Here is a 57671-nt window from a genome sequence, read left to right on the forward strand (position 1 = left end):
CGGGCTACGCTACACCCCGATAGATTTCATTATCGTGGGTGCAAATGTAAGGTGATTTTTGAAAATTAACCAAATATTTTTAAGAATATTTTTCGGAAACTTTCATATATGTTTCTAAATCTTTATCTCCTCTTCCTGAAAGATTCAGAATCACAATGTCTTGCGGTTTAAAATTAATTTTTTTTAAAGCAGCTAAAGCGTGAGAAGATTCTAATGCAGGAATGATTCCTTCCTCTTTTGTCAACATAAAAGCAGCTTCCAAGGCTTCATCATCTGTTGCATTTAAGAATTCAGCACGTCCAGTTTTGAACAAATGCGCATGTAAAGGACCAACGCCAGGATAATCTAATCCAGCCGAAATTGAATAAGGTTCAACAATTTGTCCATCTTTATCTTGCATCAATAATGTTCGACTTCCGTGAATAATTCCTTCTGTTCCTTTGATAGTTGTAGCAGCAGTTTCTCCAGATTCTACGCCCAAACCTGCCGCTTCAACCGCGATTAATTTGACAGAATCATCATTTAAAAAATGATAAAAAGCTCCCGCAGCATTACTTCCGCCACCAACACAAGCAATCACGTAATCAGGATTTTCTTTCCCATATTTCTCTTTCATTTGTGCTTTAATTTCTTCTGAAATAATCGCTTGGAATTTCGTTACCATTGCTGGATAAGGATGAGGACCAACTACAGAACCAATGATGTAAAAAGTTTCAGGATTATTGATCCAATAACGAATCGCTTCATTTGTTGCATCTTTCAAGGTTTTACTTCCTGAGGTTGCTGGAATAACTTCTGCACCTAACATTTTCATTCGTGCAACATTTGGTGCTTGACGAGCAATGTCAATTTCTCCCATAAAAACGATACATTCTAATCCCATCAACGCACAAACAGTAGCAGTTGCAACACCATGTTGTCCAGCACCAGTTTCGGCAATAATTTTGGTTTTACCCATTCGTTTTGCTAAAAGAGCTTGACCAATCGCATTATTGATTTTATGTGCACCTGTATGATTCAAATCTTCACGCTTTAATAAAATATTGGTGTTATATCTTTTTGAAAGATTTGGTGCAAAATACAATGGACTTGGTCGACCAACGTAATCTTTTAATAACAAATTAAATTCATTTTTGAATTCGTCTGTATCGATATATTGTGCTAAAGCTTCAGATAATTCTTCACAATTATGATGTAATAACTCTGGGATAAATGCTCCTCCAAATTCACCATAAAAACCTCTTTCGTCAACTTCGTATTTCATTTTGTTTCTTTTTTAATTTTGTTCAATTCGTCCATCAATTGTATCGATAAACTGTTTTACTTCGTCAGTTTTTTTTATTCCTGGTGCTGACTCAAAACCACTATTGATATCAAATCCAATACATTTCGGATGCTGAAAATTTTTCAAGATAAATGCATCTTCAAGTGTTATTCCGCCACTTAATAAAAAGGGTATTGATAACTGATAATTTGTTAACAATTGCCAATCAAATTTCTTTCCAGTTCCTCCGTAATTATTTGATTTTGTATCGAAAACAAAACTATCAATAACTTGTTGATAAGTGGTTAATTGTTGAAAATCTTCAATCGATTTTATGCCAACGGCTTTCCAAATTTTAAAGTCTAAAAAGTTTTCATCAGTTAATAATCGTTGATGTTTTTGATTGATTAATTCTTCACAAAAGTCAGCTGTTTCATCACCATGTAATTGGACAACATCTAATTTATATTCTTCAACTTTTTCGAGAATTTTCTCGACTGATTCATTCACGAAAACGCCAACTTTTTCTGCATTCGGAAAAACTTCAAAAATAGATTCGTCTTCTACAAATCTTTTTGATTTTGGATAGAAAATAAAGCCTACATAATCGGGTTCGATTGCTGCAATTTCTTTAAAATTTTCGATGTTATTATTTCCGCAAACCTTTACTTGAAAACGTTTCATTTTGATTCTTTTACAAATTGCTCAAATGCTTGAGATGGATTATCTGCTTTCATAAAATTTTCACCAATTAAAAATGCCTGAAATCCAGCTTGTCTTAATTCTTTTACTGTTTTAGGATCAGAAATTCCACTTTCCGCAACTTTAATTAAATCGGTTGGTAATTGTTTCAAGATTTGTTTTGATTTTTCAATATCAACTTCGAAATTTTTCAAATTACGATTGTTAATTCCAATCAAATCAATGAATTCATTTACCTTTTCTAATTGATCTTCTGAATGTAATTCCAATAAAACTTCTAATCCAATTCCCTTAGCAGTTTTAGCTAAATTATAGACTTCGTCTTTTGTTAAACATTCTGCAATTAATAACATCAAATCTGCACCAATCGCTTTTGTTTCGTACACTTGAAATTCATCAACAATAAAATCTTTACGCAAAACAGGAATATTCAACACTTCTTTTGCTTGTTTTAAATCATCAAAACTTCCGCCAAAAAATTGCTCATCTGTTAAAACAGAAACGACAGAAGCACCAAACTTTTCGTAACCGGAAACAACTTCTTTTACATTTGCGTCTTTGTTAATAAAACCTTTCGATGGTGATTTTCGCTTAAATTCTGCAATAATTCCAGATTTTAATTTATCTAAAATTGAAGCTTTTGTAGATTTAACAGGAAGCAAAAAATTTTCTGAATTTCTAAAACTTTCTATTGATTGAGTTTTCTGTTTTTCTAAAATTTCAATACGTTTTTGCGCGACAATTTCGTCTAATATCGTTTTCATGGTTTCATTAATTTTTGGAATACATTCAATGCTTTTTTACTGTCTAAACTTTCGTTCGCAATTGCTACACATTCGATTAAATCTTTGGTTGGATAAATTGTTTTAAGCGCTAAAGCAGCATTTGCTAAAACAACTTCTTTTTGTGCTTTAGTTGAATTTCCTTCTAAAACGCTCAAAAATATTTTTGAATTTTCTTCGATTGATTTTCCTCCTTTTATCTCATCAGGTTGAAGAATATTTAAACCAAAATCTTTACTTTCTAAAACAAATTCCCCCGAATTATTGAACACTTTTGTAGGCGATGTCAACGAAACTTCATCATAACCAGCCAACGCAGTCGAAATCGAATATTTCACGCCCGAATTTTGCATCACATAATGATATAATCGAGCAGTTTTGACATCATATGTTCCTAAATTTTGAAATTCTGGTTGAACAGGATTCACCAAAGGCCCCATTAAATTGAAAAATGTTTTTATCGCCAAACCTTTTCTAATCGGAGCAACTTTCGCTAAAGCCGGATGAAAGAGTGGCGCATGTAAAAATGTAATTCCAACTTCTTCGAACTCACGTTTTAATTTATCTTGATTAACAGAAAATTCGTAACCAAAATTATCCAACATATTCGAAGAACCGCTTACAGACGACGTTCCGTAATTTCCTTGTTTAATAATTTTCTCTCCAGCTCCAGCCAAGACAAAACAACTCAATGTCGAAATATTAAAAGTGTCTTTTCCGTCACCGCCCGTTCCTACAACATCAATCGCTTGCTTTGGTAAATTAACTTTGATGCATAAATCTAACAACGCTCGACGATATCCTTTTAATTCTTCCAACGTAATGTTACGCATATTAAAAATGGTCATAAATGAAGCTAATTCGACAGCCGAATATTTTTCTTCCGAAATTTCCACCATAATTTGATAGGCTTCATTTTCGCTCAAAGTATAATTTTCGAATAATAAATTTAATAATTTTTTCATCGTTTTAAGCTTCTAACCAATTCTTAATCATCTCATCTCCAAGTGGTGTTAAAATAGATTCTGGATGAAACTGAACACCGCGAACATCATACGTTTTGTGACGTAAAGCCATCACTTCTCCTTTTGGACCAACTGCTGTAATTTCTAATTCTTCAGGAAAATCTTCATTTGAAACTACCCAAGAATGGTAACGTCCAACTTCTAATTTTTTTGGTAAATTTTGGAATAACACTTCGTCTTTTATTACTTCAATTTTAGATTCAACTCCGTGAAAAACTTCTTGTGTATTTAATAATTTCCCTCCAAAAACTTCTCCAATTGCTTGTTGTCCTAAACAAACGCCAAAAATAGATTTTGTTGAAGCATATTTCTCGATGATTGGTTTCAATAAATTGGCTTCATCAGGAACTCCTGGACCTGGAGAAAGTAATATTTTATCATAATTATTCACATCTTCCAAAGTAATTCCATCATTGCGAACAACGGTAATATCATCGGCGAATTTCTTTAATGAATGCACTAAATTATAGGTGAACGAATCGTAATTATCGATAACTAAAATTTTCATAGTTTATAGGTTTTGAGCGATTTCTATTGAGCGACGAAGCGCTCCTAATTTATGATTGACTTCTTGTAATTCATTTTCTTCGACCGATTTGGAAACAACTCCAGCACCAGCCTGAAAATATAAGGTATTTTGTTTGCTGACGAACGTACGAATCGCAATCGCCATGTTGATGTCACCGTTGAATCCTAAATATCCAATTCCGCCACCATAAACGCCACGATTTTGATTTTCGTAACCGTCTAATAATTCCATTGCTTTGAATTTTGGTGCGCCAGAAAGTGTTCCAGCCGGAAAAGAGTCTGCAAAAACTTTCATCGTATTTACGCTTGGATCCAATTGAGCAGTTACTTTTGAAACCATGTGAATCACATGCGAGAAATACTGAATTTCTTTGTATTGTGCGACTTTTACATCAGCAGAATTTCGACTTAAATCATTGCGAGCCAAATCGACCAACATCACATGCTCTTCATTTTCTTTTGGGTCAGCAATTAATTTTTCGGTCAATTCTTTGTCCAAAGTTGGACTTCCAGTTCTGCGAACTGTTCCTGCAATAGGATGAATTTCTGCATGATTATTATTAATGATAATTTGCGCTTCTGGTGAAGATCCGAAGATTTTATAATTTCCGTAATCGAAATAAAACAAATAGGGCGAAGGATTTACAGAGCGTAAAATGCGGTAAACATTAAATTCGTCACCCGAAAATTTTTGTTTGAATTGACGAGAAGGAACAATTTGGAAAACATCTCCACGGAAACAAGATTGTTTACATTTTGTCACCATTTCTTTGAATTCATCATCTGTTAAATTCGATTGAATTTCACTTTCTACATTAAATGGATATTCAACAATTGATTTGTTATGAACAACACTTTTAATTTCAGAAAATTTAGAATCTATTTCATCATTTTGAAATTCGATGAATTGAATTTCATTGTGAAAATGATTGAACACCACAATATTTTGATAGAACGAATACGAAAATTCTGGAATCGTTGCTTCGTTTCCTTTTGCTGAAAATTTTACTGTTTCAAAATGTGGAATCGCATCCCACGCAATGTATCCAAATAAACCATTTACAGGTAAATCTTCTCCATTTTGAATCATAAACTGACTTGTAAATTTTTTGAATTTCTCTGTCAATTCTTGACCATTCAACGCATATTCTTTTGTTTCTCCATTCGCATACGTTTCATTCACAATTCCGTTTGTAACCTTAAAAGTTGCGATCGGATTTAGACAAATAAAAGAGTTAGCATCTGTCTTAGAATGATAGTCAGAACTCTCTAATAATAAGGCATTCGGATAAATATCTCGCAATTTCAAATAAAGCTGAACAGGAGTTGTTAAATCGGCTAAAACAGTTTCTTTCTGTATGTTAAAAGTTAAATTCATTTGTTAAATATTTAGGTTTAGAGCACAAAAAAAGGCTTGTCGGTTACGACAAGCCTTTTCTACATATAACTGCATAGAGGTCTTACGAACCAACGTTTTGTTGTTCGATATTCCACCACCAGTTATTTGTAAATAATGTTTTCATTGGGACAAATTTAGGAAGGATTTTGAATTGTACAAATTATTTTTTGATAAATTTTTTAGTTGAGTGAACAATTGATATTTTTGAGTGAATAATAAAAACACAAACAAAATGGAATATAATTATAACAATCTGATTGTTGAAGTAGAAAATAAAATTGCATTAGTTACCTTAAATCGTCCGCAAGCATTAAATGCATTGAACAAAGATTTATTAGATGATATTTCAAACTTTTTTACAGACGCAGATTCTGATCCCGCTATTCGAGTAATTATTTTAACAGGTTCTGGTGAAAAATCTTTCGTTGCTGGTGCTGATATCAAAGAATTTGCAAGTTTTGATGGTCGTCAAGGTGAAAAATTAGCTGCAAAAGGACAAGAAAATGTTTTTGATAAAATTGAAAATTCTAAAAAACCTGTAATCGCCGCAGTGAATGGTTTTGCTTTAGGAGGTGGTTTAGAATTAGCGATGGCGTCTCATTTTCGTATAGCATCAACCAATGCAAAATTAGGATTACCAGAGGTTACATTAGGTTTGATTCCAGGTTATGGAGGAACGCAACGTTTGCCAAAATTAATTGGAAAAGGTCGTGCAATGCAGGCAATTATGACAGCAGATATGTTTACAGCTGAACGCGCGTATGAAATTGGTTTAGTGAATGAAGTTGTTGAGCAAGCTGAATTAATTGATCGAGCAAAAGAAATTGCGACTAAAATTTCAAAAAATTCTTCTGTAGCGATTCGTCACGCGATTCGAGCGATTAATGCGTCAGATAAAGACAATGGTTTTGAAGTTGAAATTGAAAGTTTCGGAAATTTATTTGACGAAGAAGATTTCAAAGAAGGAACAACTGCTTTTGTTGAGAAAAGAAAACCTAATTTTAAGTAAATTTACATAAGCAAAAAAATCCGCTCAATGAGCGGATTTTTTAATCGACTTTGGCTGCAAAGCAAACCTATTTTTAAATATATTTTTTGATTTCTGCCACCAATTGTTCTTTTGGCCTTGCTCCACTTTGTTTCCATAATAATTCACCATTTTTGAAAATAGCAAAAGTCGGAACTCCTTGCACTTGATGTCGTGCAGCTAAATCTTGATATTTATCAACATCCACTTTTAGGATTTTGACATCACCTCCCAATTCTTCTTTCACTTGTTGCAAAATTGGCCCCATCATTTGACAAGGACCACACCAAGTTGCAAAAAAATCTAACAAAACTGGTTTATCTGAATTAATAATTTCTTCAAAAGTCATCGTTTTTGATTCTTCTTGGTTATTTGATTGATTTTTATTTCGGTTGAATAAATTTTTAAACATCTTTATTTTTTCTTCTTAAATATACTAAAAAAGCACTTCCGAAGAAGTGCTTCATAATTAGTTTTACTAATTATTAACCTAACCTATGAAAAATTTATTCTACTGTTAGTGCTACTAACATTTAGATATAATCAAAACAAATACCAATTTTAAAATACTGACAATCTGTTTTTTACATTTAACATAATTTAAGAAATAGGCTAACACAAATATGTTTTATTTTAAAAATTTCTACTATAATTCACACACAAATTTTGGATTAACTGACTTTATTTCAGCTATCACTGACATTATTTCTTCTTTGGTTGAATTCTCTTCCAATCTTTTCAATTGTTCCGAATTCAAACCAATCATTTGTATAAATATCACTTTACCATGAGGCGTATCAATTTCATCTAAATCATCATCCTTGATAAAAGCCAAACCAACAATATCCGTTTCCGAATCTGTACGAATTGGACCTCCTAATGGTAAAAACTGGTATTCATCAAACCAAACTTTTGTTTCGTTCACGAATCGCCCCAAATTATTCATTAATTGAACTACCCAAAAAGGGTCTTCACCATTATCATCTTTAACAGGTTTCACGCGGAAAGAAAACTCAAATCCCCATTTACTAAAATCTGCACCTACACTCTCTTCCGAATAGTATAAATGTGACATTCCGTAACTTACCAAATGATAATAACCATTGACATCAAAAATCGCAACACCGTCAATTGGATCATCTCCGCCCTGAAAAGACATCACTTGCGGCGAATAAAAACGAGGCTCTAAAGTCCCATAAACTTCTTTTAAGCGATTTTCGATTGCAATTGCACCAACGGCTTGATCTGATTTATATTGTTTTTTGTATTCTTCTAAATTCATGATGCAAAAATAGTTTATCCAATATTAATTCTCAGTTAAAGACATAAAAAAAGAGAGCTTCTTGTTAGAAACTCTCTTTATAGTAGCGAGGACCGGACTCGAACCGATGACCTTCGGGTTATGAGCCCGACGAGCTACCTACTGCTCCACCTCGCGATTTAGTAGCGAGAACAGGACTCGAACCTGTGACCTTCGGGTTATGAGCCCGACGAGCTACCTACTGCTCCATCTCGCGTTATTGGACTGCAAATATACGTTCATTATTTAAAATACCAAACATTTTTCGAAATTATTTTATTTTATTCGGACAAAAAACAAATAAAAACCACATAAAACACTACACTAAAGCAAGTTATTCAGTTTTAAATATTTTAAAAATATTCCTTAATTAACTTTGATTGGTGGATGATTTTCGATAAAATCGATTGCTAAATCTGCATTATCTGTTAAAAATAGTAACTCCTTATATGCTCGTCCTGTTGCCAATTGATGCAAAACTGAATAAATCGCCGTATCTTCTACATATCTTTTCTTACTCAAAAAAATCATTGGACTATAATATCCTGAAGTTCCGTAATGATTTTGAGCTGCTTCCTGAAAAATTTCTTGGGTTGTTCCTGCACTTCCAGGCGCATAAACCAAACCGAACAAGCTAATTGTTAACAACATATCTTCTCTGATACTATTTGAAAAATATTTTGCAATATTCGTGGCAAATAAATTACTTGGTTCATGACCATAAAACCACGTAGGAATTGCCAAACTTTCAGCACCATTTGGATAGATTTCTAAAACTTTTTTAGCATTCGTCATAAAATTCTTCGCCAAATATTCAGTTTTATCTTCATCAATAAAGTCTAAATCAGCCAAAATATGAATTGCATTCATCAAATCTTCATCCGAATAATTTGCCATATAAGCTCCTAGATTAGCAGCCTCCATAATTCCAGGCCCTCCACCAGAAACAACAAAATACCCTTTTTCAGTTGCTAATTTCGCCGCTTTTGCCGTTTCATTATAAAACTCAGAATTACGCGCAGTAGAATGTCCCCCCATAAAGCCAACCACTTTTTTCTTCGTCATTCCATTATCATCATATTTCAAAATTCGACGCAAACCATCATCAATAGACAAATCATGTAAGCGTTGTGCCAAAGCTTCTGAAACAGACGGATTATATTTATGTTTTTTAAAATGTTTATAGATTTTAAGATCGATACTTTGGTCATTATCTGGATTATAACCTTCCATCAGCTCTTGCCAAGTGTATAATTTTCCACGATAAGGATTATAAGGAACTGATTCAAATTTTGGATAAACAAATGCTCCTTTTTCAATTAAATAGATCGCTTCGTGTTGTTTAAACTTACAACCCAAAAACGATGTATTGCATAAATTATATTCTTCCCAATTAATTTCTTGACGCAAAAAATTAATATCTTGAACTACTTTATCGGTTAAATCTTTGGTTTGAGAAACTAATTCATTCCATTCTGATAGATTATGAACTAAATCTTTGATTGGTTTTATTTTCATTCTTTTTTCTTACTTCATTAAAAATTCGTAAAATGAATTTACACGAATTATTCCAAACCAACGAATTCGGCACAATAAATCTGCTAATTTTCATTTTTCTAATTTATATTTGCATCAAATTCGTGCTCAACTTAATGGGGAATCGTATGCAAATCACGAACTGTCGCGCAACTGTAAATCAATATTTTTGACAAGTCAGAATGCCACTAAATTGAGTTAATAATTAACCAAAAACTTTCGCGAAAAAAGTAAAATTATGTTCTATGAAATCATCAAACCACCACAAAAAAACATTATCAACTCAAAAATTAATTAAGAAAAGTAACGTGTAAATATATGATAATGGAAGTGGAAAAAACACCAAGAGAAGAGTTGATTGAACAACGTATCATCAATTCTGAAACTCGCATTTTCAAAGCTGTTTTTCCTGGAGATACAAATCACCACAACACAATGTTTGGAGGATCAGTAATGTATTTAATGGATGAAATTGCTTTTATGACAGCAACTCGTTTTTGTCGTAAACCTATTGTTACAGTTAGTAGCGATAAAATAGACTTTAAACATTCTATCCCTGCTGGAACAATTGTTGAATTTGTAGGAAAAGTTGTACGCGTAGGACGCACAAGTTTGGATGTACAAATTGATGTTTATATTGAAAGTATGTATAGAGACGGGCGAGATAAAGCTATATCGGGAACTTTTACATTAGTTGCAATCAACGAGAATAAAAGACCTGTTCCTGTTATTGATTAATAACGAGCTATAGAAATTTTATTAATCCTTTATCTTTTTGATAGAGGATTTTTTTATGAATTCCAATTAATAATTGATAATATTCTAAAGGTTTCTTAGTTTTACATTAAACACAAAAAATGGAATTACCTTTTGCCGAACCATTTCGCATAAAAATGGTCGAAGAAATTTATCAATCTACTCGAGAAGAACGTGAAAAGTGGATCGAAGAAAAAGATTACAACCTATTTAACCTAGAAAGCCACAAAGTATTTATTGATTTATTAACTGATTCTGGAACTGGAGCAATGTCCGACAAACAGTGGTCTGCAATGATGACTGGAGACGAAAGTTATGCTGGTTCTCAATCTTTCTTAAAACTGAAAGAAACCATTAATACCATCACGGGATTTGAGTTTCTTTTGCCTACGCATCAAGGTCGTGCAGCGGAAAATGTATTGTTTTCAGCTCTTGTAAAAGAAGGTCATGTTGTTCCTGGAAATTCGCATTTTGATACGACAAAAGGTCACATCGAATTTAGAAAAGCGCACGCAATTGATTGTACTATTGATGAGGCTTTTGACAGCGAATTGATTCATCCTTTCAAAGGAAATATCGATTTACAAAAGTTAGAAAATGTCTACAAAGAATACGGAAAAGAACAAATTCCATTTACATTAATCACTGTTACATGTAATTCTTCTGGTGGCCAACCTGTATCAATCGAAAATATTCGTCAAGTTCGTGAATTGTCTAATCAATATGGAATTCCAGTCTTTTTTGATGGCGCTCGTTTTGCAGAAAACGCTTATTTCATCAAAGAAAGAGAAGAAGAATTCAAGACAAAAACGATTAAAGAAATTGTTTTAGAAATGTTTTCTTACGGTGATGGAATGACAATGTCTGCGAAAAAAGATGGTTTGGTAAATATTGGTGGATTTATTGCACTGAATAATGAAGAGCTATATAAAATTTGTGGAAATTTCGGAATTATTTACGAAGGATATTTAAGTTATGGCGGTTTAGCTGGACGTGATTTAGCAGCTTTAGCACAAGGTTTACAAGAATCGACAGAATATTCTTATTTACAATCGCGCATCAAACAAATTGAATATTTAGGGAATAAATTAATTGAGTTTGGAATTCCAATTCAGCAACCAATTGGTGGACACGCCATCTTTGTTGATGCTGTAAAGTTTTTACCAAATGTAACACGTGAAGAATTTCCTGCGCAAACATTGGGAATCGAATTGTACAAAGAAGCTGGAATTCGTGGTGTAGAAATCGGAACTATTTTGGCAGATCGTGATCCTGAAACACGAGAAAATCGTTATCCAAAATTAGAATTATTGCGTTTGGCAATTCCAAGAAGAACTTACTTCCAAAGTCATATGGATTATATTGCAGTAGCTTTAAAAAATATTTTTGATCGACGAAACGAGATTAATTCAGGTTATGAAATTTCGTGGGAATCTGAAATTTTAAGACATTTCACTGTAAAATTGAAAAAGAAATAAATAAAAAATCCTTCAGATAATCTGAAGGATTTTTTTGATATTACCATCTCCAATCGCCCGAAATACGAAGTGGAGTTTCTAAATTTCCTTTGATTAAGGCTTCTTTTACTTCTTGCTCGTTCCAACGTTTTGAAGGAATTTCTTTCAAATTACTCAAACGATACAACAAATAGGTTTCCAAAATCACATTATTTTTCAAACCAATTTCTTCTACATAATCAAATGTATCGCAATTCGCGTGGTAACAATTTAACGCTCCTTTTGTAAATTGACTATCCGAAAGCCCAATAATAGGCACGCCTTGCAACATAAACGGTTGATGATCTGAATGTAAATCTACACTCGCAAATGTTTTCAATTTAAAATCTGGAATCACTTTTTGAACATCATTCGCATAATCAGTTAAAATAGGCAAATTACTTTCCATTGTCGAATAATACGACTTTGGATTTGTTGTCATATCCATATTCGACATTGCTTTGATTTGATTGATAGAACCATCTTTCAATGCTTGATTGACGTAATATTTAGAACCTATCAAACCAACTTCTTCGCCCATAAATAAAACAAATTCTATTGTTCGATCATTTTGAAGATTTAACTTCTTGTACGTTCTCGCAATATCCATCACAGAAAAACTTCCAACGCCGTTATCAATTGCTCCTGTAGCCAAATCCCAACTATCTAAATGTCCTCCAAGAACTATTTTTTCGTTTGGAAATTTAGAACCGATTTTCTTTGCAATAATGTTGCGACCTTTCATTTGTCCAACATCATTTTTCATTTCGATTTTAGCAATTTCTTTTCCTTTTGATAGATTTTCTTTAATTTTCAATCCATCTTCTAAACTGATATTAATCGCAGGAATTTTAATAATTTCTCCCGTTACAGAAGCCGTTCCTGTCAATAGAATTCCTCCAGCAGGGCGATTAAACAAGATAATTCCTTTCGCTCCGTACTTTTCTGCTAAAGCTGTTTTTTCGGAACGATGTAGATTTTCTATTTCTTTTGGCGTTCCATCCAACAAACCAAGCGCAGCAAAAACAATCTTTCCTTTTACTTTATCACCAATCTTTTTGTAATCTTCTTCAAGTCCATTTCCTAAATCAATCAATTCTCCCGAAAGACTAACATTTTCTGGCGAATGCGCCAAAGCAACGGCTTTTATAGGTTGATTATTGATTTTTAAATCTAAACTTCTACGATTCCATCCGCTAAATGTAAACTCTTGAAAAGACACATCATAACCATACGAACGCAACAAATTTGCTGCATATTCTTCTGCTATTCGTCCATTTTCTGTTCCTGTTGCACGATGTCCGATTGTTTCGGTTGCTTTTTTTAATTGTTGATAAGCTTCAGAATTTTGTTGTACTTCTTTGTTAATCAAGTCTAAAACTTGTTGATTAGTTTGAGCAGATAAACACATGGTTGTAGAGATTAAACCTAGTGTTAATAAAAATTTCGATTTCATGTGTGAGTATTTCTATAAACTTAAAAATGTTTTTGGAAATAGTTGATAGAATGGGAGGAAAATTTAATCAAAAAAAATAGTCCTCAAAAAATGAGGACTATTTATATGAAATTATAAATTATTTCTTAATGAGCTGGTACGAAACGCTCTCTTGCATCTTGCAATAATTTTTCTGCTTCTGCTTTATCACCGTACCCTTCAATTGTTGTTGTTTTATTTTCTAAGTCTTTATAAACTCTGAAAAAGTGCTCAACTTCTTTCAATGTATGAGGATTCATATCAGTGATGTTTTCTAATTGGTTCCATGTTGGATCAGCAACTGGTACACAAATTAATTTTTCATCTTGTCCTTTGTCATCAGACATTTTAAGAACACCGATTGTTTTTACTTCGATTACACATCCAGGAACAGTAGGTTCTGTTAAGAAAACTAATACGTCAATTGGATCTCCGTCTAATCCTAATGTATTTTCTACGAAACCGTAATCAGCTGGGTAGAACATTGGAGAGTATAAAACACGATCAAAACGGATTCTTCCTGTTTCGTGATCCATTTCATATTTATTGCGAGATCCTCTTGGGATTTCAATGATTGCATCAAAAGTCATTGTAATATTCTTTTTTTTATTATGTATTTTCTAAAAATTCCAATCTAAACCGATTGTGATGCCAAATTTACGAACATCTGGCAAATTATTATAATTTCCGCGCCAATTAAAATCAACACGTATTGGTCTAATGTTTCCAAAACCAATGTTTTCGATCCCAAACCCGTATTCGTAGTAGATTTGTTGATTTGGTGCAAAATATTCTATTGTCGAACTATTAATAGCTTTACTTTTCTCAGAAATGTCTCCGTAAGCCGCTCTCAAGAATCCAACTTCTCTTAATTTTAATTTTTTGATTAACGGAACTTTGTTCAAAATCCAACCGTTAAAATGATGTTCCCAGTTCATCGTTACATATTCGTCTGTTACAAATTCATAATAATCTAATTGTGAAAATGTACCATAAACTTGTCCGTAACTCTCATTTCCAGGTAACGCACTCATTAATGATAAAGGAACACCTTGAAATGTTTTTCCTGCTTCTACAGTTACCAATGATTTACCAAAAGATCCAATCAAAATTGGTTGTGTATATAAAAATTGTAATTTATCATATTCAAAATCTGAATTAATTACACCTTTCAATCCTTTTGTATAGCGCAACATTAACGTGGGTGCAAGTGTTGTCATTTCGTAACGATCAATCCCGTATTGCGAATATTTTGCACCTGGACGAGCAATTACCGAAACACTTACACTTGAATTTGTTAAAGTTTCTTTAATCTGACCGTTTTTTTCATATCCAATCGAAAAATGTACTGCATCAGCTGGTTTTATCAATTGATAATTTCCATCAACACGAAACGTTACATTCTTCCAAGGCTCTATCGACGCATACACATTTGTCAAATTATTGTTACTCAAAAATGTATTATCTCCTTGATTGATGATTGATGACGAAGCAAAACTACGGGTCATAATTCCGTCAGAAGCCGTTAACGTTGCAGCCAATTGTTCTACATCACGTTTTGTTCCGATACCGACTTGAAAACGATTATATTTATTGAACATGTAACGAAAATCTGCTCCATATTTGAATTTATCATCTCGAAAACCATATGCCAAGAAACCTTGCGCACGCCACATATCATTTTGCGAAAAATATGTACGAGCTCCAGCTCTCAAACGGAATCCTTCGATTTGGTTGTATCCAAAAGATGAATATAAATTCCCGATATCAATTGCATTTCCGACATTGTAATATCCAGAACCAAAAATCTCGATTGCTTTCACAATATTATTGAATTTTGGTACTTTATTTAATTGCTCTAATGTTTCGTAAATACCTTCTTGATCTTTCGTTAAAGCTTCAGGACGATTTTCTGTCCAAAACTGATTATCTTTTTCGTTAAGCGCAGCTTTTGCTGGATCTAATTTCTCGTAATAAAAAGCTTCGGGATGTGTTGTATCGAAATCGTAATTGTAATAATTCACCGTTTTATGCGCAAAAATTCCTTTCGCACTTTCCTTTTTACTCAACAACGACATATCCAACATCGCATATTCTTTTTTCGGATAGAAAATAGAATCGTTTGGAATATCATATTCTAGATTCATGAAAATATTACGCACAAAATTCACGTTCATTTCTTTCGTCGTTTCCATCACAACCTCTTTCACCGCATAAGCATCTTTCGAAATATATAATTCTCCTTTAAATGTCAATTCACCTTCGCGACGTGGATAATATTTGATTCGATAAGATTCTATTCCATCTACATCAATAGTATCTTTCAATTCGTAATCATAAACCGCGAAACCATCTGTAGCAATTGGACTCACAAATTTAATATCTAAAATATTGACACGATTATCATAAATATCAATATCACGGAAAAGATTTTTTACCGTAGAAGCCACCACTTCATTTTTCTCGAAACCTGATGTTTTATTTGCAATTAATTCTCGACGTTCTTTTGTAGAAGGTTTATTAATTCCTGCAACATTGTAAATTGACTCATTCAAGAAAGCTGGTAAATATGTTTTTCCATTAATAGAAGAAGTATCTACTTTCTCGAAAACAAACTCCATTCCTTTAAAAATCTTACGTTTCATAAAAGTTGAATCGATATTACTAATATCAAATTGCAACTTTTCGTATTCATCATATTGATAATGTGGCGCTAATTTTAGCCCATTTTTCTTTTTACGCTTCCATACTTCACGCAAAATAGCATAAGCTGGATTTTCTTTCTTTTTAGGACGTTTTTTCTTTGCCGAAACAACCGCAGTTTGTAAATCTACCGTTCCGCCATCTTCTTCTGAAGTATTGTCTTCTGTTAAAAATAATTGAGCAATAAAATTATAATCGATTTTATTTTCGATAACATAATCAGAAGTTTCGTATCCATTTTTTGATACGACAATTTTATTTGTATTCGAACTAGATTCGATATAAAAAGTACCATCAGAGTTTGATGTTGCACTTACTTTAAGTTCTGGTAAACGAATATCTGCGTAAGGAATAGGCTTCTGAGTTTCAGAATCGATTACCTTTCCTTGAATTTTTACTTGCGCGTGCACAGACGCTAAAACAACTATAAAAAAAGCTGTTATATAACTTTTCATCAATAAGATTTGGTTAAAAAAAAATAAAGTCTAGCAAAATGTATGCTAGACTTTACAAATATAGTTTATAAATCTTAATTATTTATACATCACAGCTTTTACAGCTTCAACTACATCTTTTGCATTAGGAATCCAAGTCTCATACAAGTTTGGAGCATAAGGCGCTGATGTATCTTTTGTTGTGATACGTTTGATTGGTGCATCTAAATAATCGAATGCTTTTTGTTGAACCATATACGTAATTTCTGAAGCAACTGAAGCGAAAGGCCAAGCTTCTTCTAAAACTACTAAACGATTTGTTTTCTTAACAGATTTGAAAATTGTATCGTAATCTAATGGACGAACTGTACGTAAGTCAATTACTTCTACAGAAATTCCTTCTTTAGCTAATTCATCAGCAGCAATGTAAGCTTGCTTAATGATTTTCCCGAAAGAAACTAACGTTACATCTGTACCTTCACGTTTGATTTCTGCTTTACCAATTTCGATTGTGTATTCTTCATCTGGCATTTCCATTTTATCTCCATACATCTGTTCAGATTCCATGAAAATTACTGGATCGTTATCACGAATTGCAGATTTTAATAAACCTTTTGCATCATAAGGGTTTGAAGGAACAATTACTTTAAGACCTGGTACATTTGCATACCAATTCTCAAAAGCTTGTGAGTGTGTTGCACCTAATTGTCCTGCAGAAGCAGTAGGTCCTCTAAATACAATTGGACAGTTGAATTGTCCTCCTGACATTTGATAAATTTTTGCAGCGTTATTGATAATTTGGTCAATAGACACTAATGAGAAGTTGAATGTCATATATTCTACGATTGGACGACATCCCGTCATTGTAGATCCAATTGCGATTCCAGAAAAACCAGCCTCTGCGATTGGCGCATCAATTACACGTTCTGCTCCAAATTCGTCTAACATTCCTTTCGAAGCTTTGTACGCTCCGTTGTATTCTGCTACTTCTTCTCCAATTAAAAATATAGATTCATCGCGACGCATTTCTTCACTCATTGCCTCTGCGATTACTTCTCTAAATGTTTTTATAGCCATTTTATGCGATTTCGTTCTTTATTATATTTTTTCCTAAAGCAAATGTAATAAAAAACTTGCGAATTATTTAAAACGAATTCATTCAATAAAAAAATCCCAAAATAATCTAAAGTTATTTTGGGATCGAAAAATATTTAAAAAAGAATGTAATCTCTATTTTAGAACCAGCCTTTGTGACCTTCTACATATGTTTTATCAAACTCTTCGTCAGATTTAGTCAAATAAATAATCCCTTCAATAAATCCAATAAGTCCAGCAAATCCAAATGTTACAAAAGTGGCAATAATTTGAATAACTCCTTCTTTTGTATATCCTAAATAGAATTTATGAATTCCTAAATATCCTACTAAAATTCCAGCAATGATTTTTTTCTCTGATTTGTACGGCTGATTGTTTTCCATCGTTTTTAAAGTTTAAATAATAATTGTTTTTGTTGGTTACAAATTTAATTTGTCCATCATTCTTAAAAATCACTAGATATAATGATTTTGAATACTGTACAAATAAAATAAATCTGATCTTAATTTAAGGTTAACGATTTAACAATCTACTTTTTATAAAATCAATTGCTTTTCTTTACATTTGCATAAAATGGTGCTCAACGAGTGAGTTAAAAGGGAATTTGGTTCAATTCCAAAACTGTCCCCGCAACTGTAAATTCTAACATACTTTTTGTAAAAGAATAAGTCAGGAAACCTGCCATTGCTAACAAATTAATAGAAAATGTTTTCGGAGGAAAAACAGATTTTAATATGAAAAAACTTTTTCTTTGTTTTAATCTTATCGCTGGAATTGCTTTTGCACAGACGGATACCATCAATTTGAAACCTTTGATTTTGAACGATGCTTTTCTTAAAAATCATTACAAATCTCAAAGTATTATCAAACTTAATGATAGTATTTTAGAGCAAAATCCTAATCAACTGACGCAAGTTTTACAAGCGCAAACGCCAATTTATTTTAAAGAAAATGGACGAGGAATGGTTTCTTCGCCTTCGTTTCGTGGAACTTTAGCTTCGCATACAGCGGTAATTTGGAACGGAATAAATGTCAATTCGCAAACAACAGGACAAACGGATTTTAATTTATTTGCAAGTAATTCGTTTGACGGAATTTTAGTGAAACCAGGAGGCGGAAGTATTGCGTATGGAACAGGTTCTATCGGCGGTACAATTCATTTGTTGAATAAATTTGAGTATGACAAAGGTTTACAGCAAAAAATAAATTTAGGATACGGAAGTTACGATACATGGTCGGGAAAATATCAATTGAAATATAGTACAGAAAAATTTAGTTCTTCAATCGATTACGAACGAAATCAATCTGATAATGATTATAAAATTCCGAATCACATGAAGAAGAATTTGAACGGAAAATATTATTTCAATACAATTAATGGAAATTTTGGCTATAAAATTAATCCTGAAAACGAATTGAAACTTTATTCAATGATCAATTTTGGGAAGCGCGAATTTCCTTTAGTTGACATTGGTTCAACGCCTTCTGGGTACGAAAATAAGGATTATCGTTTGATGACAGAATGGAATTTCAATCCAAATGAAAAGTGGCTATCGCAGTTAAAATTGGCATATATCCGAGAAGAAAACAGTTATTTCAACAATATTCACAAATCTTATTCGGACGATTTACAGGTGGATAATTATGTTTTAAAATATTATCTGAATCATCAATTGACTAATAATTTCGAGCTTTCATTTTTATCTGAAGCTAATTATAATCAAGGAAGTGGAAATAATTTGAATAAAAGCGATCAAAACTCAATCAATTTTGCCTTAATCGCGAAGCATAAATTATCAGATGTTTTGGAATACGAAGCGAGTATTCGTCAAGATTTTTCTGATACGTACCAAAATCCATTTATTTATTCATTGGGTTTTAATTTTCGTCCGATTCATTCGTATCAATTGAGAGGAAATGTTTCGAAAAATTTCAGAAATCCAACCTACAATGATTTATTTTGGAAAACTGGTGGAAATCCAGATTTGAAATCAGAATCAGCTTATCAATTTGAACTTGGAAATGATTTTATCAACAAAAATTTAAACATTCAAACCAATATTTTTTATAATAAGTTGAGTGATATGATTCAATGGATTCCGAGTTCGCAAAACACTTCTTATTGGGTTCCTGTGAACATCAACAAAGCTGAAACCTATGGTTTTGAAATGATTGGAAGCTACAAATGGAATGCATTTAGTTTCAATACAACTTATGCATACACCAAAACAAAAGATAAATTTAAAAATAAGGAATTGATGTATTCCCCAAATCATAAATGGACGGCGAGCGCACAATACACTTACAAACGTTTATCTGCTTTTCTACAAAATATTTATACAAGTAAAGTTTTTACCGATTCGGAAGAAGAAAGAACACTTGATGGTTTTTGGCTAACGAATTTAGGTTTAAATTTTACGATTTCACCACTTTATAGCGTTTCTATGAGTGTGAATAATGTGTTTAACCAAGAATATCAAACGCAAGAAAATCGTTGGCAACCCGGCACAAATTATAACATACAAATACAAATAAAATTTTAAAAAACTATGACTAAATTTAAATCAATCGCACTTATAGCCTTGGCAGGAGTATTTTTACAATCTTGTTCAAATGACGATGATGGGCCAAATAATGATCCTGAAAAAGGAAACTACTCGAAAGGAGTTTTTATTTTGAATGAAGGAGGTTTCAATTCAGCTAACGCAGAAATCACTTATTTTGATCCAACAAAAGATGTAAGTACAACAAATCCTATTCAAGAAATTTTCAAGACTGCGAACGCTGGTGCACAATTGGGTTCTGTAGGACAAAGCATGTATTTCAAAGGAAACAAAGCTTATATTGTTCTTAATGTTTCTAATAAAGTAGAAGTTGTAGACAACACAACTTTCAAAAAAATTAGTACAATTCCATCATCAGATAATATGAGCAACCCTCGTTATATCGTTTCTGATGATCAATTTTTGTATATCTCAAACTGGGGAGATCCTAATGTAACGACAGATGATTTTATTGCAAAATACAAAATCAGTGATTTAACATTTGTAGAAAAATATAAAGTAGATGAAGGTCCAGAAAAAATGATTCTTGACAATAACAAACTTTATGTTGCACAAAAAGGTGGCTGGGGAACAGGTAAAACAGTTACAATTATTGACCTTAAAACAAATGATAAAAAAAGTATAAATGTTGGTGATGTTCCGACAGATTTAACAATTCAAAACGGAAATTTATTTGTGCTTTCTCAAGGTGTTAATTGGGGAACTACTACAAAAGGAAAATTGGTTCGTTATAATTTAACTTCAGAAGATAAATTAGAAATGAATTTTCCTGATGGACAACATCCTAATTTCTTAGTTGCGGAGAATAGTAAATTGTATTACATCGTTAATAATTCTGTTTATTCTATGGCTACAAATGCAACAGCTTTGCCTACAAAAGCAGATTACATAACAGGTGCTGATAGTGTATATGGTTTCTATGTAAAAGGTGATACTTTTTATGTTTTAGACGCAAAAGATTACAATTCTAATGGACGATTATTAATTCAGAATGCACAAGGAGGTCTTAAAAATCCAGCAATTACAACTGGAGTTTCACCAAATTCTGTTTACATCAAATAATATTTCCTGAAAAATCAACATAAAAATATCTGAAGTTTAAACTTCAGATTTTTTTATGTTTTTCATTTTGAAAATTGTTTGTGAATTAAACCCTACAATCGCGAGTAAAATCAAACTATAACCGATCATTTGCATTAGAGAAACGGCTTCTTTGTAATAGAAAATTGCTAAAACAAAATTCATAATTGGATTCAAATAAATTAAAATTCCAACAGTTGAAGAGTCAATTCCTTTTAAAGCAAAATTGTTTAAGAACATTGGAATGATAGTGAACAAAATCACAATCATCATGATACATTGATAGAAAATTGTTTCGGTCGGAATTGGTCCTGAAAAGATGAAAACCAATGGTAACATCAGAATGGCTACAATTAATAATTGTGTCATCAACAAATTGAAACTATCAAAAACATTCAAACTTCTCTGAATAATGATATAGAGTGCAAATGTACAAGCTACAATCAAACTATAAACCAAGTCTATAAGATGACCTATAGAAATAACCAAACATGCTAAAAGACTAATACCAACTGCAATCCATTTTATTTTGGTCAAATGTTCTTTCAGAATAATGAAAGCCAAAACGGTAGTAATAATCGGGCAAACCAAGTACGAAAGCGATGCTGCTTGTACGCTAATATGATTCATCACGATAATAAACATCAACCAATTCGTCATCAAAATCAATGATCCGCCAACAATTAAACTTACTAATTTTTTCTGTTTCTTTTTATCAAATGATTTGAATAAATCATAATCAGCTTTCATCTTATTACGTCGAAATCCAACATTAATGACCACTAAAAAGAAAACGGAAACATACAATCTGAAAAATAGAATATCCAAAGGTGGATAACCGGCGATCGGTTTCAATCCGAAACTAAAAAATCCCCACATAAAGTAGGTTATAATGGCTGCAATGATATATTTTGATTGATTCATAAAAGAGGCATCAATTTGTACAAATGTATCGAATATCCAATTTGGAAATGATTATTTTTGCCTTAAATTTTATAGAAATGGAAAATCTTTTTACAGACGAATATTTTATGCGAATCGCCTTTAACGAAGCGGTTACAGCTTTCGAGCGAGACGAAATTCCAGTTGGAGCTGTGATTGTTTGCAACAACAAAATTATCGCGAAAGCACATAATCTAACGGAAACATTGACTGATGTTACAGCGCACGCAGAAATGCAAGCCATTACGTCTGCAGCAAATTATTTAGGTGGAAAGTACTTACAAGATTGCACATTGTATGTAACCTTAGAACCTTGTGTGATGTGCGGCGGAGCATTGTATTGGAGCCAAATCTCGAAAGTGGTTTATGGTGCTTCGGATGAAAAACGCGGTTTTAAAGCAAAAATTGGCGAATTACATCCAAAAACTGAAATTGTTTCGGGAATTATGGAAGAGAAATGCGGTCAATTGATGAAAGAATTTTTCCAACGTAAGCGCTAAATTGATTTCAAAATCGATAAAACCTCATCATAATTTTCTATAAAAGCCATGTGTCCGCCATCAAATTTGTACAAATGAATATTAGGTAAATTTGGAATTAAGATTAAAAATAATTCAGGATTAACTGTTTCATCATTCATTCCAACAATAATATAAATTCCACCTTTGAAATCATACAAAATCGACGAACGATCTGGACGCTGTCGCATTCCTTTCAAAGCTGCACAAACACCTTCAATTGGAGTTTTTAAAGCAATTTCTTTTACAAATTTCAACTCATCTTTGAATTGATCTCGATGATGCGCTGCAAATAAAGTAGGCATACTAAAACTCACCAACGCATTGAAATTTTTACGAGCAGTTTCACACGCTTTCAAACGTTGATTTTTCTTCGCTTCATCATCTGGTAAAGTCGAGGAGTTAATCAAAACAATATTTTCTACTCGTTCAGGAAAAAGATCAGCCAACGCACACGTCACATATCCTCCCATCGAATGTCCTACAAAAGCTACTTTTTCAAGATTTAATTCATCCAGAACTTCAATCACTTTTTCTGCCATTTCTTCCATCGTATTCACCTCTTGAAAATTTTCAGAATTTCCATGTCCAGGTAAATCAATTGTAATAATTTGATTGTGATGAAATAAATCATTCTGTAAACGATTCCATATTTTATGATTTTCCAAAAAACCATGTAAGAAAACTATAGGTTTCCCAACTCCAATACTTTCGTAGAACAACATATTTTGGTTCAGAATTTGTAATTAATTAAATACAAATTTACAACAATGAAAAAATATAATCCTATTATAATACTCACAATAGCTATTGGTGCTATTCTTATTTATTGTATTACAAGAAATAAATCACTTATAATTGGAGGTTCTGTACAAAAAGAAATTAAAAAAGATTCTTCTATTCAGGAAATTGCTTTTGCTTCTCCAAAGATTATGAATAATTCTGAATTGAAATTAATACAAGGAAAAGGTAAATTTGAAATTGAAAAAGTAGCAAAAGAAGAACAAACATTTAGTTTTAGAAATGATTCTTCTTCATCTGTTTTTATTCAAATAATTCCTCAAGATAAACTAGGAAACATTAGAATTAATCAACTTATCTCTCCAAATAATGAAAAAGATGGTCCTTTTGGACAAGAAATCAATTACGATTTAAACGAAAAAGGTTTGTATCAAATTCGAATTGGCGAAAGTTTGATGCAAGGCGATCCATTTGAAGGAAAATATACCTTGAAATTGCAGTTAAAATAGTTACTTTTACAACAGAATTTTTCTGTTATGAAATGGACTTTTATCGCTTTTATTACATTGATTACGCTTTATAGTTGTGAAGACAAATCTACACCAACCATTTATCCAAGCAAGATTGGAGTTGATTCTGCGTACAAGGATTTGGTAAAAAAAGATAAACCAACAACAGAAGATGTAATGAAAGAAGAAGTGGTAAAAACAGCTTCTCCTCAGAAAAAAGTTGTGATAAAACCTCAGCAAAAAGTTATATCTAATACAGATAAAATTGTTCCTTTAAGCGCTAATAACACTACAGAGAATCTTGAAGTAAGTTATGCAAAAGCAAAAGCGGAACCGACTAAAATAGCGGGACAAACCAATACGTTTACGTTTAATGCAGATTCTGCAAAGAAAGTTTGGATCAAAATTTCTGCACAAGATTCTACAGCGAATATTAGAATTAATCACATCAAAGGACCTGCGGATTCTATAAAAGGTGGTCCTTTTGGCAAAGAAACCATTTTCGAATTACCTGCGCGTGGCGTGTATCAATTCTCGATTTCGGAGAAACCAACAACCCCAAAACCATACGCTGGGAAATATAAAGTTGAATTGAAATTATTGTGGAAATAAATCTATTTGTAATAGATTTTGTAGTTAAGTGAATGATTTTTCAAAATATCTTGTTTAATCATTTCACCATTAATTTCATTGTAATATTCGACTGATTTTTTTGTTACAATCAAATCAAAATAGCCATTTCCTTCGGGACAAAAAGGATTTTCGTAAGAAGTTTCTAAACCAATAAAATAGTTTTTGGCTTCGGAAGGTTTAAGTTTTAAATGAATCGGAAAAATATATTTTCCTTGATAATCTTTATCCACTTCAAACCATTTTTCTTCAATCAAACTTTGTTTATCCTCAATCGATTTTAGAATCATTGGTTTGAAATAATAATATTCGTTGCAATAATTTTTCTTTTTCACTTTTGATTCAAACAAAATTTCAATTGCGACAATTTCAATTTCTTTCTCATTTGGAAGTAATAAATTCGAAAATATTTTAAGTCCGAAACTTGTGTTATCCGTTAATCGAACCACTTGTTTAAACTTTGGACGAAATTGTTTGTAATTGGAATAATTCACTACCTCAACTTGATTGAGATTAATCGTATCCAACTTTTGAGCAAAACTCATCACAGAAAGTAAGAAAAGAATTAGAAACTTCATTTTATAAAAATAGAAAAAATTTTCAGTAAATGATTTTCTCAATTCATCCTAAAAAATCAACAATTCGTAAACATATATTTATACAAGTCTTTTGCTAACTATAGTTTTGATAAAAATTAACAACATGAAAACACTTATCAAAATCCTAAAAATCTTCTTTATTGCTCTAATTTCAATAATTACACTTATTTTTTTGTATTTATTTATTAGTAATAAAATTTTCTTAGCTTCTAAAAATGAAACAAATATTGGCTATCTAAAAAATAATAAAACAACAATTGACAGCAACTTTGATTCTCAGATTTTTGATAATAACTTCAACACTTCAAATGTTATTCTATTAGGTGAAATTCATGGTTTTGCTGACAATTAAAAATTAGATGAATTTATGTTTAAATATTTGAATAAGAATCTTGGATTCAACTATTACATTGCCGAAATGGACAGTTTAAATTCTAAAAAATTAAACACATTTCTAAGCTCCGATGTTAAAAATGAAAAATTATTAAAAGAAGTTGTTTTAGCTATTAAAAAAAGAATTCCTCAACAATCAAGTCAAGAGTTACTAAAAAAATGGAACAACTTGTATGATTACAATAAAACATTAAATGATTCATCTAAAATCGTTGTTTTGGGTATTGATACAAACTTTGATGATTCTAACAACAAAATTTCAAGAGATTCTGCAATGATTGAAAATTTTAATCATATCATTTCAAAGAATCATCTACAAAATGAAAAATTCTATGGATTATTTGGTCTTTTTCATACACTTCAAAAAAGTATGAATGATAAAGAAAAACCTTTTGCTGAAAGACTTTTAGACAATAAATATAACGTAACAAGCATCGTAAGTTATACATTGGACAGTGAAATGTATTTACCTAAAAATGATCAATTTCCTACTCCAGAAAATGAAAAAATAAACTGGGTAAATGCTGATGGACCGATGATGTTAATAAAAGGTATTCTTGATTTTAAAGAACTTGCAAAGTCTAATTCCATTTCAATTTTTAATCTTAATGCGAAAAATTCACCATACAAATCTTCTCAAAATTTAATTCAAATAAAGTCAAGATTATTTGGAGAAAACATTACGCCAAAAGAAAATTTAAAAACAACTGATTATTTTCAATACGTTGCAATTCTTCGTAATTCTGAAGCATTAACTCCAATTCAATAAAAAAAACGGAATCTTATAGATTCCGTTTTTTTTTATTTTCCTTATATCGATTAAATCAAATTCAAAACTTGTTCTAAATCTTCTAATAAGTCATCTATATCTTCGATACCAACAGACAAACGAATTAAATCATCTGTAATACCAATTTCAGCACGTTTCTCAGCAGGAATAGACGCATGTGTCATCGTAGCTGGGTGATTTGCTAATGATTCAACACCACCTAAAGATTCAGCCAAAGTGAAAACTTTTAAGTTTTCTAAAATTTTGAAAGCATCTTCTTTCTTCCCAGAAGTCAACGTAAACGTTACCATTCCTCCGAAATCTTTCATTTGTTTTTTCGCAATTTCGTGTTGCGGATGATTTTCCAAACCTGGATAATACGTGTGCGCAACTTTTGGATGAGCCTCTAAAAATTGTGCGATCTTCATTCCGTTTGAACAGTGACGATCCATACGAACAGCCAAAGTTTTGATTCCACGTAAAACTAAGTAAGAATCTTGTGGTCCTAAAATTCCTCCTGTTGCAAATAAATTGAAGTGAACATCAGTTGCCAATTGCTCTGAATTAACCACAATTGCTCCAGCAACTAAATCTGAGTGACCTCCTAAATATTTTGTTGCAGAATGCATCACTATATCTGCTCCCAACTCAATTGGTCGTTGTAAATAAGGCGAAGCAAATGTATTATCAACAGCGACTAAAATATCAGATTTTTTTGCTTTTACAGCATCATTTACCGCTTTGATATCAACCACTTTCATCAATGGATTTGTAGGTGTTTCAACCCAAACCATTTTTGTATTATCATTGATTAAAACAACAACAGCCTCAACATTTGTCATATCTACGAAATGGAATTTCAATCCAAATTTTTCATAAACACGTGTAAACAAACGGTAAGAACCTCCATATAAATCGTCCATCGCGATGATTTCATCACCTGGTTTAAATAATTTTAATACACCATCGATTGCTGCCAAACCAGAACCAAATGCAAAACCTGCAACTCCACCTTCGATAGATGCTAATGCATTTTCTAAAGCAGTTCTTGTTGGATTTGCACCACGAGAATATTCGTATCCTTTGTAATCTCCTGGTGATCTTTGCGCGAATGTTGATGTTTGGTAAATTGGAGTCATTACGGCTCCTGTAGAAGGGTCATGTTGTTGACCTCCATGTATAGCTTTTGTATTGAATTTCATTGTAAATGCTTTTAACTATAGCAAATATATGGAGTTTTATTTATTCTTTGTTTTAAAGATTTGTTAGAATTTATTTCGGGAGATTAACTAAACAATTCGTATAAAACTTGTAATGATTTTGGCTTCTTAAAATTATTGGTGTGAATTTGATAGTACTTCACTAGAATTTCGAGTAAAAGAGAACGTTGCGATTGGTTGAATGTATTTTTTGAATCTTCGGAAAAGTGTAATTCTAACAATTTTTTGAACAAAACAGTTTCATCTGCTTTCAACATATTGATAGATGAATTCGAATTTGTGAAAAATCCATTTTCTAAATCGAATAGATTTCCATCAATTTCTAAGTTGGGATAAAAACCAAGAAAATGTGATAATTGAATTAAAAAAATCAAATGAAAATCTGCAAAATCATCTTTTTTTTGATCAAATTCTTTTAACGAATGTTCAATGTAAAAATATAATTCTGGATTATCTGATTCTTCTTTTAGAACTAAGTTTAGGATTTCAGCTAAGAAAAAAACAATCGCCGATTTGATGGGATGAAAATGCAACGATTCATAATAATGCGACGTCTGAGCTGATTTTAAGAAAACCAATTGTTGTTCATTTGATTTCGGTTGAAAGCTCAAATCTATTTCTGCTAGCGGAAAATACAACGAAGTATTTCGCTTTTTTTTGGAGAAAACTCCTTTTGCTATAAATGATTTAAGGCCAAAATCTTGTGTATAACAACGAATAATTAAACTCGTGTCACCATATTTTAAGCTTGAAAGTACAATGGCTTTGGTTTCTAAAATTTTCATTAACGGACAACTGCAATTTTTAATGTTTTGGTTTCTGTACCATCAGCATTTGTCATCAAAACTAAGTAAATTCCAGAAGCTACTGGCTTTCCTTTTGCATTATTTGTGTTCCATTCTACAATTCCTCCTTCTGCTTTTTTCTCAAAAAGTAAATTTCCAACAATATCTGTAATCTTAACCAACGCACGATTTGGAAGATTTTTTATCGTGACATTCCCCTTATATTCTGGACGATAAGGATTAGGATAAGCAATTGCATTGTTAAAATTATTCGCTTCTGTCGATACATCTCCGTTATACGAAACCACACCTTTTTCCGTTGCAAAATATACTTTTCCTGTCGATTCATCAATCGAAACATCGTACACAACATCCGAAGGTAAAGGTGAATTTTTAGACGTAAAATACAATTTCGTCGATTCTCCACTATCCGAAACATAATAAACTCCTGCTCCATTTGTTGCAATCCATTTATTATTTGCGTTATCTACTTTTATAGCATAAATTCCAACATCGGTTAACAACGCTTCCGGAATTCCATCTTGAATAATGACAACAGGCTCGGCAATTATATTATTAGAACTTACAGCATTATCAGCTCCGTACAAAACCACTAAACCTTGTTGAGTTCCTATCCACAAGTTGTTTGATCTATCATTTGCAACTGTCAAAACGTTATTAATAGGCAACTTGTTTGAAGTTGTTAAAGTTGTTACTATTTGATAATTTTTATCTAATACAGCAACCCCTCCTCCTTCTCTACCACTTGGATAATAGGTATAAATATCAGAAAAATCAGGAGTTAGAGCCACTATTGCAGAGGCTTTATCAACAGAAATATTATTCCACGTCCCATTAGCATTACGTTCTAAGTAATAAACCGAATTATAATCAGGAGATTTTCCATCTGGAAATGAAGCACCAATATGTAAGTTTCCTAATTTATCATAGGCTAATCCAGAAATTCTAGAACTAGGGAACTGATTACTAATAATTCGATCAGGTTTATAATTATTTACAAACTCGAATTTAGTTGGATCAAATTCTAATAAATCTGTTCGCCCATTTACATCGCGTCCATACTTATTGAATGATGAAACTATAAATGTATTATTATTTTTATCTGGATGAGGAGCGATTCTTAAAACATCTCGAATATCAAAAATATCTTTTGAACGAAAATTGTTCCATTGTTTTACATTATAATAATAGAAACCATCACTATTATCTAAAACATTTCCATAACCTAGAGTTCCTCCTGGAGCAATCCAGACTTTTCCATTTTTTGTTGTTACAGACCAAGCTTTATTATTGAAAGGTCCATCGGGATAAAATTCTTTATGATTAGATAAATTAATAATTCCATGATTTACTGAACCTCCAAAATAAATATTGTTAATAAAAATTCCTGAATTGAAATTTATTTCATTTCCATCTTCATCAATTAAAGGGTAATTATCTCCTTTGAAAACAGAAATTTGATTATTCTGAGTAATAATTAATTTACCATTCGACGATTTTAACTCTTTAATCAAATTAAAAGGAGTAGAAGTTCCTCTTAATAATTTTAATTCATTGTTTACCGAATAATAAATCTCATTTTCAAATAATTCTATATTTGTAACATTTTGACCAACAATTTCTTCTTTCCAAATTTTTCTATTTGTAAAATCTGGATTATTCAAATTCTTATCCGATAATTCGCTCGAATAGATTCCTTTATCTGTTGCAATATAAAGAGTTGTTCCGTTAATTGTTGCATCATTTACAACAGCTGTATTTGTACGTGTTGTTTCTTTAAATTCTTCCTCTTTTAAGTCGAAAGAAACAATTCCAAAAGCTCCAGAAATAAACGCAATTCCATCATTTATAAAAATATGATTGACTTTTTTATCACCCGAAAAACCATTCCATTTGATATCCAAAACCATTGTCGATTCTCCAGATTTCAATAAATCTAAACCTCCATTTTCATACCCAACTAAAAACGAATCCGAATCTATATCATAAGCCATTGCAGAAACCCCAACATTGTTCAAAAAATTGGTTTTATTTAGTTTAATCCAATCACTTGTTGGATTTTGAGGATTGAACAAGAAAATTCCGTTTTCAGTTCCACAATAAATCACACCATTTACTTCTTCCAACAATTTCACATTATTGTAAGAAAAAAGATCAGTCCAACGCACTTTATCATTTTGAGCGTTTAAACTTGTGAAAATCATGGTGATGAAAATGAACAATTTTGTCTTCATAATGCACAAAAATACTGTAATTTATAACAAAATAACTTGCTAAAAATTGTATTGCTTGTTACAATAAATCATAAAATTTACCTGGAAGAGTAGAAATTATTTGCTTCAATTCTAAATCTAATAAAGTTGGCATCAATTCGTAGGATTTCAAATTTAAGTCAAAAGACATTTTATCAATATGTTGTTTTCCATTGGTTTTGAGATAATTTACAATTAAATTTTCATCATCAGAAAACTCAATAAACAAATCTATTTGTTTTGGTTTCTTCTTCGAATTGAAGTTAAAATAATCAATAATATCTTTCGAATTTTCGACCAAATAAGCTTGATGAGATTTTATCAAATAATTACACCCAATACTCAACACATCGGTTGATTTCCCTGGTAAAGCAAATACTTCGCGATTATATTCATTTGCAAATTTTGCAGTCACCAAACTTCCTCCTTTAAAAGCAGACTCTACCACAATTGTAATATCCGACAAACCTGCAATAATCCGATTTCGTTGTAAAAAAGCTTCAGGTGAAGCAATTTTAAAACTTGGTTGCTCCGTAATCCAACCTCCTTTTTGTAAAATTTCAATCGCAATTTTTTTGTGAGCAACAGGATAAATTCGTTCAAAATTTGTTCCCATTACCGACCATGTTACAACATTATTTTTAAGCGCATTTGAATGTGCTTCAATATCGCAACCATACGCCAATCCACTCACAATTGTAACATCAAAATCAGCTAAACCTTCAATTAATTCAGTAATAAAATTTCGTCCATAATTGGTCATTTTTCGTGTTCCAACAATCGAAATCTTTTTATTACTGAGATGATTAAATTCTAAATTTCCTTTGCAAAAAATCACTAAAGGTGCATCAATACATTCTTTTAAGAATTGTGGATAAGCTTCATCATAAAAAGTTAAAATATTGATTTGATTATTTTTACAATATTCTATTTCGTTAAAAGCTAAATCTAACCATTTTTTATTCCCAAAATCTTTGCTTATTTGCTGTCCAATTCCCGAAATTTGCATCAAATCTTTTGGTTTACAATTCCAAGCAGCCGCTGCCGAACCAAAAAATTGAATAATTTTTCGAGCCGTGATATCGCCAATTCCTTTCTGGAAAGAAAGTGCTAAAATATATGGTAAATCGGTTTGCATTTTGTTAAATTATTAATATTAAACCAACTAAGAATAATTTTAAGTATTTATTTTTTGCTAAATCTAAAAAAAATGTTAATTTCGTAGTATGAGGTTAGAAGAGCATATTAGTCAATTATTATTTCAGCACGATTGTGTAATCGTTCCAAACTTTGGTGCGTTTATCTCAAACACTGCTAATGTGGCGTTTGACGAGCAAACAAACACATTTATTCCACCAAGAAAAGAGCTTTCTTTCAATACAACTTTAACAAAAAGTGATGGTGTTTTGGTGAATAAAATTGTAGAAGATGAGCCAATGTCTTTTGAAAATGCGCAAACATTTTTGAATGAACAAGTTTATTTTTGGCAAGAACATTTGAAAAATGGAAAAGTTTTAACCTTACAAAATATCGGATCATTACAATTTAATGACGCTGGAAAAATTGACTTCAAACCAGAAAATGCTCAAAATTATTTCATCGCCGCTTACGGTCTTTCAAATTTACAAGCCAATTACATTTTAGATTCGTCTAAAACTAAAACCTCTAACAAACACATGTCAAAATTTTTAGCCGCAGCCTCATTAATTCCCATTATTGTTGGTGGCTTCCTATATTTTAATACGCCGCAACCCGTACAAGAATTCGTAACAGAACAATGGAGCGGTTTGGTTTTACCAATGATTGGTAAAGATGACGCAACCAAAACTGAAAAACCTACAGTGCAATACGATGTGTATAATATGCCGCAAACGATTGCTGAGCCTTCTTTAGTTGAATATCAGATTGCCGAAACGGTAACGAAAACAGATACAATTGAAACGCCTAAAAAAGTTGAAATTACAGTTGTAAAGGAAACGAAACTGAATGAAACTGAAAAGGAGATTACGGCAATTGTAAAGGAAAAGCCTTCGACAAAAGAAATTGTAAAAACAGAAACAAAAAAATTAACGAAAGTTGAAGCTCCTAAAACAGCTGAAAAGAAAGTTGAGGACAAAAAAGAAGTTGCAACTAAAACAACTTCAAAATCTAACAATAAAAAATATCAAGTAATTGCGGCTTCGCTTAAACGTCAAGAAGATGCTGATCGTTTGGTTCGAGAATTGAAAAAACAAGGTTACAAAGATGCAGGAGTTTCTTATGTAAAAGGTCGCTATTATTATGTTACATATAGCAGCTTCAATAACATAGAAGACGCGCAAAAATATATGAATGATGTGAATAAAAAGTCTCCTGGAACTTGGGTTAGAACTGAAAATTAAATCATTTTTTAATACAATATAAATCGAAATAAGCTGCCCAAAAGGCAGCTTATTTCTTTGTTAGAATGAATATGAAAACTACTTCCAGCCACCACCTAAACTTTTGTATATAGCGACAACTGTACTTAATTGTTTTTCTTTTGTTTCGATTAATTCCATTTTTGCATCCAATAAATCACGTTGAGTTGTTAACACTTCTAGATAATCTGCACGATTATTTTTGAACAACTGATTCGCAATATCAATAGATTCTACAAGTGCTTTCGCCTGTTTATCTTTGTACGAATAACTTTGTTCTAAGTTATTAATCTTCGACATTTGATTTGACACTTCTAAATAAGCATTTAAAATCGTTTTATCATATTCGTACAACGCTTGTATTTGATGAGCATTTGCTGTATTAAACTCCGCTTTTATCGCACTTTTATTGATTAAAGGCGCAGCTAATTCTCCAGCCAACGAATATAAAATAGACTCTGGCATTTTTACCAAATAAGATGGTTTGAACGCATTTAGTCCTAAAGCCGCAGAAATATTAAGTGACGGATAAAACTCTGCACGAGCCACTTTCACATCTAAAGCAGAAGCTTTTAACTCTAATTCTGCTTGTTTGATATCAGGACGATTTGATAATAATTCAGAAGGAATTCCTGCATGTACTGTTTGTGGAATCAAATCCATAAATGACGAACCATCACGTTTTATCTTTTGCGGATATCTTCCCAATAAAGCATTAATCCTATTCTCGGTTTCCGTAATATCTTGTTTAATATTAAACTCTTCGCTTTCTGATTTTAATAATTCTGCTTCAAATTTCTTCACCGCTAATTCAGTTTCACGCGCTGCTTCCTTTTGAATTTTAACTACACGAAGTGATTCTTTCTGTAACTCAATATTTCGATGAATTAACTCCAATTGACTATCTAAAGACAATAATTCATAATAAGACGATGCGATCTCTGAAATTAAATTTGTCAAAACAAAATTCTTTCCTTCTACCGTTGATAAATATCGCGCAATCGAAGCATCTTTCGAATTACGTAATTTTTTCCAAATATCAACTTCCCAATCAGCGCTCAATCCAATCGCATAATCCATCAAAGGATCAGGCATTTCTTTCCCGGGTTTTATCTCAGTCGAAGCATCACCAGCACCTTGACTTGTATAACGACCAACTTTCTCAACTCCAATTCCTGCATTTGCTGAAACATTTGGCGATAATTTTCCGTTTTTGTACAACACTTCATTTTTAGAAATCTCAATTTCTTGAAGTGTAATCATCAATTCTTGGTTATTTTTTAACGCTTCTTCAATCAAAACGACCAAATTTGGATCAGTAAAAAATTGTTTCCAAGGCGCCAACCCAGAACTTGGTGCATCATCATTTTGCACATTTTGATAAGCTTCTGGAATTTTTGGTGCTTGATGATTTTCAATCTCTTTGCTTACCGCAGGAGCTTTACAGCTCCAAATCATTGTTCCAAAAAGACTTATTGCAATTATATTTTTTAAACTATTTTTATTCATCTTCCGTGATTTCTTCTGTTAAAGGATTTTCATCTTCATATTTCACCAATTGCATTTTATCCGCCAAAGCGCCAAACGCAACATATAAACCGGGTACAATAAACAACCCGAAAATAGTTCCGAACAACATTCCGCCTGCAGCAGCAGTACCAATTGTTCTATTTCCTACTGCTCCCGGACCAGAAGCAATAACCAACGGAATAAGACCTGCAATAAACGCAAATGATGTCATCAAAATTGGACGGAAACGAACACCCGCACCTTCAATCGCTGATTTTACAATTGATAAACCTTCGTTATGTTTTTGTACTGCAAACTCAATAATCAACACCGCATTTTTACCGAGAAGTCCAATCAACATCACCATTGCAACTTGTGCATAAATATTATTTTCTAATCCTAATAATTTCAAGAAGAAAAATGCTCCGAAAATCCCTGTTGGTAGTGAAATGATAACTGGTAAAGGCAAAATAAAACTTTCGTATTGTGCTGCTAAAATCATGTAAACGAAAATTAAACAAATGGCGAAAATAATCACTGCTTCATTTCCACGAGAAACCTCATCTTTCGATATTCCTGCCCAATCAATTCCAAAACCACGAGGCAAAGTATTCTTAGCTACTTCATTAATCGCTGCAATCGCTTGTCCACTACTATAACCAGAAGCTGGCGTACCACTAATTTCTGCTGCATTATACATATTGTGACGCGTAATTTCTGATAAACCATATACTTTTTCAATTTTCATGAAAGCTGAATATGGAACCATTTCACCTTGATCATTTTTCACATACAATTTCAATAAATCTTCCGGTAGCGCACGATATTCTGGCGAAGCTTGTACCATCACTTTATAAGGTCGGTCAAATTTGATGAAACTTGTTTCGTAATTAGAACCAACTAATGTTGATAAATTATCCATCGCATTTTCGATCGAAACTCCTTTTTGTTCGGCAATATCATTATCAATTTTCAAGACATATTGAGGAAAGGAAGCACTATAAAATGTGAATACAGAGCTCAATTCTGGACGACGAGTTAATTCTTTTATAAAATCACGGCTCACTTCTTCCATTTTATGATAATCTCCACTACCCGCTTTATCCAATAATCTCAACTCGAAACCTCCTGCAGCTCCATATCCAGGAACAGATGGTGGTTGAAAATATTCGATATTCGCACCATTAATATTTCCAGCTTTTTCTTCTAATTCTTTGATGATTTCTTCCGCAGACTTAGAACGTTCGTCCCAACTTTTCAAGTTAATTAAACAAGTTCCAGAGTTTGCTCCTGTACCTTCTGTCAAAATCTCATAACCAGCCAAAGATGAAACTGATGAAACGCCATCAATTCCTTCCGCTATTTTTTGTAATTTTTGAGAAACTTCATTCGTTCTTTCTAACGTAGAACCTGGAGGTGTTTGAATAATTGCATAAAACATTCCTTGGTCTTCGTTTGGAATAAATCCAGAAGGCAAACTATTATTCAAAAAGAAAACTCCAGCGCAAAATGCAAGTAAAATTCCGAATGTAACAGTTCGTTTGTTAACTGTTTTGGTTAAAACTTTTTCGTATTTAAAAGAACCTTTGTTGAACAAATTATTAAACTTCAACAAAAATTTATTTAGCATCGTTTTCTTTCTTGGTTGATTATGATTATTTTTCAAAATCATTGCACACAAAGCTGGTGTAAGCGTTAAGGCAACAATTCCTGATAAAATAATTGATGTTGCCATCGTAATCGAAAATTGACGATAAAAAATTCCAACTGGACCAGACATAAACGCAACTGGAATAAAAACAGCTGCCATTACAAATGTGATTGCTATAATTGCTCCACTAATTTCGCGCATCGCTTCTTCCGTCGCTCGTAAAGGCGAGAGATTTTTCTCTTCCATCTTGGCGTGGACAGCCTCTATCACCACAATCGCATCATCGACGACAACTCCAATCGCCATAACTAAGGCAAATAATGAAATCAAGTTTAATGTAATTCCAAAGAAACTCATTAACGCAAAAGTTCCGACCAAAGAAACAGGAACCGCCAACGCAGGAATCAATGTAGAACGCCAGTCACCTAAGAATAAAAACACAACAATCCCAACTAAAACGAAAGCTTCAAAAAGTGTATGTACCACTTTTTCCATTGAAGCATCTAAGAATTTCGAAACGTCATATGAAATCTCGTAATCCATTCCTTTTGGTAAATTATTCTCTTTAAGATCAGCCATTAATGCTTTGATATTTTTAATCACTTCACTCGCATTACTTCCGTACGATTGTTTTATCACAATTGCGGCAGAAGGTTTTCCGTTCAATGTTGAGTAAATATCATACATCGAACTTCCGAATTCTATATCAGCAACATCTTTTAAACGTAAGATTTCTCCATCAGGATTTGCTCTTAAAATGATGTTTCCATATTGTTCTTTTGTGTTATATCGACCTGAATATTTTAATACATATTCAAAAGCTTCTGAACGTTTTCCAGAACTTTCCCCTGTTTTCCCTGGCGAAGCTTCAATACTTTGTTCATCCAACGCTTTCATCACATCATCCGCAGAAATATTATAGGCTTGCATTCTATCTGGTTTTAACCAAACACGCATTGCATATTCTCGGTTTCCTAAAATATCTGCATCTCCAACTCCATTAATACGTTTCAACTCAGATAAAATATTGATATCTGCATAATTATATAAAAATTGTTGGTCAGCTTTTGGATCGTTACTGTACAAGTTAATGTACATCAACATGTTTGATTCTTCGCGTGTAATTTTCACTCCTTCGCGAACTACTAAAGGCGGAAGTTTATTGACAACCGAAGAAACACGGTTTTGCACATTTACAGCTGCAATATTGGGATCAGTTCCTAAATCAAATATCACTTGAATAGACGCTTCACCGTCATTCCCAGCATCAGATGTAATATATTTCATTCCTGGAACACCATTTAGCGCACGTTCTAATGGAATTACCACCGATTTGATTAATAATTCATTATTTGCACCCGGATATTCCGCTGTAATATTCACCTTTGGTGGCGAAATTGAAGGGAACTGCGTTACGGGTAATTTGACTAATGATAGAATTCCTAAGAAAACTATAATCAACGAAATGACAATCGATAGAACGGGTCTTCGAATAAATTTATCAAACATAACTTTGAATTTTTTAGATTAGTTTGATTTTAATTTCAACGATGAAAGAACTTTTCTTGGTGCAATAAATTTCGTTTTGATTTTATCATCATCTTTCACTTTCTGAACACCCTCTAACAAAATATTATCTTTCTCCGAAAGTCCGCTTTCTACCACATAAACATCAGGCATTTCTAGACCAATCGTGATATTTCTCGATTTGACAACACCATTTTTATCTACTACAAAAACATAGGTTTTATCTTGAATTTCGTAGGTTGCTTTTTGTGGAATTAATAAAGCATCATGTAACGGAACTGTCATTTTTACTTTCCCTGTTTCACCATTTCTTAACAGATGATTTGGATTTGCAAAACGTGCACGAAACGCAATATTTCCTGTTTCGTTGTTAAATTCTCCTTCTATCGTTTCTACCAAACCTTTTTCTGGTAAAGGTTTATTATTCGCCATAATCAACGAAACTTGTTTATTCGCTCTATCTTGAATATTTGTTTGATAATCTAAATATTCAGGTTCAGAAACGTTGAAATAAGCAAACATTGATGAGTTATCAGATAAATTTGTTAATAACATTCCTTCGTCAATCAAGCTTCCCAATTTCATAGGAATTCTATCAATAACACCAGAAAATGGTGCACGAATATCTGTAAATGATAAATGTAATTGAGCCAATTGCATTTCTGCTTTCGATTTTTCTAATCGTGCTTGCGCAATGGCTTTTTCGTTCTTAGAAACGACATTATTATCAGCCAAAGTTGCTGAATTTTGTAATTCAATTTGTGCCTCTTTTACCTCAGCTTTCGATTTTAAATATTCGGCTTGATACATCGAAGGCATAATGCGAAACAACAATTGACCAGCTTGTACATGTTGACCTTCATCCACAAAAACTTTTTGCAAATAACCTTTTTCTTGCGCACGAATTTCGATGTTTCGTACCGATTGAATTTGGGCTACATAATCCTTATCTACAATCGTATCCATTTTGATTGGCGTTGTGATTGGATAATCTTTCACTTCTTCTTTTTCCTGTTTTTTTGATGAACAACTTGTTGTCAACAATACAGTACTTAGAGCTACAAATAATGCGACTCTTTTCATAATTCTTCTAACTATTAAATGTAAAATTTGATGAAATGGATTTCTTGGCAGAAGTAGTTTTACCAAAAAATATTACATACAAAAATTGGTTAACATTCAGCTATTCATGAACTGAACACTAATTTTTGGTGTAATTTTAAAAATTTAAGAAATCAATCAAATTCTGATTGTACGTAACAAAATGTACTTACAACTCGAAAATTTGATGGTTTTATTGTAGAAGATGTGCTTCTTTCTTAAACCTTGAATCATAAAGTTTAAAACCAGAACAACACTTAATAGTTTGATACAAGTTTCTAAATCGATTTTGTTTGATGTCTGAAAATCATCATCAATCGTTTCGATACTTGGATTAAATTCTTGAAATTGATTTGAATTTGAAGTTTTAGAAAATTTAGTTTCAACAATTTTACTTGCGTGATAAATATGTGTATTATCGTTAACAACTGTCTGCGAAGTTAAATTTCCTTGAAAATGTTGAGTACCCGCAAACACTTTAGTTTCCGCAAAAAATAGCAGAAATAAAGCAGACAGCAAGTATGTGATAAACATTTTCATAATTCTGTTCAAATGTAAGACTTGAAATAATACAATAATCTATATTAACATTTTTTAACTATAAAATTTTATTGATTTAATAAAAAACTCAATTACAAATACTTAACACAACGATAATAACTGTTTCAAAACTCGAATATTTTGTTGAAATTTGCACCCAACAAACAAAAGTTTATGGCGAAAGCAAAAACAGCAAAAGAGTCGTTAGCAGTAATGACAAACTTGGTTTTACCGAATGAAACCAACAACTTAGGAAACATGTTCGGAGGCGAATTATTGGCTTCTATGGACAGAATTTCTTCTATTTCTGCGAAAATGCATGGTGGAAGTTTTTTGGTTGTAACAGCAAGTGTCAATCACGTTGCGTTTAACATTCCGATTCCGATGGGAAGTACAGTGAAGTTAGAATCTAAAGTAACTCGCGCATTCAAATCATCGATGGAAGTGTATGTTGATGTCTATGTTTACGATTACGAAAATTGTGTTTATAACCAAACAAATAGCGGTATTTATACATTTGTAGCCGTTGATAATGATAATAAACCTGTTCAAGTCCCTGAATTAATTCCAGAATCTGAACAAGAAATCGAGCGTTATGAAGCTGCTTTGCGTCGTAAACAATTAAGTTTGATTTTGGCTGGCAGAATGAATCCTGCTGATGCACACGAATTAAAATCGTTGTTTATTACAGAATAAAATAAAAAAGTCGAAACAATGTTTCGACTTTTTTATTGATATAATTTTTTAACCTTTTCCAGCTAAACGATCCACCACATATTCTATTTGTGTTTTCCCGTGTGGTTTTGGTTTTCCTTCTGCATCTAAATTTACCATCGTAATTCGATCGACTGTAATAATGGTTTCATGCGTCATTTTGTTACGTACTTCGCATTGTAAAACCAATGAAGTTGTTCCAAATTTCACCACTTCAATTCCAATTTCTACAATATCACCTTCACGAGCCGAAGCCATAAAGTTGATTTCCGACATATATTTGGTCACAACATGCGAATTTTCTAATTGCACAATGCTATACAACGCCGCTTCTTCATCAATCCAAGCCAAAAGCTTTCCTCCAAAAAGTGTTTTGTTTGGGTTAAGATCTTCTGGTTTTACCCATTTACGAGTGTGAAATTTCATAGTTTTCTATTTTAAGTTCTTGCTTATTTTCTGTTGCCAAATGATTCGCATCCGAAATAAACTTGACTAAATTTACAGCATATTTTCCATCTAACAAAGATTCATTATGACGGATTAACGCGTCAGAAATTTCGGCAATGGCGTTAGGATGAAAATTCTTTTGTTCAGTAGAAATTTTGTTTGAACAACACACATTTTTTAAATCAGAATAAATCATTTGATTAAGATATTGATCTCCAATCTTTATTGTTCCTTTTTCAGCAATAAGCGTGATATTACTTTCGAAATTTTTATTGAAAACTGACGTTGTATAAATCATATGTCCGATTGCTCCATCGGCAGTAAAATCAACACAACCCGAATCATCAAATTCTGTCACTTCTTGATGCGTAAAATTGAAACTTTTTGAATTTGTACAAATTACCTCATCAAACCAAAAATTCATGATATCAACAAAATGCGAAAATTGAGTAAATAAAACACCTCCATCCATTTCTTGGTTTCCGTGCCATTCACGCAACTTGTAATAATTCTTGTTACGATTCCAATAGCAATTAATATTCACCATGAAAATTTTCCCTAATGAATTATTATCTATCAAATTCTTTACATATTGCACAACTGGAGAAAAACGAAGCTGCATCGACGTAAAAACTCTAAGTTTCTTTTCGTCAGCAACTTTCAGTATTTCAGTAATATCTTCTACAGTTAATGCAATTGGTTTTTCAATCAAAACATTTTTTCCCGCTTTTAAACAACGAATCGCATGTTCGCGGTGCAAACCATTTGGCGTAGCAATCACAACAACATCAGTTTCTTGATCTTCGTTCAGAAAACTTTCAAGTGTTGAATAACCTTTGAAAGGTAAATCTTCTGGTAAATTGAAATCAATCACCGAAATTAATTGCGCATTTTCCGTTTCTTCTATCGCTTGTTGATGTACACGTCCAATATGACCGTAGCCTAAAATGGAAAAATTCTTCATTGAATTTATTTAATAATTTTTTCTAATATCTTTTGTGTGATTAGATAAGTTGGTTTTACACCTGTTAATCCTAAACCTCCAGAAGCCAATGTACTTCCTGTTTCTAACGGATTATCAGAAGCGTAATAAGCATACATTACTTTAACATCTTTATCAATGTGATGTCTAATTTTTGACGCAACCTGAATCGCTTTTTGATAATGCGCACCTTCCATTTCTAATCCAATCGCTTGGAAAGACGAATTTTTGAAATACTCTAAAACGTCTTTATTTTGTAATGATGTTCCTAAAACCGAAATCATTGGTCCTTCGTAAACACCTAAACCTTGTCCTTCGAAATCTGCAGCGGTTAATTCGTTATCAAAAACATAATTATCTGTTGTTCCTTCGAAAACGTGTGCTGTCGCAATCATTATATCACCTTTTATTCCTTCAAGAATACCAGCTTTACCCATAATCGCAACAGATTTTACATTCATTTTGAATTTTACATCTCCTACTTTGTATGGTTTCAACAACTCATCCATCGCCTCAAATGCTTGCTCACCAAAGGCATAATCCATTACAATAATCACCTCATTGTTCTTATCTTTTGCATAAGAAAACGCAGAATTGGCAATGTTTACTTTAGATAAATCAATAATCTGAACATCGATATTTGTTCCTGATTGATCTTTGATGTAAACTAAACCATTTTGTTGAGTGTATTCATTTAACGAATCACGCAACATTTTGTTGTTTGCCGCACTCAAATCTTCGTAAATTTCTACACCATCATTTTTGTATTTTCTTTTTAATCCATCATAGGCATACAACATGTTAGACACACTATGCATATTAGCAGAAATAATGTGAATGTTTTTATCTTGAAGATTATTTTCGAATAATACACGTTTGATTTCATTCGCCCATTTTTCTCCAATCATATGATGACCAATCGATTCACGTAAAGTTGACGTAAATGTAATTTCACGTTTCTTTGTTCCGATACGATCTTGTTGGCTAGTATAGCCCATCCAATAAACTACACGGAAAAAATAATCTTTGTCGTCTGCTTTACTGAAATAATGATGAATTTCTTGTGTTTCTTCAAATGTTCTTCCTAAAATCGTCGATAAATGCATCAAAGCAACTTCGCGTTCTTTTCGAGAAATTTCAACTTCATTAAATGCAACATTTTCGATAAATTCCCACGCTCTACTTTTAGAAAGTGTTTCGTTACTAAATGCTCTATTTCTGATTTTATCCGCTTCGTTATATAAAAACGTTAAGTGCGTTAACACATCATAAATGTCAGAACGACCGCGAGAAATTTCGATATTCATCTGGTCATCATCAATTCTATAACAAAAACGACGACGTTTTGCAGGAATAATTGGTGTAAAAATAGAACGATCATAGCCTTCGTCAGATGTAAAAGACACATATGGCGTTTCTACAATTCCTTCTGGTAAACGATCTAAAACATACATTAATCCACTTAATTCTACTTTGTTTGGATCTGTCATTGATCCGTAGATTTCAGGATTAATTTCGAATAATAAATTTCTTAATATTTTTCCAGGTGCACCAGATGGACGGTACACTCCTCTATGAAATAAATGACGCATAGAGATATATAATCTTTCAATAGCGTCAGTAGATCTTCTTGCTCTTGTTATTGACATAATAATTTTTTTTTTACTTTTTTTGGTTGTTTAATTCTTGTTGAATGTCCATTAATTCATCGTACCATTCTTGTCCAAATTTTCGGACCAACGAATCTTTTGCAAATGTTGCAACATTCACTTTCAATTCTTTTCCTAAGGTACAAGCATCTGAGCAGATATCCCATACATCATAGTTCACAGAAGTGAAATTTGAATATTCCTTAACACGAACTGGATACAAATGACAAGAAATTGGTTTTTTATAATCGACCTTTCCGTCTTCGTATGCTTTTTCAATACCGCATTTTGAAAAACCATTTTCTTCGAAAACTAAATAGGCGCATTCGCGATTATTGACTAATGGAGTTACCCAATCACCGTCAGTATCCATTGTGTATTTACCTTCTTGCTCAATCACCGCAATTCCTTCGGGACGCAAATAAGGTTTTACATCTTCATAAATATCGTCTAATACAGTTAGTTCGTCATCATTCAAAGGCGCTCCTGCGTCACCTTCTACACAACAAATCCCTTTACATTTGTTAAGATTACAAACAAAATCTTCATTTAGTAGTTCTTCAGATACAAGGGTTTTTCCTATTTGGAACATGTTACATTAAATTTTGTAACATGCAAAGGTACGGAAAATTCCTCAGAAAAATGTAATTTTGTAAAAGAATAATGGATAATCTACTTTCAAAAATCAATCATCCTAAGGAACTTAGGACTTTTGAAGCGTCTCAATTAACTGCTTTAGCTCACGAGATGCGCGAGTTTATTTTGGATACTTTGAGTGTAAAACCAGGACATTTAGGTGCTAGTTTGGGTGTGATTGAATTAACGATTGCATTACATTATCACTACAATACACCTAAAGATTTGTTGATTTGGGATGTAGGTCATCAATGTTATCCACATAAAATTTTGACTGGTCGTCAACAAATTTTCGATTCTCTTCGTCAGAAAGATGGTATTTCTGGTTTTCCAACGCGTACAGAAAGTGAGTTTGATACATTTGGAACGGGACATTCTTCTACATCTATTTCAGCAATTGTTGGGATGGCAACAGCAGATAAAATCAATCAAATCAATAGAAAACATATTGCAATTATTGGTGACGCATCAATTACTTCTGGAATGAGTTTAGAAGCATTGAATCACCTTGGATCGACAGATTTGGATGTTTTAGTGATTTTGAATGATAATGATATCGGAATTGATCCTTCGGTTGGTGGTTTGAAAAAACATTTTAAATCATTAGAAAATCAATCCGAAAATATCTTTACCAATTTTGGTTTAAATTTCATCGGAACAATTGATGGGCACAACTTTGATGAATTACTGAATGCTTTCAATAAAGCTGATTCAATCAGAGGTCCAAAAGTTTTACACATCAAAACAACAAAAGGAAAAGGTTACGAACAAGCCGAAATCGATCAAGTAAAATGGCATGCTCCTGGTTTGTTCGATAAAGAAACGGGTGAAATAAAATCGAAGAAAAAAGAAAAATCGTATCAAGATGTTTTTGGAAAAACCATGCATCAATTACTTGAAAATAATTCACAAATTGTAGCCATAACGCCTGCTATGTTAACAGGAAGCAATTTAGTAAAATGTCATCAAGATTTCCCAAAACGAGTTTTTGATGTCGGAATTACAGAACAACATGCGGTAACGTTTGCAGCTGGTCTGGCGACGCAAAACACCATTCCGTATTGTATGATTTATTCGACATTTTTACAACGTGCCTACGACCAAGTGATACACGATGTAGCGTTACAGAATCTACCAGTTGTGTTTTGTATTGATCGTGCAGGATTCGTTGGTACAGATGGCGCAACGCATCATGGTTATTTTGATATAGCATATTTACGCGAAATTCCAAATATGATTGTGTCTTCGCCTCGAAACGAAAAAGATTTCAAAAATCTATTGTATACAGCACAGTTTACAACTCGTCCTTTTGCAATTCGTTATCCAAAAAATAATATCCAAACAAGTAATTCTAAAGTCGAAAAAATAGAAATCGGTAAATCTGAAATTATTTTTGAAGGAAATCAATTAGCAATTCTTTCGACTGGATTGATTAGTTCTCGAATCGAAGAAATTATCATCCAAAATCATCTTCAAGATAAAGTTGCTTTGATTGATTTTCCTTTTATCAAACCTTTAGATGAATCTCGTTTAAAAGCTATTTCGTTGAAATATTCTACCATACTAACTTTTGAAGATGGGATTAAAAAAGGAGGTTTTGGAAGTGGAATTTTAGAGTTTCTGAATTCAATACATTACAAAGGAAATATTACAATCAACGGTTATCCAGACGAATTTATCGAACACGCTTCGATTACCGAATTAGAAGAAATCGTTGGTTTGGATGATGAATCAATTTTGGAAATGATAAAAAGTTATTTGTAATGGAAAATGAGTATTTAGAAAAAGCTTTAGTTGGTTTTTTATTAGGTCTAGGAATGTTAATATTTATATCTCCTTTCTATTATCCATATTATAAAAATAAAAAATCGAAACCTAAATTTGGAATTGATTATGCAGTAAAAAGAGAAAATAAATTAGACCATTTAAAAGACGGTTTTAAAGTTTTAGCTTATAATCGATTAATAGGTGGAATTATAATAGGATTTTTCCTGATAATTTCTTCAATTGTCTATTTGGTTTTAGGAATTATTGAATATTTTTAAACTTAATAATTTTCGGTACGAGAGTTGTAATAGCTTTTTCTAATTTATAAACACAACAACAATGAAAAAAATAATCGGTTTATCTTTTATAGCAGTATTGTTAACATTGCAATCTTGCGGTACAACAAGCAACATGCAAGAATTCTACAAAAAATATGATAATCAATCTACTGTAATTCCTTTACCTTCTTTTGCGTTGAAATTAGCTGGAAAAGCTGGTGGAACAGATTTATTTAATTATTTAAAATCGGCTAAAGTTTTTGTTGTTTCAGATGCTGGACAAGGAAAGCAAAAAAGAATCATGAATGATTTGCAGTCATCTATGCGTGGTGAAAAATATGAGAACTTAGTAAAATTCAAAGCGAAAGACAGCCGTTTGAACATTTCATTACAAGAAGATGGCGGACGAGTTAAGAAAATGATTTTTGGAATTAACGGTTTACGAAATGTATTGGTTATCGATTCGAAATTAGATATTCCTAGAACAGATTTAGACAAAATTTTGGACAAAGTTTCGGCTGAAGATATTGCAGATTTAGCAGATATTTTGAAATAATATAGGAAGCCAGCTAATTTGCTGGCTTTTTCTTTTGAAATTACTTTGTAACTTTGTCGCATGAGTGGAAAATTATATTTGGTTCCGACGCCAATCGGAAATTTGGGAGATATGACATTTAGAGCGGTTGATGTGCTAAAAGAATCGGATGTGATTTTGGCAGAAGACACGCGAAATAGTGGTATTTTACTGAAACATTTCGAAATTTCTACTCCAATGCGTAGCTACCATATGCACAATGAGCATCAAGCAACTGAAGATATTATTCGTCAGCTAAAAGATGGTCAAATCATTTCGATTATTACTGATGCCGGAACTCCAGGTATTTCTGATCCAGGTTATTTATTAGCAAAAGAATGTGTAGCAAATAATATCGTAATCGAATGTTTACCAGGTGCAACCGCTTTTGTTCCTGCATTAGTTGTTTCTGGATTACCAAATAATGAATTTACTTTTGTTGGATTTTTACCTGTGAAAAAAGGTCGAAAATCGAAATTAGATTCATTAGTAGAAGAAAAGAAAACGATGATTTTCTACGAATCTCCACATAAAATTGGACGCACATTAAAAGATTTAGCCGAAGCTTTTGGAGCTGAACGCAAAGCAAGTTTATCACGCGAAATCTCGAAAAAATTTGAAGAAACTTTACGCGGAACATTAACTGAATTAGCCGAAATAGCTGAAAAAAGAAATTTAAAAGGTGAAATGGTTTTGGTTATAGAAGGACATCATTAATCGTTGAAGCGAATATCTTTGATATTCAATTGCCAAGTTCCTTTTCCTTGCCAATAATTCATTCCGATTGTGTAAACCATATCAAACGATTGTCCTTTCTCTAATTTTGGTCCAAATTTCCCTAATTTGAAACCAATTGCAGGAAACGTAATACGTGTATCTCGCTGATGTACGTACAAACGCGCGTGTTCTTTACCAACTAATCGGAAATCCGTTGCTAATAAATCCTTCGAAATAAAAACAGGATTCATATTATCTGGTCCAAAAGGCGCCATTCGCATCACCGATTCCAAGAAAGAACGTGTCATATCCTTAAAAGAAATCTCTTTATCGATCAAAATTGATGGCGTAAAATGTTTTCCATTCGACATTTCTTTCACTGTTTGATCAAATCTAATCTTGAATTCTTCAAAGTTTTCTTCTTTCATTGCCAAACCAGCAGCAGCCATATGTCCACCAAACTGTGTTAACAAATCTTTGTTTTTTTCGATTGCCGAATGTATGTCAAACTCTTGAATAGAGCGAGCCGAACATACAATTTCGCCTTCATTATTCTTCGTGCAAACAATGGTTGGTTTATAATACAAATCGACCAAACGAGAAGCAACAATTCCGATTACTCCTTTATTCCAAGAAGCATCGTAAACAATGGTCGAATATTTTTCTTTGGTATTAATTTGATCCAGTTGAAAAAGTGCATCATGTGTCATATCAAGATCCAAGGTTTTGCGTTCATTATTTAATGAATTTATATCATTCAAATATTTACGGCAATCCTCTTCATCTGTACTCAACATAAAACGAACCGCTTCCGAACCGTGTTTTATACGACCTGCAGCATTAATTTTTGGCGCAATAGAAAAAACAACATTCGAAATATTGACATTATTTTTAATATTAGTCGGAATTAATTGCTGAAAAGCTAAACGAGGTTCTGAATTTAATCGTTTCAAACCAGCAAAAGCCAATACACGATTTTCTCCTGTAATCGGAACAATATCAGCCGCAATACTTACTGCAACTAAATCTAAAAGAGATAAAAGATTTTCTTTCGGAAGATTAAATTTCTCGGTATAAGCTTGTACCAATTTAAACCCAACGCCACAACCGCTCAAATCTTTGTAAGGATAGCGACAACCTTTTTGTTTCGGATCTAAAACAGCGTACGCTTTTGGCACAGAACGATCTGGTAAATGGTGATCACAAATAATATAATCTATGCCTTTTGATTGTGCATATTTTATTTCTTCGTGTGCTTTAATCCCACAGTCTAAAGCAATAACAAGTGAAATATTATTTTGTACAGCGAATTCTATACTTTGTTGAGAGATTCCATAACCTTCATTATTTCGGTCTGGAATATAAAAAAAGACTTTCGAGTAGATAGAAGTCAGAAATTCGTAAAACAAAGTTACAGCTGTCGTTCCATCTACATCGTAGTCTCCAAATATTAAGATATTTTCTTCATCATCAATTGCATTTTTGATACGTGAAACCGCATCAGACATTCCTTTCATCAAAAAAGGATCATGCAATTCGTCTAAGGATGGATTAAAATACGATTTGGCTTGAGCAAAATTCGTAATTCCACGTTGGACTAATAAAATAGCAAGCACCTCAGATATGTTAAGCGATTCTCTTAAATCCTTAACAACTTCAGTATTGGGCTGTTCTTTTATTTCCCATCTTTTTTCCATCTCTTTAATTTACATATTTTTTAATTAGAGAGAAGGGTAAAGCGAATATTATTTTGATTTATTTGCTTCTTTCACGTATTTATCTAACGCCATTGTCATTGAAGGCGTTTGTGGTGTTGGCACCTCAATGTCTACACGTAATCCCATCTCTTTTGCTTGATCTACTGTCGATTTTCCGAAAACGGCAATTCTTGTATTTTCTTGCACGAAATCTGGGAAATTTTCAAATAATGATTTGATTCCTGAAGGTGTAAAGAATACTAAAATATCGTATTTTACATCAGACAAATCAGATAAATCACTCGATACAGTTCTAAACAAAGTTGCTTTTTGCCAAGTTAATCCTAAACTATCTAATAAAGTAGGAACATTTGGTTTTAAAACATCAGATGCTGGTAATAAGAAGTTTTCGTCTTTGTGCTTTTTAAATAAAGGCACCATATCCGCAAAAACTTTTTCTCCAATATAAATTTTACGTTTTCTGTAAACAATGTATTTCTGTAAATAGAATGCAATTGCTTCTGATTCGCAAAAATATTTCATAGAGTCAGGAACAGTAAAGCGCATTTCTTCTGCTAAACGAAAAAAATGATCAATAGCGTTTCTACTTGTAAAAATTACAGCAGTCACTTTGCTAAAGTCAATTTTTTGTTGTCTTACTTCTTTAGCGTCTATTCCGACAACTTGGATAAATGGTCTAAAATCAATTTTGATTTTATTTCTTTTTTCAATCTCGTAGTATGGCGAGTTTTCTGCCTGAGGCTTAGGTTGAGATACTAATATTGATTTAACTTTCATAGTAATTTTAGATTACTTTACCTACAATTAATAGTTTTGCTAATACCATTATAGGTAAAATTTCTAGGGTGCAAAGGTACAAAATATTATAATACCAAACTGATTTATTGTCACTTATTTGTTTTGCATATATATGATAAATTTCGAATATTCTATTCAAAAACAACAAAATAAAGCCAATCACCATCAAGTAATCTTTGTTAATTTGTGTGTAAAAAAACAAAAAACAAATAATAAGTAAGAGTAAAACATTTTTTGCATTAACAAAACTCGAACTTTTCATAAAATATGAAACAGAACTAGATTCGTAGAAAACACGATAAAAAATTACCTCAATCATCAACCTAAAGAGCATAATCAAACTGATTAAACCAAAGGTAATTCCGACACGTGAAAGATAATAAAACTTAAAATTTGGAATATGATTATACGTAATATCAAAATACGAAACCAACAACAAACTTATCAGTAAAACCGTCACACCATTGACAATAAAACTAAATAACGTCGTATTATCATCTGTAAAACTCATGTATTCGGTTTTATTATCTAGCGTTTTGAAATTTTTCGCAAACAAGTATTTTGCTGCACAAACCAATAACAAACACACCGTCAAAGCAATAAGAACAGTATCATTGCCAAGTGTATTTTTTCCTATCGAGATTAAATCGTTTGTTTTCATAATTTTTTCAAAAATACAAAAGACTAACAATCTTATAACTATCTTTATGCCCACAAAATAATATTTATGTCGGACAAATTAGTTATTATCCCGACCTATAACGAAAAAGAAAACATAGAAGCCATTATTCGTGCAGCTTTGGCTGTTGACGGAGCATTTGATGTGCTTATTGTTGACGACAGTTCTCCAGACGGAACGAATGATATTGTAAAACGTTTGATTCCTGAGTTTAATGGACGTTTGCATTTAGAAATTCGTACCACAAAAGATGGTTTAGGACGCGCTTATGTACATGGATTTAAGTGGGCTTTAGCAAATAAATACGAATATATTTTCGAAATGGATGCCGATTTTTCGCATAATCCAAATGATTTACCTCGCTTATACCAAGCTTTAGCAGATGGTGCCGATTTAGCTATTGGCTCACGCTATTCTAATGGTGTAAATGTTGTGAATTGGCCAATGAACAGAGTTTTATTGTCTTATTTTGCGTCGAAATATGTGAGCATCATCACGCGATTACCTGTTCATGATGCTACAGCAGGGTTTGTTGGTTATAGAGCAAACGTGTTGAAGTCTCTGGATTTGGATAAAATACAATTCAAAGGGTATGGATTTCAGATTGAAATGAAGTACAAAACTTGGATTAAAAAATTTACACTAAAAGAAGTTCCAATTATATTTACAGACAGAACTTTAGGCGAATCAAAAATTAGTTCTGATATTATTGGAGAAGCCGTTTTTGGTGTAATTTCGTTACGATTAAGAAAAATATTTGGCAAATTATGAAAAACTTGATCTTTTTATCACTGATTTTTTTGAGTATTTTTAGTTGCGCACCAAAAAATTACGACAAACCAAAAGATCTCATCGGTAAATCTGAAATGATTGATATTCTTACTGATTTATATATTAGTCAACAAGGATTGCAGATGTTTCCTATTCAAAATCAAGATCAAAGTATCGATTTAGCAAAAGATGCGGTAGATATTATGAAAAATTATGATATCACATTTCATCAATTTTCTGAGAGTTACAAATATTATATGATGCAACCTGAAAAATTCAAAGAAATGCTGAATGATGTGAAAATAAATCTTGAAGATAAATTATCTGACGAAGAAAAAGAGCGTCAAAAAAATCAAAAGAATAGCTTAAATAATACCATAAAAGCAGAAAAATAACAAAAACCCTCAAGTGAATCACTTGAGTTTTTTTTTGTTTACTATATTTTAGTATACATAATTTTTTTTTAAATAAAATCGAGGCTTTCCAAATGGAAAACCTCTAAAAATGTTATATTTCTCTATGAGGAGAAGATATATATAAAAAATGTTATCACGATGGATTCTGTTCACACAACGGATTCGAATTGATTTCAGCGACAGGAATTATCCATTGCCATTTTAAATCTGTTGGCTCTATTGTATAAACGTTGTTAATAACAGTTGCATTGTGATTTGCTCCTGTACGATCTAATTTTTGACCTAATCGTTTTAAATCGAAGAATCTAAATCCTTCTCCCCATAATTCGATTCGTCTATTCAGTAAAATCTGTTGATAATATGCATCCCCAGAAGTTGTAAATCCTGTGAAAGATGTATCCCTTGCTTTTTCTAAAGTTGTTAATACTGCTTTAGATTCTGTTTCTTTTCCTAATTTATATAACGCTTCTGCTTCTATCAAATACATTTCTGCCACACGCATAAACGGTACATCTCCTAAAGAACTTGATGTACTTTGTGCTAAAAATTTTTGAGATGTATATGCAAATAGTGAATAGTTAGACGGTAAATCTAAACTTGTATGCTTTCCTGTCGGATCCACAACTTGCGTACGAACATCTGTTGTTGGAAAAGCATTGTACAAATTGGTATTCATCACTTTTGGAGCAGTACGAATTTGAGATGAATTGTAATTTCGAGACATATAAGCATGGAAATTTCCGAAATAGTCGGATTGATCTTCTTGAATTGTTACGCCCCACATCCATTCTGGATTTGAATAATCATTAAACCCAGCTTTGTATTGCGTTTGTGACATTAACGAAAATTGTGATTTTACCTCGTTAGCATATTCAGCAGCTTTTGCATAATCTTGCTGAACCAAAGCAACTCTTGCCATAATACCTTTTACATTTTCGATCGAAAAATGTGAAGCATTAGACGCTTTTTTTCCTGTTAAATAAGTTTCTGCTTTGGCTAAATCATTCCAAATTTCAGTATAAACTTCTTGTACAGTTGCACGCGTTTTTGGATCAACATCTTTTGGATCATCTCTTAAAACAACTCCTAAATCAGAATTTGCGGCACCTGCTACATATCTTTTACCATACAACTGAACTAATTGAAAATATCCAAATGCACGGTAAGCATAGGCTTCTCCAATAGCTTGATCTTTTATATCCTGATCTCCCGATGCATCATCTCCGTATGTAATAATGTTATTAGCATTTTTGATCATTTCGTACCAAAATGTCCAAGGATAAGATGAAGTTGTAGAAGAATTGTTGCTTTGAGAAATCCATCTTAATTCACTTACAAACCAGCCATTTCCAGTAGAAGGAAATACAACATCTTCTCCCATTACATCTGTAATAATCAGTTGTGCTGTATAACCATTATTACCTTGAGATTCATTTTGTCTAACATACATATTTCTATGCATTCCATTTATTGCAGCCATTAAGTTATCTGCTGTAGAATAAATTGTTTGATCACTTACTGAGGATGTCGGAACAACATCTAAATAATCATCATTACATGATGATAACGAAAATGATGATAATCCAATAACTACTAGTAATAATTTTATCTTTTTCATTGTAAATTCATTTTTTTAGAAAGAAACATTTAGTCCTAAACTTACTGTTCGAGACGGAGTGTAACGATAAGTTGTTGTACCGTTGAATGACTGCGCTGGTTCTAAACCTTGTCTTGCGGTCCAAGAATATAAATTCTCACCAGAAACATAAACTCTCAAATTGCTTAAACCAATTCCTTCAATTGCTCGTTTATCGAAATTGTAACCTAATTGTACTGTTTTGATTGTTAAATAATCTGAACTAACCAACCATCTTGACGAAGCAGCAGAAGCATTTGTTGTATTCGCAGTACTCATAATTGGCACATTTGTAACATCTCCTGGACTTTTCCAAGCTGATAACATATCTGTACTAATTGCTTGTCCTTGTGGATAAGAACTCATTAATAACGCATAATTACTATCATATGTTTTTCCTCCTAATTGATAATTCAACATAATTGAAGCATCAAAATTTCCAACTCTGAAATTATTTGTAATACTACCATAAACATCTGGTAATGATGATCCTGAATAATCATACAATGCATTCGCATAATTAGTAGTTACTTTAGTTCCGTTAACTGTACGTGTATTAGAATCGTCTGCTTTTGTTGGATCTTGAACATACAAAGCTGCTCCATCCGAAGAGTCTACACCATACCATTGACGCAACCAGAAATCATACAAAGAATGACCTTCTGCAATACGTTTTGTTCCATTGATAATTGCATCATCTTTTCCATTAGCCATTTTCAACATTTCGTTTTCGTTATGAGCAGCAATCAGACCTAAATCCCATGAGAATTTATCATTTCTAACAATCCCAAAGTTTAATGAAAGCTCGATTCCTTGATTTCTCATTTTACCAATATTTTGATAAATAGAATTTCCTGGAACTCCAGCAGAATTTGGCACAGGAACAGCGAAAATCATATCTTTTACATCTTGTAAATAATATTCTAATGATCCTGAAATTCTATTTCTGAACAATGCAAAATCTAATCCTACATCAAACGAATTTTTAGATTCCCATGTTAAGTTAGAATTACCAACTTGACCAAGTAAGACTCCCGATTCTGTCCCATTGTTATATCCCAAAGAATATAAATCTAAATCGACCTCATAACCTGGTTCTTCGCCAATTCCGCCATCATTCCCAACTTGTCCATAAGAAGCACGTAATTTTAATTCATTAATAACTGATGAATCTTTTAAGAAATCTTCTTTGTGGATATTCCATCCACCACCTACAGACCAGAAAATACCTTGATTATTTTCATCCGAAAAACGAGATGACTTATCTAAACGAGCAGAAGCAGACAACAAATATTTGCTTGCATAATCATAGTTAACGCGTGCAAAATATCCTTCTTTTCTAATGATGTAATTGTACCCCGTTGCACTTGTTGTATTCAAGAAATTGACTAGTTCATAAATACCAGAAACAGTTTCTCCAGTTTTACGAATATTAGAATAATCAGTTTTTCTCTCAAAACTTTCGTGACCTAAGATTGCATCGAAGTTGTGTAAACCGAATGATTTTCTATAATTTAAGATTTGATTGAATGTTGTACCTGTATACTTATATTCCGTAATTTCTAAAGCAGCAGTACCAGACGCATCTCCAATTTCTTTATTACCATATTCTTTGTATTTGTAATTTCTTACATCATATGATAAGTTTGAAGTAAATGTTAAACCTTTTGCAAGTTTAATCTCTGCATTAAATCTTGAATTAATAGAATTAGAATCTTGATATTGATTATTCAACAAAGTTTCTTGCAACACATTTCGTCCAGAACTTGCACTAGAACCTCTACCACGAGATTCGTTTCCATCATAAACAGGATTTCCTTCTGTATCATAAACACGTTGTCCATTTGCATCATACAAATAAGGCGAATAAATTGGCCCCATTGCTCGTGTAAAATAAAATGGATTGATATAAGAAGAACCTCCACTAGAATCAGCTTGATTCGATTTAATTAAACTTCCTGATAAATTAGTTCCTAATTTTAACCAATCTGTAACTTGAGAATCTACATTTACACGTGCATTATAACGTTCGAAATCAGATTTTATCACATAACCAGATTCTTTATTATAACCAAAACCTGCAAAATATGTTGTCTTCTCATCACCACCCGAATAATCTATATCATACTTTTGAAAAGACCCTACACGAGAGATATAATCTTGCCAATCAAAATCATTGTATAAAGCATCAGATGAAGTTAAAACTCCATCTACAACAACTTGATTATCGGCAACTCCGTAAATATTATTTTTAAGATTATTTGTAATTAAATTCGTTGAAGCATAAGCATTCGCTTGTGCTAATGTTGCAGAAGAATTTGAAGCTAAATAGCCATTTCGCATAGATTCCCAAGTAGCAACATAATAATCTCCAGCTCCAACTCTCGAATATTCTGGTATAGCTCTCGTTACAACTCCTGTATTTGAAGATAATCTAAAAGATCCTTTACCTTTTTTACCTTTTTTTGTTGTCACCATAACAACTCCATTTGCAGCTGATGCTCCATATAAAGAAGTTGAAGCAGCATCTTTTAAAACGGTCAATGATTCGATATCATTTGGATTCAAATCTTGTAAACTTCCTGTGTAGATAACCCCGTCTACAACATACAATGGCGAACTAGATAAGTTATAAGAACCTACTCCTCGAACTTGCACTTCCAATCCAGAACCAGGCTGACCAGAACCAGTTGAAACTTGTACGCCAGCTACAGCACCATCTAAAGCTTTTGCCACATTAGATAAAGGTCTGTTTTCTATATCTTCAGCTTTTATAGTTCCCACAGAACCAACTACAGTTTCCTTTTTCTGTACACCAAAAGCGGTTACAACCGTTTCTGCAAGATCTACAGTAGTATTAGACTGTAATTTAATAACACCTAAATGATTGCTCGAAACAACATAATCTTTTCCATTAATGATTAAAATATCACCAATTTTAGCATCAATATCAAATTCTCCATTTTCATCTGTGTAAGCTACTTTGTCTGAACCTTTGATTCTAATTTGCACATCTGCTTCTGGAAAACCATTGCCATCATTTATAATTCCTTTCGTTTGCCCATACGAAAATGCAGCAAAACCAAGAAAAGCGAATAAGCTTAATGAAGTTAATTTTTTTCTCATGTTTAATATAAATTGATGCTACAATGATATTTGACATCTTTAACTTCGAGATTATTTTAACTTTCATTCAATTTTAATTAGAATTTACTTAACATAAATAATGAATGATTTTGTTTATTATTTAATGGAATAATTAAGTAAAATTTTAAACATGACGTTTTAACTATTTTTAACATAATAATTGTACTAAAACGCACAACCTGATTTTCAGAAGATGAAAAAAATTGTAAAAAATAAATTTTTATGCTTCTTACAAAATGACTTAATATAAAAATCAAACAGACTTCAAAACAACTAAAATCATCCTTATATATAATATTGTTGTTTTCACAATATTGCATAAGATAATAACTATCAAAAGCAGTTAATAGTTGATAGATTTAAAAGCTTTTCGATACCTATTGTGAGGTTTTTTTGTGGAAAAATAAATGGACGAAAATAAAAAAAGCACTAATCAAATTGATTAGTGCTTTTTGAGGTTCCTAGCGGATTCGAACCGCTGTGGACGGTTTTGCAGACCGCTACCTAGCCTCTCGGTCAAGGAACCATTCCCGTTGTTTTGGATTGCAAATATAGCAATAATTTCAGAAAAAAAAAGTTTAATACGATTTTTCTAAAATAACACTCACTTTTTCTACATGCCCACCAATAGGAGGATTCAGCTTAGATAATTTTACTTTTGCATACGTGACATTCGTAAGTTCTTGACCTATACGATCTAAGACTCTTTTACAAACATGTTCCAAAAGTTTTGAACGAATACCTACTTCTTCCTTCACAATTTTATTTAACGAAACATAATCCAAAGCATCTATCAATTCATCCGATTCTGTTGCTTTCGTAAAGTCTGCATGCGCTTCCAAATCAACCAAATAATCAGAACCAATACGTGCTTCTTCATCTAAACATCCGTGATTCGAATATATTTTTATATTTTCTAAAATAATTATTCCCATAGTTCAAAGATAAAAAAAGACTTGCGTATTTCTACACAAGTCTTGTATTGTTTAATTTTTTTAAACCTTATTATTTTGCAGATGCATATCTTTCCGCAACTTTATCCCAGTTAATTACAGAGAAGAAAGCCTCAATATAATCAGGACGACGGTTTTGGTAGTTTAAGTAATAAGCATGTTCCCAAACATCTAATCCTAAAACTGGAAATCCTTGTACATCAGCAACCGGCATCAAAGTAGAATCTTGATTTGGAGTTGATGTAACAACTAATTTTCCATCTTTTACGATTAACCAAGCCCATCCAGAACCAAAGCGTGTTGCAGCAGCTTTAGAAAACTCATCTTTGAAAGCTTCAAAAGATCCAAAAGCAGCGTTAATTGCATCAGCAACTTCTGCAGTTGGTTGATTAGCACCACCTGGAGTTAAAATTTCCCAGAATAAATTGTGATTATAGAAACCTCCACCATTGTTACGAACAGCAGGTTTGTCAGTTCCTTTTGCTAAAATTTCTTCGATTGTAGCGTTTGCTAAATCA

General features: G+C 32.3%; 54 protein-coding genes, 3 tRNA genes and 1 riboswitch (1 of these 58 cut by a window edge). Of the genes, 18 read left to right on the plus strand and 39 right to left on the minus strand.

What is annotated here, in order from left to right:
- Nucleotides 1-79: 79 nt before the first annotated feature.
- From trpB to B3578_RS08730, 6 genes are read right to left on the minus strand one after another with little or no spacing between them, the layout of a single operon-like run.
- On the minus strand, nt 80-1264 hold the full coding sequence (trpB, locus tag B3578_RS08705) for a tryptophan synthase subunit beta (RefSeq protein WP_291047890.1): 1185 nt from the start codon (nt 1262-1264) through the stop codon (nt 80-82).
- 12 nt (nt 1265-1276) lie between these two features.
- Nucleotides 1277-1948: a phosphoribosylanthranilate isomerase gene (locus B3578_RS08710; RefSeq protein ID WP_125349945.1), complete on the minus strand. Its 672-nt coding sequence runs from the start codon at nt 1946-1948 to the stop codon at nt 1277-1279.
- The gene (gene trpC, locus B3578_RS08715) at nt 1945-2730 is read right to left on the minus strand and encodes an indole-3-glycerol phosphate synthase TrpC (RefSeq protein ID WP_125349946.1); all 786 of its coding nucleotides are present in this window, start codon (nt 2728-2730) and stop codon (nt 1945-1947) included. Before trpC ends, B3578_RS08710 begins: the two co-directional genes overlap by 4 nt.
- A complete protein-coding gene (gene trpD, locus B3578_RS08720; RefSeq protein ID WP_125349947.1) occupies nt 2727-3713 on the minus strand; it encodes an anthranilate phosphoribosyltransferase in 987 nt (328 codons plus the stop codon). The genes trpC and trpD overlap by 4 nt, the downstream gene beginning before the upstream one ends.
- Before the next feature lie 4 nt (nt 3714-3717).
- A complete protein-coding gene (locus B3578_RS08725) occupies nt 3718-4281 on the minus strand; it encodes an anthranilate synthase component II (RefSeq protein ID WP_125349948.1) in 564 nt (187 codons plus the stop codon).
- Nucleotides 4282-4284: 3 nt separating this feature from the next.
- Nucleotides 4285-5679 (minus strand): anthranilate synthase component I family protein, encoded by a 1395-nt coding sequence (locus B3578_RS08730; protein WP_219033919.1) that lies wholly within the window; start codon nt 5677-5679, stop codon nt 4285-4287.
- A 253-nt stretch (nt 5680-5932) separates the two neighbouring features.
- On the opposite strand from B3578_RS08730, the gene B3578_RS08735 reads away from it, so the two are divergent.
- Nucleotides 5933-6709 carry an enoyl-CoA hydratase/isomerase family protein gene (locus B3578_RS08735; RefSeq protein WP_219033920.1) on the plus strand — a complete coding sequence of 259 codons (777 nt, stop codon included), beginning with the start codon at nt 5933-5935 and terminating at the stop codon, nt 6707-6709.
- Between the two features lie 73 nt (nt 6710-6782).
- Here B3578_RS08735 and trxA read toward each other — a convergent pair whose 3' ends face one another.
- The 5 genes from trxA to B3578_RS08760 form a co-directional block, all read right to left on the minus strand.
- Complete coding sequence (gene trxA, locus B3578_RS08740) at nt 6783-7139, minus strand: thioredoxin (RefSeq protein WP_291047899.1); 357 nt, start codon at nt 7137-7139, stop codon at nt 6783-6785.
- 234 nt (nt 7140-7373) lie between these two features.
- Nucleotides 7374-8009: a suppressor of fused domain protein gene (locus B3578_RS08745; RefSeq protein ID WP_291047902.1), complete on the minus strand. Its 636-nt coding sequence runs from the start codon at nt 8007-8009 to the stop codon at nt 7374-7376.
- Nucleotides 8010-8092: 83 nt separating this feature from the next.
- Nucleotides 8093-8165 (minus strand) — tRNA-Met (locus B3578_RS08750).
- 6 nt (nt 8166-8171) lie between these two features.
- Nucleotides 8172-8244 (minus strand) — tRNA-Met (locus B3578_RS08755).
- Between the two features lie 149 nt (nt 8245-8393).
- Nucleotides 8394-9545, minus strand: a complete 1152-nt coding sequence (locus B3578_RS08760; protein WP_291047905.1) for an LOG family protein — start codon at nt 9543-9545, stop codon at nt 8394-8396.
- Nucleotides 9546-9887: 342 nt separating this feature from the next.
- On the opposite strand from B3578_RS08760, the gene B3578_RS08765 reads away from it, so the two are divergent.
- On the plus strand, nt 9888-10301 hold the full coding sequence (locus B3578_RS08765; RefSeq protein ID WP_282630886.1) for an acyl-CoA thioesterase: 414 nt from the start codon (nt 9888-9890) through the stop codon (nt 10299-10301).
- A 119-nt stretch (nt 10302-10420) separates the two neighbouring features.
- Nucleotides 10421-11797, plus strand: coding sequence for a tryptophanase (locus B3578_RS08770; RefSeq protein ID WP_180905739.1), 1377 nt, complete (start codon nt 10421-10423; stop codon nt 11795-11797).
- 40 nt (nt 11798-11837) lie between these two features.
- Here the strand turns inward: B3578_RS08770 and B3578_RS08775 are convergent, their stop codons facing one another.
- The 5 genes from B3578_RS08775 to B3578_RS08795 form a co-directional block, all read right to left on the minus strand.
- Nucleotides 11838-13271, minus strand: coding sequence for a M28 family peptidase (locus B3578_RS08775; RefSeq protein ID WP_291047913.1), 1434 nt, complete (start codon nt 13269-13271; stop codon nt 11838-11840).
- A 125-nt stretch (nt 13272-13396) separates the two neighbouring features.
- Complete coding sequence (locus B3578_RS08780; RefSeq protein WP_291047917.1) at nt 13397-13879, minus strand: inorganic diphosphatase; 483 nt, start codon at nt 13877-13879, stop codon at nt 13397-13399.
- 30 nt (nt 13880-13909) lie between these two features.
- A complete protein-coding gene (locus tag B3578_RS08785; RefSeq protein WP_291047920.1) occupies nt 13910-16447 on the minus strand; it encodes a DUF5686 family protein in 2538 nt (845 codons plus the stop codon).
- Between the two features lie 78 nt (nt 16448-16525).
- Complete coding sequence (locus tag B3578_RS08790; protein ID WP_114998120.1) at nt 16526-17503, minus strand: pyruvate dehydrogenase complex E1 component subunit beta; 978 nt, start codon at nt 17501-17503, stop codon at nt 16526-16528.
- A gap of 158 nt (nt 17504-17661) precedes the next feature.
- On the minus strand, nt 17662-17904 hold the full coding sequence (locus B3578_RS08795) for a TM2 domain-containing protein (protein ID WP_291047924.1): 243 nt from the start codon (nt 17902-17904) through the stop codon (nt 17662-17664).
- Nucleotides 17905-18078: 174 nt separating this feature from the next.
- Nucleotides 18079-18221, plus strand: a riboswitch (cobalamin riboswitch).
- A 34-nt stretch (nt 18222-18255) separates the two neighbouring features.
- Here B3578_RS08795 and B3578_RS08800 point away from each other — a divergent pair.
- Both B3578_RS08800 and B3578_RS08805 read left to right on the plus strand, forming a co-directional pair.
- The gene (locus B3578_RS08800; RefSeq protein ID WP_291047928.1) at nt 18256-20064 is read left to right on the plus strand and encodes a TonB-dependent receptor plug domain-containing protein; all 1809 of its coding nucleotides are present in this window, start codon (nt 18256-18258) and stop codon (nt 20062-20064) included.
- A gap of 6 nt (nt 20065-20070) precedes the next feature.
- A complete protein-coding gene (locus tag B3578_RS08805; protein WP_280049930.1) occupies nt 20071-21147 on the plus strand; it encodes a DUF5074 domain-containing protein in 1077 nt (358 codons plus the stop codon).
- Nucleotides 21148-21183: 36 nt separating this feature from the next.
- Here B3578_RS08805 and B3578_RS08810 read toward each other — a convergent pair whose 3' ends face one another.
- Nucleotides 21184-22089 carry an EamA family transporter gene (locus tag B3578_RS08810; RefSeq protein ID WP_291047932.1) on the minus strand — a complete coding sequence of 302 codons (906 nt, stop codon included), beginning with the start codon at nt 22087-22089 and terminating at the stop codon, nt 21184-21186.
- 77 nt (nt 22090-22166) lie between these two features.
- On the opposite strand from B3578_RS08810, the gene B3578_RS08815 reads away from it, so the two are divergent.
- A complete protein-coding gene (locus B3578_RS08815) occupies nt 22167-22607 on the plus strand; it encodes a nucleoside deaminase (protein ID WP_115001927.1) in 441 nt (146 codons plus the stop codon).
- Here B3578_RS08815 and B3578_RS08820 read toward each other — a convergent pair.
- Complete coding sequence (locus B3578_RS08820; protein ID WP_114998131.1) at nt 22604-23350, minus strand: alpha/beta fold hydrolase; 747 nt, start codon at nt 23348-23350, stop codon at nt 22604-22606. The genes B3578_RS08815 and B3578_RS08820 overlap by 4 nt on opposite strands.
- A gap of 45 nt (nt 23351-23395) precedes the next feature.
- Between B3578_RS08820 and B3578_RS08825 the strand changes: the two genes are divergently transcribed.
- Together B3578_RS08825 and B3578_RS08830 are read left to right on the plus strand one after the other, a co-directional pair.
- A complete protein-coding gene (locus B3578_RS08825) occupies nt 23396-23875 on the plus strand; it encodes a hypothetical protein (RefSeq protein WP_114998135.1) in 480 nt (159 codons plus the stop codon).
- Nucleotides 23876-23902: 27 nt separating this feature from the next.
- Nucleotides 23903-24487, plus strand: coding sequence for a hypothetical protein (locus B3578_RS08830; RefSeq protein ID WP_114998137.1), 585 nt, complete (start codon nt 23903-23905; stop codon nt 24485-24487).
- A gap of 2 nt (nt 24488-24489) precedes the next feature.
- On the opposite strand, the gene B3578_RS08835 is transcribed toward B3578_RS08830, so the two are convergent.
- Nucleotides 24490-25083, minus strand: coding sequence for a hypothetical protein (locus B3578_RS08835; protein ID WP_219034054.1), 594 nt, complete (start codon nt 25081-25083; stop codon nt 24490-24492).
- A gap of 124 nt (nt 25084-25207) precedes the next feature.
- Here B3578_RS08835 and B3578_RS08840 point away from each other — a divergent pair, with 124 nt between their 5' ends.
- Both B3578_RS08840 and B3578_RS08845 read left to right on the plus strand, forming a co-directional pair.
- Nucleotides 25208-25456: a hypothetical protein gene (locus tag B3578_RS08840; RefSeq protein ID WP_291047942.1), complete on the plus strand. Its 249-nt coding sequence runs from the start codon at nt 25208-25210 to the stop codon at nt 25454-25456.
- Nucleotides 25457-25471: 15 nt separating this feature from the next.
- Nucleotides 25472-26266: a hypothetical protein gene (locus B3578_RS08845; RefSeq protein ID WP_291047946.1), complete on the plus strand. Its 795-nt coding sequence runs from the start codon at nt 25472-25474 to the stop codon at nt 26264-26266.
- 50 nt (nt 26267-26316) lie between these two features.
- On the opposite strand, the gene B3578_RS08850 is transcribed toward B3578_RS08845, so the two are convergent.
- From B3578_RS08850 to dprA, 4 genes are all read right to left on the minus strand, one after another.
- Nucleotides 26317-27468, minus strand: coding sequence for a cystathionine gamma-synthase (locus B3578_RS08850; protein WP_286495281.1), 1152 nt, complete (start codon nt 27466-27468; stop codon nt 26317-26319).
- Between the two features lie 83 nt (nt 27469-27551).
- Nucleotides 27552-28271 carry a DNA repair protein RecO gene (gene recO, locus B3578_RS08855; RefSeq protein ID WP_125349971.1) on the minus strand — a complete coding sequence of 240 codons (720 nt, stop codon included), beginning with the start codon at nt 28269-28271 and terminating at the stop codon, nt 27552-27554.
- Nucleotides 28271-30496 carry a two-component regulator propeller domain-containing protein gene (locus tag B3578_RS08860; protein WP_291047951.1) on the minus strand — a complete coding sequence of 742 codons (2226 nt, stop codon included), beginning with the start codon at nt 30494-30496 and terminating at the stop codon, nt 28271-28273. Before B3578_RS08860 ends, recO begins: the two co-directional genes overlap by 1 nt.
- A gap of 88 nt (nt 30497-30584) precedes the next feature.
- The gene (gene dprA / locus B3578_RS08865) at nt 30585-31682 is read right to left on the minus strand and encodes a DNA-processing protein DprA (RefSeq protein ID WP_219034050.1); all 1098 of its coding nucleotides are present in this window, start codon (nt 31680-31682) and stop codon (nt 30585-30587) included.
- 88 nt (nt 31683-31770) lie between these two features.
- Here dprA and B3578_RS08870 point away from each other — a divergent pair, with 88 nt between their 5' ends.
- Entirely contained in the window at nt 31771-32925 is a 1155-nt protein-coding gene (locus tag B3578_RS08870) for an SPOR domain-containing protein (RefSeq protein ID WP_291047954.1), read from the plus strand.
- A gap of 78 nt (nt 32926-33003) precedes the next feature.
- Here B3578_RS08870 and B3578_RS08875 read toward each other — a convergent pair whose 3' ends face one another.
- From B3578_RS08875 to B3578_RS08890, 4 genes are all read right to left on the minus strand, one after another.
- Nucleotides 33004-34452 carry a TolC family protein gene (locus B3578_RS08875; RefSeq protein ID WP_291047957.1) on the minus strand — a complete coding sequence of 483 codons (1449 nt, stop codon included), beginning with the start codon at nt 34450-34452 and terminating at the stop codon, nt 33004-33006.
- Nucleotides 34445-37612 carry an efflux RND transporter permease subunit gene (locus tag B3578_RS08880; RefSeq protein WP_286495287.1) on the minus strand — a complete coding sequence of 1056 codons (3168 nt, stop codon included), beginning with the start codon at nt 37610-37612 and terminating at the stop codon, nt 34445-34447. Before B3578_RS08880 ends, B3578_RS08875 begins: the two co-directional genes overlap by 8 nt.
- Before the next feature lie 18 nt (nt 37613-37630).
- A complete protein-coding gene (locus B3578_RS08885; RefSeq protein WP_219034048.1) occupies nt 37631-38713 on the minus strand; it encodes an efflux RND transporter periplasmic adaptor subunit in 1083 nt (360 codons plus the stop codon).
- 156 nt (nt 38714-38869) lie between these two features.
- On the minus strand, nt 38870-39265 hold the full coding sequence (locus tag B3578_RS08890; protein WP_125349977.1) for a hypothetical protein: 396 nt from the start codon (nt 39263-39265) through the stop codon (nt 38870-38872).
- A 180-nt stretch (nt 39266-39445) separates the two neighbouring features.
- On the opposite strand from B3578_RS08890, the gene B3578_RS08895 reads away from it, so the two are divergent.
- Nucleotides 39446-39967, plus strand: a complete 522-nt coding sequence (locus tag B3578_RS08895) for an acyl-CoA thioesterase (protein WP_219034046.1) — start codon at nt 39446-39448, stop codon at nt 39965-39967.
- A gap of 48 nt (nt 39968-40015) precedes the next feature.
- On the opposite strand, the gene B3578_RS08900 is transcribed toward B3578_RS08895, so the two are convergent.
- From B3578_RS08900 to B3578_RS08915, 4 genes are read right to left on the minus strand one after another with little or no spacing between them, the layout of a single operon-like run.
- Nucleotides 40016-40411, minus strand: a complete 396-nt coding sequence (locus B3578_RS08900) for an acyl-CoA thioesterase (protein ID WP_038336752.1) — start codon at nt 40409-40411, stop codon at nt 40016-40018.
- Nucleotides 40392-41396, minus strand: coding sequence for a Gfo/Idh/MocA family protein (locus B3578_RS08905; RefSeq protein WP_219034045.1), 1005 nt, complete (start codon nt 41394-41396; stop codon nt 40392-40394). The genes B3578_RS08900 and B3578_RS08905 overlap by 20 nt, the downstream gene beginning before the upstream one ends.
- A gap of 5 nt (nt 41397-41401) precedes the next feature.
- Complete coding sequence (locus B3578_RS08910; RefSeq protein WP_125349979.1) at nt 41402-43063, minus strand: DUF6909 family protein; 1662 nt, start codon at nt 43061-43063, stop codon at nt 41402-41404.
- A 13-nt stretch (nt 43064-43076) separates the two neighbouring features.
- Nucleotides 43077-43655 carry a DUF3109 family protein gene (locus B3578_RS08915; protein ID WP_219034044.1) on the minus strand — a complete coding sequence of 193 codons (579 nt, stop codon included), beginning with the start codon at nt 43653-43655 and terminating at the stop codon, nt 43077-43079.
- Between the two features lie 71 nt (nt 43656-43726).
- On the opposite strand from B3578_RS08915, the gene B3578_RS08920 reads away from it, so the two are divergent.
- The 4 genes from B3578_RS08920 to rsmI all read left to right on the plus strand — a co-directional run bounded on the left by B3578_RS08920 (nt 43727) and on the right by rsmI (nt 47035).
- A complete protein-coding gene (locus tag B3578_RS08920; RefSeq protein ID WP_291047966.1) occupies nt 43727-45463 on the plus strand; it encodes a 1-deoxy-D-xylulose-5-phosphate synthase in 1737 nt (578 codons plus the stop codon).
- Entirely contained in the window at nt 45463-45744 is a 282-nt protein-coding gene (locus B3578_RS08925; RefSeq protein WP_219034042.1) for a hypothetical protein, read from the plus strand. The genes B3578_RS08920 and B3578_RS08925 overlap by 1 nt, the downstream gene beginning before the upstream one ends.
- A 61-nt stretch (nt 45745-45805) precedes the next feature.
- The gene (locus tag B3578_RS08930) at nt 45806-46300 is read left to right on the plus strand and encodes a DUF4252 domain-containing protein (RefSeq protein WP_038336746.1); all 495 of its coding nucleotides are present in this window, start codon (nt 45806-45808) and stop codon (nt 46298-46300) included.
- A gap of 60 nt (nt 46301-46360) precedes the next feature.
- Nucleotides 46361-47035, plus strand: a complete 675-nt coding sequence (gene rsmI, locus B3578_RS08935; RefSeq protein WP_221854392.1) for a 16S rRNA (cytidine(1402)-2'-O)-methyltransferase — start codon at nt 46361-46363, stop codon at nt 47033-47035.
- On the opposite strand, the gene recJ is transcribed toward rsmI, so the two are convergent.
- From recJ to B3578_RS08950, 3 genes are read right to left on the minus strand one after another with little or no spacing between them, the layout of a single operon-like run.
- The gene (gene recJ, locus B3578_RS08940) at nt 47032-48732 is read right to left on the minus strand and encodes a single-stranded-DNA-specific exonuclease RecJ (protein WP_221854393.1); all 1701 of its coding nucleotides are present in this window, start codon (nt 48730-48732) and stop codon (nt 47032-47034) included. The genes rsmI and recJ overlap by 4 nt on opposite strands.
- A 48-nt stretch (nt 48733-48780) precedes the next feature.
- Entirely contained in the window at nt 48781-49530 is a 750-nt protein-coding gene (locus B3578_RS08945; RefSeq protein ID WP_019974792.1) for a uroporphyrinogen-III synthase, read from the minus strand.
- 7 nt (nt 49531-49537) lie between these two features.
- Complete coding sequence (locus B3578_RS08950) at nt 49538-50212, minus strand: DUF4271 domain-containing protein (RefSeq protein WP_221854394.1); 675 nt, start codon at nt 50210-50212, stop codon at nt 49538-49540.
- Nucleotides 50213-50278: 66 nt separating this feature from the next.
- On the opposite strand from B3578_RS08950, the gene B3578_RS08955 reads away from it, so the two are divergent.
- The gene (locus tag B3578_RS08955; RefSeq protein ID WP_280037302.1) at nt 50279-51001 is read left to right on the plus strand and encodes a polyprenol monophosphomannose synthase; all 723 of its coding nucleotides are present in this window, start codon (nt 50279-50281) and stop codon (nt 50999-51001) included.
- Complete coding sequence (locus tag B3578_RS08960; protein ID WP_286495291.1) at nt 50998-51396, plus strand: DUF4296 domain-containing protein; 399 nt, start codon at nt 50998-51000, stop codon at nt 51394-51396. Before B3578_RS08955 ends, B3578_RS08960 begins: the two co-directional genes overlap by 4 nt.
- Nucleotides 51397-51550: 154 nt before the next feature.
- Here the strand turns inward: B3578_RS08960 and B3578_RS08965 are convergent, their stop codons facing one another.
- From B3578_RS08965 to B3578_RS08985, 5 genes are all read right to left on the minus strand, one after another.
- Complete coding sequence (locus tag B3578_RS08965; protein WP_286494932.1) at nt 51551-53035, minus strand: RagB/SusD family nutrient uptake outer membrane protein; 1485 nt, start codon at nt 53033-53035, stop codon at nt 51551-51553.
- A gap of 15 nt (nt 53036-53050) precedes the next feature.
- Nucleotides 53051-56179, minus strand: coding sequence for a SusC/RagA family TonB-linked outer membrane protein (locus tag B3578_RS08970; RefSeq protein WP_291047984.1), 3129 nt, complete (start codon nt 56177-56179; stop codon nt 53051-53053).
- A 476-nt stretch (nt 56180-56655) separates the two neighbouring features.
- A tRNA-Cys gene (locus tag B3578_RS08975) sits at nt 56656-56726 on the minus strand.
- Nucleotides 56727-56778: 52 nt separating this feature from the next.
- Nucleotides 56779-57135, minus strand: coding sequence for a dihydroneopterin aldolase (gene folB / locus B3578_RS08980; protein WP_219034030.1), 357 nt, complete (start codon nt 57133-57135; stop codon nt 56779-56781).
- A gap of 70 nt (nt 57136-57205) precedes the next feature.
- Nucleotides 57206-57671 carry the 3' portion of a superoxide dismutase gene (locus tag B3578_RS08985; protein ID WP_219034029.1) on the minus strand. The gene runs 137 nt beyond the window's last position, so the window shows 466 of its 603 coding nt (coding positions 138-603); its start codon lies beyond the right edge, outside the window; its stop codon occupies nt 57206-57208.

It is taken from the genome of Empedobacter sp. UBA1574 (assembly GCF_002322895.1).
In the GTDB taxonomy this organism is placed as follows: Bacteria; Bacteroidota; Bacteroidia; order Flavobacteriales; family Weeksellaceae; genus Empedobacter; species Empedobacter falsenii_B.

Coding starts and splice junctions, on each gene's coding strand:
- B3578_RS08945 (WP_019974792.1), bottom strand. CDS start 49,530: ATGAAAGTTAAATCAATATTAGTATCTCAACCTAAGCCTCAGGCAGAA.
- B3578_RS08885 (WP_219034048.1), bottom strand. CDS start 38,713: ATGAAAAGAGTCGCATTATTTGTAGCTCTAAGTACTGTATTGTTGACA.
- B3578_RS08800 (WP_291047928.1), top strand. CDS start 18,256: ATGAAAAAACTTTTTCTTTGTTTTAATCTTATCGCTGGAATTGCTTTT.
- B3578_RS08840 (WP_291047942.1), top strand. CDS start 25,208: ATGAAAACACTTATCAAAATCCTAAAAATCTTCTTTATTGCTCTAATT.
- B3578_RS08870 (WP_291047954.1), top strand. CDS start 31,771: ATGAGGTTAGAAGAGCATATTAGTCAATTATTATTTCAGCACGATTGT.
- recO (WP_125349971.1), bottom strand. CDS start 28,271: ATGAAAATTTTAGAAACCAAAGCCATTGTACTTTCAAGCTTAAAATAT.
- B3578_RS08785 (WP_291047920.1), bottom strand. CDS start 16,447: ATGAAAAGTTATATAACAGCTTTTTTTATAGTTGTTTTAGCGTCTGTG.
- B3578_RS08760 (WP_291047905.1), bottom strand. CDS start 9,545: ATGAAAATAAAACCAATCAAAGATTTAGTTCATAATCTATCAGAATGG.
- B3578_RS08950 (WP_221854394.1), bottom strand. CDS start 50,212: ATGAAAACAAACGATTTAATCTCGATAGGAAAAAATACACTTGGCAAT.
- B3578_RS08970 (WP_291047984.1), bottom strand. CDS start 56,179: ATGAGAAAAAAATTAACTTCATTAAGCTTATTCGCTTTTCTTGGTTTT.
- B3578_RS08860 (WP_291047951.1), bottom strand. CDS start 30,496: ATGATTTTCACAAGTTTAAACGCTCAAAATGATAAAGTGCGTTGGACT.
- trpB (WP_291047890.1), bottom strand. CDS start 1,264: ATGAAATACGAAGTTGACGAAAGAGGTTTTTATGGTGAATTTGGAGGA.
- B3578_RS08895 (WP_219034046.1), top strand. CDS start 39,446: ATGGCGAAAGCAAAAACAGCAAAAGAGTCGTTAGCAGTAATGACAAAC.
- B3578_RS08725 (WP_125349948.1), bottom strand. CDS start 4,281: ATGAAAATTTTAGTTATCGATAATTACGATTCGTTCACCTATAATTTA.
- B3578_RS08875 (WP_291047957.1), bottom strand. CDS start 34,452: ATGAATAAAAATAGTTTAAAAAATATAATTGCAATAAGTCTTTTTGGA.
- B3578_RS08730 (WP_219033919.1), bottom strand. CDS start 5,679: ATGAATTTAACTTTTAACATACAGAAAGAAACTGTTTTAGCCGATTTA.
- B3578_RS08790 (WP_114998120.1), bottom strand. CDS start 17,503: ATGGCTATAAAAACATTTAGAGAAGTAATCGCAGAGGCAATGAGTGAA.
- B3578_RS08765 (WP_282630886.1), top strand. CDS start 9,888: ATGGAAGTGGAAAAAACACCAAGAGAAGAGTTGATTGAACAACGTATC.
- trxA (WP_291047899.1), bottom strand. CDS start 7,139: ATGTTTAAAAATTTATTCAACCGAAATAAAAATCAATCAAATAACCAA.
- B3578_RS08770 (WP_180905739.1), top strand. CDS start 10,421: ATGGAATTACCTTTTGCCGAACCATTTCGCATAAAAATGGTCGAAGAA.
- B3578_RS08810 (WP_291047932.1), bottom strand. CDS start 22,089: ATGAATCAATCAAAATATATCATTGCAGCCATTATAACCTACTTTATG.
- B3578_RS08805 (WP_280049930.1), top strand. CDS start 20,071: ATGACTAAATTTAAATCAATCGCACTTATAGCCTTGGCAGGAGTATTT.
- B3578_RS08960 (WP_286495291.1), top strand. CDS start 50,998: ATGAAAAACTTGATCTTTTTATCACTGATTTTTTTGAGTATTTTTAGT.
- B3578_RS08830 (WP_114998137.1), top strand. CDS start 23,903: ATGAAATGGACTTTTATCGCTTTTATTACATTGATTACGCTTTATAGT.
- B3578_RS08825 (WP_114998135.1), top strand. CDS start 23,396: ATGAAAAAATATAATCCTATTATAATACTCACAATAGCTATTGGTGCT.
- B3578_RS08850 (WP_286495281.1), bottom strand. CDS start 27,468: ATGAAATTCAATACAAAAGCTATACATGGAGGTCAACAACATGACCCT.
- B3578_RS08915 (WP_219034044.1), bottom strand. CDS start 43,655: ATGTTCCAAATAGGAAAAACCCTTGTATCTGAAGAACTACTAAATGAA.
- B3578_RS08745 (WP_291047902.1), bottom strand. CDS start 8,009: ATGAATTTAGAAGAATACAAAAAACAATATAAATCAGATCAAGCCGTT.
- B3578_RS08965 (WP_286494932.1), bottom strand. CDS start 53,035: ATGAAAAAGATAAAATTATTACTAGTAGTTATTGGATTATCATCATTT.
- B3578_RS08905 (WP_219034045.1), bottom strand. CDS start 41,396: ATGAAGAATTTTTCCATTTTAGGCTACGGTCATATTGGACGTGTACAT.
- B3578_RS08795 (WP_291047924.1), bottom strand. CDS start 17,904: ATGGAAAACAATCAGCCGTACAAATCAGAGAAAAAAATCATTGCTGGA.
- B3578_RS08775 (WP_291047913.1), bottom strand. CDS start 13,271: ATGAAATCGAAATTTTTATTAACACTAGGTTTAATCTCTACAACCATG.
- B3578_RS08845 (WP_291047946.1), top strand. CDS start 25,472: ATGTTTAAATATTTGAATAAGAATCTTGGATTCAACTATTACATTGCC.
- folB (WP_219034030.1), bottom strand. CDS start 57,135: ATGGGAATAATTATTTTAGAAAATATAAAAATATATTCGAATCACGGA.
- B3578_RS08735 (WP_219033920.1), top strand. CDS start 5,933: ATGGAATATAATTATAACAATCTGATTGTTGAAGTAGAAAATAAAATT.
- B3578_RS08820 (WP_114998131.1), bottom strand. CDS start 23,350: ATGTTGTTCTACGAAAGTATTGGAGTTGGGAAACCTATAGTTTTCTTA.
- B3578_RS08955 (WP_280037302.1), top strand. CDS start 50,279: ATGTCGGACAAATTAGTTATTATCCCGACCTATAACGAAAAAGAAAAC.
- B3578_RS08920 (WP_291047966.1), top strand. CDS start 43,727: ATGGATAATCTACTTTCAAAAATCAATCATCCTAAGGAACTTAGGACT.
- B3578_RS08835 (WP_219034054.1), bottom strand. CDS start 25,083: ATGAAGTTTCTAATTCTTTTCTTACTTTCTGTGATGAGTTTTGCTCAA.
- B3578_RS08780 (WP_291047917.1), bottom strand. CDS start 13,879: ATGACTTTTGATGCAATCATTGAAATCCCAAGAGGATCTCGCAATAAA.
- rsmI (WP_221854392.1), top strand. CDS start 46,361: ATGAGTGGAAAATTATATTTGGTTCCGACGCCAATCGGAAATTTGGGA.
- B3578_RS08880 (WP_286495287.1), bottom strand. CDS start 37,612: ATGTTTGATAAATTTATTCGAAGACCCGTTCTATCGATTGTCATTTCG.
- trpC (WP_125349946.1), bottom strand. CDS start 2,730: ATGAAAACGATATTAGACGAAATTGTCGCGCAAAAACGTATTGAAATT.
- B3578_RS08925 (WP_219034042.1), top strand. CDS start 45,463: ATGGAAAATGAGTATTTAGAAAAAGCTTTAGTTGGTTTTTTATTAGGT.
- trpD (WP_125349947.1), bottom strand. CDS start 3,713: ATGAAAAAATTATTAAATTTATTATTCGAAAATTATACTTTGAGCGAA.
- dprA (WP_219034050.1), bottom strand. CDS start 31,682: ATGCAAACCGATTTACCATATATTTTAGCACTTTCTTTCCAGAAAGGA.
- B3578_RS08930 (WP_038336746.1), top strand. CDS start 45,806: ATGAAAAAAATAATCGGTTTATCTTTTATAGCAGTATTGTTAACATTG.
- B3578_RS08815 (WP_115001927.1), top strand. CDS start 22,167: ATGGAAAATCTTTTTACAGACGAATATTTTATGCGAATCGCCTTTAAC.
- B3578_RS08710 (WP_125349945.1), bottom strand. CDS start 1,948: ATGAAACGTTTTCAAGTAAAGGTTTGCGGAAATAATAACATCGAAAAT.
- B3578_RS08900 (WP_038336752.1), bottom strand. CDS start 40,411: ATGAAATTTCACACTCGTAAATGGGTAAAACCAGAAGATCTTAACCCA.
- B3578_RS08890 (WP_125349977.1), bottom strand. CDS start 39,265: ATGTTTATCACATACTTGCTGTCTGCTTTATTTCTGCTATTTTTTGCG.
- B3578_RS08910 (WP_125349979.1), bottom strand. CDS start 43,063: ATGTCAATAACAAGAGCAAGAAGATCTACTGACGCTATTGAAAGATTA.
- recJ (WP_221854393.1), bottom strand. CDS start 48,732: ATGGAAAAAAGATGGGAAATAAAAGAACAGCCCAATACTGAAGTTGTT.